The 57,021-nt window shown below is 65.0% G+C and carries 53 protein-coding genes (2 of these 53 only partly in view); 22 read left to right on the top strand and 31 right to left on the bottom strand.

Annotated elements, in window-relative coordinates:
* The 15 genes from alg8 to FXN65_RS05480 form a co-directional block, all read left to right on the top strand.
* On the top strand, positions 1-1,192 hold the 3' portion of the coding sequence (alg8, locus tag FXN65_RS05550; protein WP_151132091.1) for a mannuronan synthase. 290 nt of this gene lie to the left of the window's left edge; 1,192 of the gene's 1,482 nt are visible here — the last part of the coding sequence; the start codon falls outside the window, past its left edge; its stop codon occupies positions 1,190-1,192.
* A 29-nt stretch (positions 1,193-1,221) separates the two neighbouring features.
* Positions 1,222-2,382: an alginate biosynthesis protein Alg44 gene (locus FXN65_RS05545; protein ID WP_151132090.1), complete on the top strand. Its 1,161-nt coding sequence runs from the start codon at positions 1,222-1,224 to the stop codon at positions 2,380-2,382.
* A gap of 13 nt (positions 2,383-2,395) precedes the next feature.
* A complete protein-coding gene (gene algK / locus FXN65_RS05540; protein ID WP_151132089.1) occupies positions 2,396-3,757 on the top strand; it encodes an alginate biosynthesis TPR repeat lipoprotein AlgK in 1,362 nt (453 codons plus the stop codon).
* 62 nt (positions 3,758-3,819) lie between these two features.
* On the top strand, positions 3,820-5,265 hold the full coding sequence (locus FXN65_RS05535) for an alginate export family protein (RefSeq protein WP_151132088.1): 1,446 nt from the start codon (positions 3,820-3,822) through the stop codon (positions 5,263-5,265).
* Positions 5,266-5,306: 41 nt separating this feature from the next.
* Positions 5,307-6,854 carry a mannuronan 5-epimerase AlgG gene (algG, locus tag FXN65_RS05530; protein ID WP_244620712.1) on the top strand — a complete coding sequence of 516 codons (1,548 nt, stop codon included), beginning with the start codon at positions 5,307-5,309 and terminating at the stop codon, positions 6,852-6,854.
* Positions 6,855-6,865: 11 nt separating this feature from the next.
* Positions 6,866-8,287: an alginate O-acetyltransferase gene (locus tag FXN65_RS05525; RefSeq protein ID WP_151132086.1), complete on the top strand. Its 1,422-nt coding sequence runs from the start codon at positions 6,866-6,868 to the stop codon at positions 8,285-8,287.
* A 16-nt stretch (positions 8,288-8,303) separates the two neighbouring features.
* Positions 8,304-9,401: a mannuronate-specific alginate lyase gene (locus FXN65_RS05520; protein WP_151132085.1), complete on the top strand. Its 1,098-nt coding sequence runs from the start codon at positions 8,304-8,306 to the stop codon at positions 9,399-9,401.
* Between the two features lie 189 nt (positions 9,402-9,590).
* Positions 9,591-11,084 carry an MBOAT family O-acyltransferase gene (locus FXN65_RS05515; RefSeq protein WP_151132084.1) on the top strand — a complete coding sequence of 498 codons (1,494 nt, stop codon included), beginning with the start codon at positions 9,591-9,593 and terminating at the stop codon, positions 11,082-11,084.
* A gap of 12 nt (positions 11,085-11,096) precedes the next feature.
* Positions 11,097-12,245, top strand: a complete 1,149-nt coding sequence (locus FXN65_RS05510; RefSeq protein ID WP_151132083.1) for an alginate O-acetyltransferase — start codon at positions 11,097-11,099, stop codon at positions 12,243-12,245.
* Between the two features lie 69 nt (positions 12,246-12,314).
* Positions 12,315-12,959 (top strand): alginate O-acetyltransferase AlgF, encoded by a 645-nt coding sequence (locus tag FXN65_RS05505; protein ID WP_151132082.1) that lies wholly within the window; start codon positions 12,315-12,317, stop codon positions 12,957-12,959.
* A 138-nt stretch (positions 12,960-13,097) separates the two neighbouring features.
* Positions 13,098-14,540 (top strand): mannose-1-phosphate guanylyltransferase/mannose-6-phosphate isomerase, encoded by a 1,443-nt coding sequence (locus tag FXN65_RS05500; RefSeq protein ID WP_151132081.1) that lies wholly within the window; start codon positions 13,098-13,100, stop codon positions 14,538-14,540.
* A gap of 76 nt (positions 14,541-14,616) precedes the next feature.
* Complete coding sequence (locus FXN65_RS05495) at positions 14,617-15,081, top strand: multidrug transporter (protein WP_151132080.1); 465 nt, start codon at positions 14,617-14,619, stop codon at positions 15,079-15,081.
* 85 nt (positions 15,082-15,166) lie between these two features.
* Positions 15,167-15,997 (top strand): SDR family oxidoreductase, encoded by an 831-nt coding sequence (locus tag FXN65_RS05490; RefSeq protein ID WP_151132079.1) that lies wholly within the window; start codon positions 15,167-15,169, stop codon positions 15,995-15,997.
* Positions 15,998-16,147: 150 nt separating this feature from the next.
* On the top strand, positions 16,148-16,516 hold the full coding sequence (locus FXN65_RS05485; RefSeq protein ID WP_151132078.1) for a hypothetical protein: 369 nt from the start codon (positions 16,148-16,150) through the stop codon (positions 16,514-16,516).
* A gap of 21 nt (positions 16,517-16,537) precedes the next feature.
* Complete coding sequence (locus FXN65_RS05480) at positions 16,538-17,074, top strand: GNAT family N-acetyltransferase (protein WP_212632327.1); 537 nt, start codon at positions 16,538-16,540, stop codon at positions 17,072-17,074.
* 7 nt (positions 17,075-17,081) lie between these two features.
* On the opposite strand, the gene FXN65_RS05475 is transcribed toward FXN65_RS05480, so the two are convergent.
* Together FXN65_RS05475 and FXN65_RS05470 are read right to left on the bottom strand one after the other, a co-directional pair.
* Complete coding sequence (locus tag FXN65_RS05475) at positions 17,082-17,402, bottom strand: cupin domain-containing protein (protein WP_151132076.1); 321 nt, start codon at positions 17,400-17,402, stop codon at positions 17,082-17,084.
* Positions 17,399-18,304: a DMT family transporter gene (locus FXN65_RS05470; protein WP_151132075.1), complete on the bottom strand. Its 906-nt coding sequence runs from the start codon at positions 18,302-18,304 to the stop codon at positions 17,399-17,401. Before FXN65_RS05470 ends, FXN65_RS05475 begins: the two co-directional genes overlap by 4 nt.
* Positions 18,305-18,452: 148 nt before the next feature.
* Here FXN65_RS05470 and FXN65_RS05465 point away from each other — a divergent pair, with 148 nt between their 5' ends.
* Entirely contained in the window at positions 18,453-19,325 is an 873-nt protein-coding gene (locus FXN65_RS05465; RefSeq protein ID WP_151132074.1) for a helix-turn-helix domain-containing protein, read from the top strand.
* On the opposite strand, the gene FXN65_RS05460 is transcribed toward FXN65_RS05465, so the two are convergent.
* The 3 genes from FXN65_RS05460 to purL form a co-directional block, all read right to left on the bottom strand.
* A complete protein-coding gene (locus FXN65_RS05460; protein ID WP_151132073.1) occupies positions 19,326-19,643 on the bottom strand; it encodes a Nif3-like dinuclear metal center hexameric protein in 318 nt (105 codons plus the stop codon).
* Between the two features lie 156 nt (positions 19,644-19,799).
* Positions 19,800-20,060, bottom strand: a complete 261-nt coding sequence (locus tag FXN65_RS05455; RefSeq protein WP_151132072.1) for a CDGSH iron-sulfur domain-containing protein — start codon at positions 20,058-20,060, stop codon at positions 19,800-19,802.
* Positions 20,061-20,257: 197 nt separating this feature from the next.
* Positions 20,258-24,154: a phosphoribosylformylglycinamidine synthase gene (purL, locus tag FXN65_RS05450; protein WP_151132071.1), complete on the bottom strand. Its 3,897-nt coding sequence runs from the start codon at positions 24,152-24,154 to the stop codon at positions 20,258-20,260.
* Positions 24,155-24,320: 166 nt separating this feature from the next.
* Between purL and mltF the strand changes: the two genes are divergently transcribed.
* Entirely contained in the window at positions 24,321-25,784 is a 1,464-nt protein-coding gene (gene mltF, locus FXN65_RS05445) for a membrane-bound lytic murein transglycosylase MltF (RefSeq protein ID WP_212632326.1), read from the top strand.
* A gap of 58 nt (positions 25,785-25,842) precedes the next feature.
* On the opposite strand, the gene FXN65_RS05440 is transcribed toward mltF, so the two are convergent.
* From FXN65_RS05440 to FXN65_RS05430, 3 genes are all read right to left on the bottom strand, one after another.
* Entirely contained in the window at positions 25,843-27,099 is a 1,257-nt protein-coding gene (locus FXN65_RS05440; protein WP_151132069.1) for an aromatic amino acid transport family protein, read from the bottom strand.
* A gap of 275 nt (positions 27,100-27,374) precedes the next feature.
* Positions 27,375-27,866: a tRNA adenosine(34) deaminase TadA gene (gene tadA / locus FXN65_RS05435; protein ID WP_151132068.1), complete on the bottom strand. Its 492-nt coding sequence runs from the start codon at positions 27,864-27,866 to the stop codon at positions 27,375-27,377.
* Between the two features lie 8 nt (positions 27,867-27,874).
* Positions 27,875-29,239 carry a multicopper oxidase family protein gene (locus tag FXN65_RS05430; RefSeq protein WP_151132067.1) on the bottom strand — a complete coding sequence of 455 codons (1,365 nt, stop codon included), beginning with the start codon at positions 29,237-29,239 and terminating at the stop codon, positions 27,875-27,877.
* Positions 29,240-29,446: 207 nt separating this feature from the next.
* Between FXN65_RS05430 and FXN65_RS05425 the strand changes: the two genes are divergently transcribed.
* The gene (locus tag FXN65_RS05425) at positions 29,447-30,100 is read left to right on the top strand and encodes an intradiol ring-cleavage dioxygenase (RefSeq protein ID WP_151132066.1); all 654 of its coding nucleotides are present in this window, start codon (positions 29,447-29,449) and stop codon (positions 30,098-30,100) included.
* A gap of 166 nt (positions 30,101-30,266) precedes the next feature.
* Here FXN65_RS05425 and guaA read toward each other — a convergent pair whose 3' ends face one another.
* From guaA to FXN65_RS05410, 3 genes are all read right to left on the bottom strand, one after another.
* Complete coding sequence (guaA, locus tag FXN65_RS05420; RefSeq protein WP_151132065.1) at positions 30,267-31,844, bottom strand: glutamine-hydrolyzing GMP synthase; 1,578 nt, start codon at positions 31,842-31,844, stop codon at positions 30,267-30,269.
* A gap of 80 nt (positions 31,845-31,924) precedes the next feature.
* Complete coding sequence (gene guaB, locus FXN65_RS05415; RefSeq protein ID WP_151132064.1) at positions 31,925-33,394, bottom strand: IMP dehydrogenase; 1,470 nt, start codon at positions 33,392-33,394, stop codon at positions 31,925-31,927.
* A gap of 198 nt (positions 33,395-33,592) precedes the next feature.
* Positions 33,593-34,144 (bottom strand): sugar ABC transporter ATPase, encoded by a 552-nt coding sequence (locus FXN65_RS05410; protein ID WP_151132063.1) that lies wholly within the window; start codon positions 34,142-34,144, stop codon positions 33,593-33,595.
* Between the two features lie 99 nt (positions 34,145-34,243).
* Here FXN65_RS05410 and xseA point away from each other — a divergent pair, with 99 nt between their 5' ends.
* The 4 genes from xseA to leuA all read left to right on the top strand — a co-directional run bounded on the left by xseA (position 34,244) and on the right by leuA (position 39,805).
* Positions 34,244-35,623, top strand: coding sequence for an exodeoxyribonuclease VII large subunit (xseA, locus tag FXN65_RS05405; RefSeq protein ID WP_151132062.1), 1,380 nt, complete (start codon positions 34,244-34,246; stop codon positions 35,621-35,623).
* Between the two features lie 2 nt (positions 35,624-35,625).
* Positions 35,626-36,447 carry a peptidoglycan DD-metalloendopeptidase family protein gene (locus FXN65_RS05400; RefSeq protein ID WP_151132061.1) on the top strand — a complete coding sequence of 274 codons (822 nt, stop codon included), beginning with the start codon at positions 35,626-35,628 and terminating at the stop codon, positions 36,445-36,447.
* A gap of 108 nt (positions 36,448-36,555) precedes the next feature.
* Positions 36,556-37,779: a mechanosensitive ion channel family protein gene (locus FXN65_RS05395; RefSeq protein WP_151132060.1), complete on the top strand. Its 1,224-nt coding sequence runs from the start codon at positions 36,556-36,558 to the stop codon at positions 37,777-37,779.
* Between the two features lie 355 nt (positions 37,780-38,134).
* Entirely contained in the window at positions 38,135-39,805 is a 1,671-nt protein-coding gene (gene leuA, locus FXN65_RS05390) for a 2-isopropylmalate synthase (RefSeq protein WP_151132059.1), read from the top strand.
* A gap of 117 nt (positions 39,806-39,922) precedes the next feature.
* Here leuA and FXN65_RS05385 read toward each other — a convergent pair whose 3' ends face one another.
* The 20 genes from FXN65_RS05385 to iscR all read right to left on the bottom strand — a co-directional run.
* Positions 39,923-40,288: a winged helix-turn-helix transcriptional regulator gene (locus FXN65_RS05385; protein ID WP_151132058.1), complete on the bottom strand. Its 366-nt coding sequence runs from the start codon at positions 40,286-40,288 to the stop codon at positions 39,923-39,925.
* Positions 40,289-40,301: 13 nt separating this feature from the next.
* Positions 40,302-41,096: an amidohydrolase gene (locus FXN65_RS05380; protein WP_151132057.1), complete on the bottom strand. Its 795-nt coding sequence runs from the start codon at positions 41,094-41,096 to the stop codon at positions 40,302-40,304.
* Positions 41,084-42,232, bottom strand: a complete 1,149-nt coding sequence (locus FXN65_RS05375) for a pyridoxal phosphate-dependent aminotransferase (protein ID WP_151132056.1) — start codon at positions 42,230-42,232, stop codon at positions 41,084-41,086. The genes FXN65_RS05380 and FXN65_RS05375 overlap by 13 nt, the downstream gene beginning before the upstream one ends.
* 217 nt (positions 42,233-42,449) lie before the next feature.
* A complete protein-coding gene (der, locus tag FXN65_RS05370) occupies positions 42,450-43,928 on the bottom strand; it encodes a ribosome biogenesis GTPase Der (RefSeq protein ID WP_151132055.1) in 1,479 nt (492 codons plus the stop codon).
* A gap of 78 nt (positions 43,929-44,006) precedes the next feature.
* Positions 44,007-45,146, bottom strand: a complete 1,140-nt coding sequence (gene bamB / locus FXN65_RS05365) for an outer membrane protein assembly factor BamB (RefSeq protein ID WP_151138667.1) — start codon at positions 45,144-45,146, stop codon at positions 44,007-44,009.
* A gap of 4 nt (positions 45,147-45,150) precedes the next feature.
* The gene (locus FXN65_RS05360) at positions 45,151-45,789 is read right to left on the bottom strand and encodes a YfgM family protein (protein WP_151132054.1); all 639 of its coding nucleotides are present in this window, start codon (positions 45,787-45,789) and stop codon (positions 45,151-45,153) included.
* 31 nt (positions 45,790-45,820) lie between these two features.
* On the bottom strand, positions 45,821-47,110 hold the full coding sequence (hisS, locus tag FXN65_RS05355; protein WP_151132053.1) for a histidine--tRNA ligase: 1,290 nt from the start codon (positions 47,108-47,110) through the stop codon (positions 45,821-45,823).
* A 14-nt stretch (positions 47,111-47,124) separates the two neighbouring features.
* Positions 47,125-48,237: a flavodoxin-dependent (E)-4-hydroxy-3-methylbut-2-enyl-diphosphate synthase gene (ispG, locus tag FXN65_RS05350; protein ID WP_120652801.1), complete on the bottom strand. Its 1,113-nt coding sequence runs from the start codon at positions 48,235-48,237 to the stop codon at positions 47,125-47,127.
* Positions 48,238-48,240: 3 nt separating this feature from the next.
* Positions 48,241-49,338, bottom strand: coding sequence for a RodZ domain-containing protein (locus FXN65_RS05345; RefSeq protein ID WP_151132052.1), 1,098 nt, complete (start codon positions 49,336-49,338; stop codon positions 48,241-48,243).
* Positions 49,335-50,093: a type IV pilus biogenesis/stability protein PilW gene (pilW, locus tag FXN65_RS05340; RefSeq protein ID WP_151132051.1), complete on the bottom strand. Its 759-nt coding sequence runs from the start codon at positions 50,091-50,093 to the stop codon at positions 49,335-49,337. Before pilW ends, FXN65_RS05345 begins: the two co-directional genes overlap by 4 nt.
* A gap of 13 nt (positions 50,094-50,106) precedes the next feature.
* Positions 50,107-51,255, bottom strand: coding sequence for a 23S rRNA (adenine(2503)-C(2))-methyltransferase RlmN (gene rlmN, locus FXN65_RS05335; protein WP_151132050.1), 1,149 nt, complete (start codon positions 51,253-51,255; stop codon positions 50,107-50,109).
* A gap of 24 nt (positions 51,256-51,279) precedes the next feature.
* Positions 51,280-51,711 carry a nucleoside-diphosphate kinase gene (gene ndk, locus FXN65_RS05330; protein WP_151132049.1) on the bottom strand — a complete coding sequence of 144 codons (432 nt, stop codon included), beginning with the start codon at positions 51,709-51,711 and terminating at the stop codon, positions 51,280-51,282.
* 103 nt (positions 51,712-51,814) lie between these two features.
* The gene (gene iscX, locus FXN65_RS05325; RefSeq protein ID WP_151132048.1) at positions 51,815-52,015 is read right to left on the bottom strand and encodes a Fe-S cluster assembly protein IscX; all 201 of its coding nucleotides are present in this window, start codon (positions 52,013-52,015) and stop codon (positions 51,815-51,817) included.
* A 157-nt stretch (positions 52,016-52,172) separates the two neighbouring features.
* On the bottom strand, positions 52,173-52,511 hold the full coding sequence (gene fdx / locus FXN65_RS05320; RefSeq protein WP_151132047.1) for an ISC system 2Fe-2S type ferredoxin: 339 nt from the start codon (positions 52,509-52,511) through the stop codon (positions 52,173-52,175).
* A gap of 7 nt (positions 52,512-52,518) precedes the next feature.
* Positions 52,519-54,378: a Fe-S protein assembly chaperone HscA gene (gene hscA, locus FXN65_RS05315; protein WP_151132046.1), complete on the bottom strand. Its 1,860-nt coding sequence runs from the start codon at positions 54,376-54,378 to the stop codon at positions 52,519-52,521.
* A gap of 47 nt (positions 54,379-54,425) precedes the next feature.
* A complete protein-coding gene (gene hscB / locus FXN65_RS05310; RefSeq protein WP_151132045.1) occupies positions 54,426-54,947 on the bottom strand; it encodes a co-chaperone HscB in 522 nt (173 codons plus the stop codon).
* A gap of 7 nt (positions 54,948-54,954) precedes the next feature.
* Positions 54,955-55,278 (bottom strand): iron-sulfur cluster assembly protein IscA, encoded by a 324-nt coding sequence (gene iscA / locus FXN65_RS05305; protein WP_151132044.1) that lies wholly within the window; start codon positions 55,276-55,278, stop codon positions 54,955-54,957.
* Positions 55,279-55,304: 26 nt separating this feature from the next.
* Entirely contained in the window at positions 55,305-55,691 is a 387-nt protein-coding gene (gene iscU, locus FXN65_RS05300) for a Fe-S cluster assembly scaffold IscU (RefSeq protein ID WP_151132043.1), read from the bottom strand.
* 30 nt (positions 55,692-55,721) lie between these two features.
* Positions 55,722-56,936: an IscS subfamily cysteine desulfurase gene (locus FXN65_RS05295; RefSeq protein WP_151132042.1), complete on the bottom strand. Its 1,215-nt coding sequence runs from the start codon at positions 56,934-56,936 to the stop codon at positions 55,722-55,724.
* Between the two features lie 49 nt (positions 56,937-56,985).
* Positions 56,986-57,021, bottom strand: partial view of a Fe-S cluster assembly transcriptional regulator IscR gene (iscR, locus tag FXN65_RS05290; protein WP_016491067.1) — the end only. Its footprint extends 462 nt past the window's final position; only the last 36 of its 498 coding nucleotides appear in the window; its start codon lies off the right edge, out of view — the gene reads right to left on this strand; it ends in the stop codon at positions 56,986-56,988.

The raw sequence follows: 57,021 nt of genomic DNA, 5'->3' as shown, positions 1-57,021 counted from the left end.
CATCGAGGCCCTGACCACCGCCATGGTCTACCGCTCGGTGATCCAGGAAGCCATCGACTGCGGCTACCCGACCACCGTGGTCTGCTCCATCGTCGAGCTGTCCGATGAGCTGCTGGTGAAGAACCTCTGGACCAAGCTGGCACCGCCGCCGCGGGTCAAGCTGGACTTCGTGCGCATTCCCGGAACCGGCAAGCGCGATGGCCTGGCCTATGGCTTCCGCGCCATCTCCCGGCAACTGCCGGACGCCAATGCGGTGGTGGCTGTGATCGACGGCGACACCGTGCTGGCTGAAGGCGTGGTGAGGAAGACCGTGCCCTGGTTCAAGCTCTTCCCGAATGTCGGCGGCCTGACCACCAACGAGTTCTGCGAGGTGCGCGGCAGCTACATCATGAGCGAGTGGCACAAGCTGCGCTTCGCCCAGCGCCACCTCAACATGTGCTCCATGGCGCTGTCCAAGCGCGTGCTGACCATGACCGGGCGGATGTCGGTGTTCCGTGCCAGCGTGGTGACCGATCCGGACTTCATCGCCGACGTGGAAAGCGATCACCTGGACCACTGGCGCCTGGGGCGTTTCCAGTTCCTCACCGGTGACGACAAGTCCAGCTGGTACAGCCTGATGCGCCTGGGTTACGACACCTTCTACGTGCCGGATGCGGCGATCAACACGGTCGAGCACCCGCCGGAGAAGAGCTTCATCAAGGCCAGCCGCAAGCTGATGTTCCGCTGGTACGGCAACAACCTGCGGCAGAACTCCCGTGCCCTGGCACTGGGCCCGCGCCGCCTCGGCTGGTTCACCACCGTGGTGCTCGCCGACCAGCGCGCGTCGATGTGGACCTGCCTGCTGGGCCTGGCCGTGGCCATCATCGCCAGCCTGAAGTACAGCATCGCCTACCTGCTGGTGTACCTGCTGTGGATCGGCCTCACCCGCTTCGTCCTGACCCTGCTGCTCAGCATAACCGGGCACCGGATCGGGCCGGCCTACCCGCTGATCCTCTATTACAACCAGATCGTCGGGGCCCTGGTGAAGATCTACGTCTTCTTCCGCCTCGACCAGCAGTCCTGGACCCGCCAGAACACCAAGCTCAACCGTGACCTCGCCAGCTTCTCGCGCTGGTTCAACACCTGGTCCTCACGCGCCATGACCTTCTCCGCAACAAGCGTATTCATCGCCACGCTGCTGGCGATCGTGTGAGCACAAGGAACCTGACAGGAATCGAAGCCATGAATACAGCCGTCAATCTCAATGTGGTGCATGAATCCGAAGCCCAGCGCCAGCACGCGCGGGTGAAGATCCCCGGCAAAGTCCGCTATATCGCTCGCGGCGAACGCTTCGAAGCGTCGCTGCTGGACGTCTCCGCCGGCGGCTTCGCCTTCACCGGCGGGCGCTCCGGCTCCACCATCGGAGACCACCACAAGGGCCGCCTGATGTTCCAGATCGACGGCCTCAGCCTCGGCCTGGACATCGAGTTCCAGGTGCGTGCCGTGGATGCGCGCAACGAGCGCGTCGGCTGCGTCTTCCACAACCTGCAGCCGCGCGATATCGCCACCCTGCGCTACCTGATCAGTGCCCATCTTTCCGGCGAACTGGTCAGCGCCGGCGACCTGCTCAACACCCTGCAGCGCGAGAACTTCACCAAGCCGCGCAAGGGCGGCGCGGGCGGCGGCATGGGTCCGCTGGCGCGCCTGAAGGCGGTCGGCCTCAGTGCCGGCATCTTCGTCGTCGGGGTCGGTGCCTTCGGCTACATCCTCAATTCGCTGTACGGCCTGTACTTCGTCACCCATGCCGATTCGGCCATGGTGGCGGTGCCGTCCATGCAGGTCACCATGCCCCGTGAAGGCACCGTGCAGAGTCTGGTGAGCGCCGATGCCAGCGTGGAGAAAGGCGCCCCCATCGCTTCCTTCAGCGCCACCATGCTGGAGATGCTCAAGGGCCACCTGACCGACGACCAGCTCACCCCGAAGAACGTCGAAGAACTCTTCGGCAAGCAGATGAAGGGCACCCTCACCAGCCCCTGCAACTGCAAGATCGCCCGCCAGCTCGTGGCCGACGGCCAGTTCGCCAGCAAGGGCGACGTGATCTTCGAACTGGTCCCCCAGGACACCCAGGCCACCGTCCAGGCGCGCTTCCCGTTCCGCAACATCGCCCAGGCCAGGCCCGGCGCCCGCGTCACCTTCCAGGTGGCCGGCGAGGACCAGGTACGCCACGGCAAGATCCTCAGCAGCAACCTGCACGACGGCAGCATGTCCGCTGACATCCGCGCCACCATCCAGCCCGACGAGCCGCTGCCCAGCACCCTCGCCGGCCAGCCGGTGGAAGTCAGCGTCGATCGCGGCCCGTCCCTCGACTGGCTGATCGATCGCGCCCTGGCGACAGGTTTCTGAGGAGGGCACCGCCATGGCCCATCACGCTACTCCCGTTCTGCTGCTGGCCGCCGCCGTCGCCCTGGCCGGCTGCGCCGGCCTGCCCGACGAGCGCCTCGCCCGCGAAGCCCTGAAGAGCGGTGACAACGCCACCGCCGAGCAGAACTTCCGCCAGTTGGCCGATCTCGGCTATGCCGACGCTGCTGTCGGCCTGGCCGACCTGCAGGTGGCCAGCGGCGACCCTGAACAGCTCGCCAAGGCCGAGCAGACCTATCGCCAGGCCATGGACCAGTCGCCCCGCGCCAAGGCGCGCCTGGGCAAGCTGCTGGCACGCAAGGCCGAGCTGAGCCCGGCCGAGCGCCGCGAGACCGCGCAGCTGCTGGAAGAGTCCTTCGCCGCCGGAGAAGAAAGCAGCCTGCTGCCGCTGGTGATGCTCTACCTGCAGTACCCGCAGGACTTCCCCGAGGTGAACGTGCCGGCGCGCATCGCCAAGTGGCGTGCCGAGGGCCACACCCAGGCCGAGCTGGCGCAGATCCTCTTCTATCGCACCCAGGGCACCTACGATCAGCACCTGGGCGAGATCGAACAGATCTGCACCCGCAACCTGGCCCAGGCCGATGTCTGCTACGTCGAACTGGCCACCGTCTACCAGAAGCAGGGCAACGCCGATGCCCAGCAGAAGCTGCTGGAGCAGATGATGGCCGGCTACCGCACCGGGCGCATTCCGGCCCAGCGCGTGGACTCGGTGGCCAACGTGCTGGCCGACGCCGACCTTGGCAAGCCGGACGACGGCAAGGCCAAGGAGCTCCTGGAAGCCGTGGCGCCCACCTACCCCGCCGCCTGGGTCAGCCTGGCCAAGCTGCTCTACGACTACCCGGGCCAGGGCGATACCGAACAGCTGCTGGGTTATCTGGAGAAAGGCCGCGCCGCGTCCCTCCCCCAGGCCGAACTGCTGCTGGGACGCCTCTACTACGAAGGCAAGCTGGTGCCGCTGGACCCGAAGAAGGCCGAGGAGCACCTGCTGAACGCCGCGCCGAGCGAACCCCGCGCCAATTACCTGCTGGGGCAGATCTACCTGCGCGGCTACCTGGGAGAAATCGATCCGCAGAAGGCCCTCGAGCGGCTGCTGAGTGCCGCCCGCAACGGCCAGATCAACGCCGACTTCGCCCTCGGCCAGATGTACGTCCAGGGCAAGGGCGTCCAGCGCAACCTGGTCAATGCCTACGTCTTCAGCCAGCTGGCCCTGCCCAAGAACACGCCGCAGGCCCAGGAACTGGCACAGCAGGTGGCGCAGCAACTGCCACCGGCCGACCGCGCGCGCGCCGAGCAACTGCTGCGTGAAGAACGCGCAGCCCGCGGCGCCGCGGTTCCAGGCACCCAGATGAGCAGCCTTTGAATTCCCATCCGCAGCTCCAGCGCGAAAAGCGGGGCTCGCGGAACGAGAGAGATGAAACGCACATGAACAAGACCCCCTGGATCAAGGCAGGCCTCGGCCTGTCGCTGCTGGCCGCAAGCATCGCCCACGCTGCCGAACCCGACGGCAAGAACTTCGGGCTGGACGTGAAGATCACCGCCCAATCGGAAGACGACCGCGACCTCGGTACCCGCGATGGTGGCGACGTGAACGGTATCGGTCTCGACCTGCGCCCCTGGGTCTACGGCGAGCGCGGGCAGTGGAGCGCCTTCGCCATGGGCCAGGCGGTCACCGCCACCGACATCGTCGAAACCGACACCCTGGAATCCAGCGATATCGAAGCCGACGCCGGCCAGCGCAACAACGGCCGCGAGCCGGACAAGAGCTACCTGGCCATGCGCGAGTTCTGGGTCGACTACGGCGGCCTCACCGCCTACCCCGGCGAGCACCTGCGCTTCGGCCGCCAGCGCGTCCGCAGCGAGGAAGGCACCTGGTGGGACACCAACATCGAAGCCCTGCGCTGGAGCTTCGACACCACCTTGCTGCGCGCCCACGCCGGCGTCGCCGAGCGCTTCAGCGAATACCGCACCGACATTGACGAACTGGCCCCGGAAGACGAGGACCGCCAGCACTTCTTCGGCGACATCTCCACCCAATGGCGCCCGGGCCACTGGGTCGGCGCCAAGCTTCACCACAGCCGCGACGACGGCGACCTGCCCAACGTCGGCGAGGAAGTGGATGAACTGGACAAGCGCACCACCGGCGACCTGACCTGGCTGGGCCTGGAAGCCGATGGCGGCTTCTTCGACCGCCGCTCCACCCTGCCGCTCAACTACTGGGCCCAGGCCACCTGGCTGACCGGCGACGTGGACGAGCTGCAGCAGACGCCCGTGGGCAACCAGAACATCGCCAGCGGCAAGCGCAATGTCGACGTGGACGCCTGGGCGGTGGACCTCGGCCTGCGCTGGAACATCGATGACCAGTGGAAAGTCGGCGGCGCCTACGCCCGCAGCAGCGGCGGTGGCGATAACGACAGCTCCGAGCAGTTCCGCCAGACCGGCCTTGAGAGCAACCGCTCCAACTTCACCGGCACCGAGTCGCGCATGCACCGCTTCGGTGAAGCCTTCCGCGGCGAGCTGAGCAACCTGCAAGTGGCCACCGCCTTCACCTCCTGGCAGATGGGCGAGGACTACGACGCGAGCGTCGTCTACCACCGCTTCTGGCGCGTGGACGACAACCAGGACGTCGGCCAGAGCGGAATCATCGCGCCGCTGGAAGACGGCGAGAAAGACATCGGCCAGGAGATGGACCTGGTAGTCACCCGCTACTTCAAGCAGGGCCTGCTGCCGGCTTCCATGGCCGAACACCTGGACGAACGCTCGGCCCTGGTGCGCTTCCGTGGCGGCGTGTTCAAGCCCGGCGATGCCTATGCCAGCGGCACCGATTCGGTAATGCACCGCGCCTTCGTCGACTTCATCTGGCGCTTCTGATGGGCATTGGGCGCAAGGGAGGAACAGCCATGAAACGTGGCATGGGAACCACACTGCTGGCGGGAGGCGTCATTCTCGGCGCCCTGCAGTTCGCCTCGCCCTGGGTCCAGGGCGAGGAACTGACCCAGCAACTCAAGCCGATCAAGAACTACAAGGTGCTCACCGCGCCCGTCGAGCAGTTGCACCTGGACACGCCCAAGCTGCCGGACATGACCGGCTACACCGCCGAGGCCGTGGAAGCGAAGATCGATCGCAGCACCCGTGGCCACGTGGTGGTCCGGCGGATGCTCCAGCAGGATGCGCTGAAGGACTTCATCGGCGGTAACGAGCGTCTGCGCGAATGGGTCCGGCGCCAGCAGGGCATGCCCCAGGCGATCTTCGTCGAGGGCGGCTACGTGACGCCGGAAGACCTGGCCAAGGCCCTGCCCGACAGCCAGTTCAGCGAGACCGAGCCGGGCGTGTACCTCGCCCGCCTGCCGCTGGTGGTGGCCCAGGGCGCGAGCCTGCAGATCGGCAAGGAGACCAGGGACTTCCGCCTCTCCCAGGAGCGCGGCGCCTTCCTGGTCAACGACGGCAAGCTGTTCGTCACCGGTACCCAGCTCACCGCCTGGAACGAAAAGAACAAGTCACCGGCCTGGTTCCAGAAGCCCGAGGAATTCCGTCCGTTCCTGGTGTCCTGGGGCGGCAGCGAGCTGTATATCGTCGGCAGCAAGGTCACCAGCCTCGGCTACGACAACTCCAAGTCCTACGGCGTCTCCATCACCCAGTACACGCCCGGCCAGGCCAAGCGCCTGAAGCGCGCCGCCCCCACCGGCTGGCTGCTGGATTCCGAGTTCATCGACCACTGGTACGGCTTCTACTGCTTCGAAGCCGAAAACGTGGTCATCAAGGGCAACACCTACCGCGACAACATCGTCTACGGCATCGACCCCCACGACCGCTCGAAGCGGCTGCTCATCGCCCACAACACCGTCTTCGGGACCAAGAAGAAGCACGGGATCATCATCTCCCGCGAGGTGGACGACAGCTGGATCGTTCACAACAAGACCTACGACAACAAGCTCTCGGGCATCGTCATCGACCGTAACTCGGTGAACAATCTCGTGGCCTGGAACGAGGTCTACCAGAACCATTCCGACGGCATCACCCTCTACGAGAGCTCGAACAACCTGCTGTGGGGCAACAAGATCCTCAGCAACCAGCGCCACGGCATCCGCGTGCGCAACAGCGTGAACATCCGCCTGTACGAGAACCTCTCGGCGGCCAACGGCCTGACCGGCGTGTACGGCCACATCAAGGACCTCTCCAACACCGACCGGAACGTCAAGCTCGACCCCTTCGACACCAAGGTCTCGCTGATCGTGGTGGGCGGCAAGCTCGCCGGGAACGGTTCCAGCCCCCTTTCCATCGACTCGCCGCTGTCGGTCGAGCTTTACCGCGTCGAGTTGCTCGCCCCGAGCAAATCCACCGGCATCAGCTTCGCCGGTGTACTCGGCGAAAAACAGGACGAAATCCTCGACCTGATGGTGCGCCGCAAGAAGGCGGTGCTGATCGACCCCGTCGAAAGCCAGGCCGAGCTCCAGGACTGAGGTATCCGCCCATGACCAGACTATCCCGCAAGTGGTTCACCCCCTCCGCCCTGGCTGCCGCCCTGCTGGCCGCCGCCCAGGGCGCGCAAGCGGCGCCCGAGTACAGCGTGCAGGCAACCGGCCCGCTCTGTGCCGCGGCGCAGAATCCGGCCAACTACAACACCAAGTACCTGAGTTTCTTCACCACCCTGGTGCAGGGACAGGGCGACTGGCTGTTCCGTACCCAGTACGACCTGCGTACCGACTTCGGTACCTCGCAGTTCGGCTGGAGCCAGTTGAAGCGCCTGCGCGATGCGCTCAAGGCCAAGGGCGTCGAGCTGATGGTGGTCTACCAGCCCACCCGTGGCCTGATCGACCGCGAGAAGCTGACCCCGGAAGAGAAGGCTCACTTCAACTACGAACTGGCGAAGAAGAACTACCTCGCCGCCGTGGACCAATTCCGCAAGGCCGGTATCTGGGTAACCGACCTCTCGCCGCTGTTCGACGAGAAGGGCGTGGACACCGACTACTACTTCAAGGCCGACCACCACTGGACGCCGGCCGGTGCCGACCGCACCGCCAAGCTGGTGGCCGAGACCCTGAAGCAGATCCCCGCCTTCGGCGACATCCCGAAGAAGGAATACGAGAGCAAGGTGGTGGGCCTGCTGCCCAAGGCCGGCACCTTGCACAAGACCGCGGCGCAGTTCTGCGGCAATGGCTACGCGACCCAGTATGTCGACCGCTACGAGACCGAAGCCGCGGGCGACGGCGGCAGCGGCGACAGCCTGTTCGGCGACGAGTCCAACCCGCAGGTGGTCCTGGTTGGCACCAGTAACAGCGGCCCGGCCTACAACTTCGCCGGCTTCCTGCAACAGCACAGCGGCGCCGAGGTGCTCAACATGGCGGTCAGCGGCGGCGGCTTCGAAAGCGCGCTGATGCAGTACATGAGCAGCAAGGAATTCCACGAGAACACGCCGAAGGTGCTGATCTGGGAATTCGCCACCCACTACGACATGGCCCAGGCGAGCTTCTACCGCCAGGCGGTGCCGATGGTGAACAACGGCTGCGAAGGCCGGACCAAGGTGCTGAAGAACAAGATCAAGCTCAAGCCCGGCGCCAACGAGGTGCTGGTCAACAGCAACGGCCTGCCCCTGCGCGGCCGCGACTACCAGGTGGACCTGCGCCTCAGCGATCCGTCCATCCACGAGTTGAAGACCACGGTCTGGTACCTCAACGGCCGTCGCGAAAACTTCAAGCTGGAACAGAGCGACCGCATCGATACCGGCGGGCGCTACGCCTTCGAGCTGCGCAATGAAGCGGACTGGGCCGACCTGAACATGCTCGCCCTGGAAGTCCACAGCCCCGAACCCATGCCCCAGGAACTCAGCGTCGACGTCAGCGTCTGCGCGCGTCCCGGCAAGGGCGGCGGCAACCTCACGGCCAACGCCGAGTGAGGAAGAGGAGGTTCCCATGAACACCAGACACTGGCTGATCGCTCCCCTGCTCGCGGGCATGCTGCTCGCAGGGCAGGCCCATGCCGCCGACCTGGTGCCGCCCAAAGGCTATTTCGCACCGGTCGCGGGCGATGCCAAATCCGGCGGCACCTGCAAGGCGCCGCCGGCGCCCTATACCGCCAAACTGGAGTTCCGCAGCAAGTACGAAGGCTCCGACAAGGCCCGCTCCACGCTCAACCCGGCAGCGGAGAAGGCCTTCCGCGAGAAGACCGCCGCCATCACCGAGATGGAGCGCGGCGTCAGCAAGATGGTCACGGACTACATGCGCAAGGGCCAGCGCACCCAGCTCGAATGCACCCTGCAATGGCTGGATAGCTGGGCCCGGGCCAACGCCCTGCTGAGCAGCGAGTACAACCACACCGGCAAGTCGATGCGCAAGTGGGCGCTGGGCAGCATGGCTTCGGCCTACCTGCGCCTGAAGTTCTCCGAGTCGCAGCCGCTGGCGCCCTACGCCGCGCAGACCCGGGTGATCGAATCCTGGTTCTCGCACCTGGCCGACCAGGTGGTGCACGACTGGAGCGACCTGCCGCTGAAGCGGATCAACAACCACTCCTACTGGGCCGCCTGGTCGGTGATGGCCACCGCGGTTGCGACCAACCGCCAGGACCTCTTCGACTGGTCGGTAGCGCAGTTCCGCGTGGCCGCCGGCCAGGTGGACGAGGACGGTTTCCTGCCCAACGAACTCAAGCGCCGCCAGCGCGCCCTGGCCTACCACAACTACAGCCTGCCGCCGCTGGCGATGATCGCCAGCTTCGCCCAGGCCAACGGCGTGGACCTGCGCGAGGAGAACGACGGCGCACTGCGCCGCCTCGGCGAGAAGGTGCTGGCCGGCGTGGATGACCAGGACGACTTCAGCGACAAGACCGGCAAGGACCAGGACATGAGCGAGCTGAAGAAACACAGCAAGTTCTCCTGGCTGGAGCCCTGGTGCTCGCTCTACCAGTGCTCGTCGGAAACCCTCGAACGCAAGGACGAGATGGGCCCCTACAAGACCTTCCGCCTCGGCGGGGACGTGACCCAGGTCTTTCACCCGAAGAAGGAGGGGGGAAGTTGACCCGCACCCGGACAGCCCCCTCTCCCTGAGGGAGAGGGTTGGGGTGAGGGGAATTGGCCTCGGCACGGAGTTCAGCCCCCTCATCCGAACGCGGCCCGCCCCGGCCCCTCTCCCAGGGGGAGAGGGGAGAAATACGCCCCCGCCCCAACATGGCGGGACTGAAATCAAACGTTAACCGGAGAGACTCGGATGGTCTTTTCTTCAAACGTGTTCCTGTTCCTGTTCCTGCCGACTTTCCTCGGCTTGTACTACCTGGTCGGGACACGCTACAGAAACCTGCTGTTGCTGGTCGCCAGCTACATCTTCTACGCCTGGTGGCGCATCGACTTCCTCGCGCTGTTCGCCGCCGTCACGGTGTTCAACTACTGGATCGGCCTGCGCATAGGCGCGGCCGGCGTGCGCACCAGGACGGCACAGAAATGGCTGATCCTAGGCGTGGTGGTGGACCTCTGCGTCCTCGGCTACTTCAAGTACGCCAACTTCGGCGTCGACAGCCTCAACGCCATCATCACCTCGTTCGGCATGGAGCCCTTCGTGCTCACGCACATCCTGCTGCCGATCGGGATCTCCTTCTACGTCTTCGAGTCCATCAGCTACATCATCGACGTCTATCGCGGTGACACCCCGGCGACGCACAACCTGATCGACTTCGCGGCCTTCGTGGCGATCTTCCCGCACCTGATCGCCGGCCCGGTTCTGCGCTTCCGCGACCTGGTGGACCAGTTCAATCACCGCACCCACACGGTGGACAAGTTCGCCGAGGGCTGCACGCGCTTCATGCAGGGCTTCATCAAGAAGGTTTTCATCGCCGACAGCATCGCGCCGATCGCCGACCACTGCTTCGCCCTCTCCGACCCGACCACGGGGGATGCCTGGCTCGGCGCGCTGGCCTACACCGCGCAGCTGTACTTCGACTTCTCCGGCTACAGCGACATGGCCATCGGCCTCGGCCTGATGATGGGCTTCCGCTTCATGGAGAACTTCAACCAGCCGTACATCAGCCAGTCCATCACCGAGTTCTGGCGGCGCTGGCACATCAGCCTGTCCACCTGGCTGCGGGACTACCTGTACATCAGCCTGGGCGGCAACCGTGGCGGCACCTTCCAGACCTACCGCAACCTGTTCCTCACCATGCTGCTGGGCGGTCTGTGGCACGGCGCCAACTTCACCTACATCATCTGGGGCGCCTGGCACGGTGCCTGGCTGGCCATCGAGCGCGCCCTGGGTGTGAACGCCGCGCCGCGTGCACTCAACCCGCTGAAGTGGGCCCTCACCTTCCTGCTGGTGGTGATCGGCTGGGTGATCTTCCGCGCCGAGAACCTGGACGTGGCCTGGCGCATGTACGCGGCCATGTTCAGCTTCGGTGACTGGAGCCTTTCCGAGCTCAACCGCGCCCAGCTCACCAGCCTGCAGATCGCCACCCTGGTGCTGGCCTACGTGGTGCTGGCCATCTTCGGCATCCGCCAGTTCTACGCCCAGCCGCTGGCCGGCGCGCCCAAGGCGAAGGCCCGCGATGAGGACGACGGCATCGCCATCCATGCAGACGGCAGCGCCACCCTCGCCGCCAGCCGCGTGAAGCTCGGCGCCCTCGCCTTCCACGCTGCCGTGCTGCTGCTGTTCACCGCCTCGGTGCTGAAGCTCTCGGCGCAGAGCTTCTCGCCCTTCCTGTACTTCCAGTTCTGAGTGGAGCCGACCATGAACAGAACCCTGAACCTGCTCTACATCCTGCTCTTCTCCGGCCTGTTGCTGGCCCTCAGCCTGTGGTCCCTGCGCGGGGTGCTGGGCTTCTCGGTGTCCAGCGAAACCAGCGTGCTGGACGGCAAGCTGGCCCAGGCCTTCGAGAAGCGCTACGACGACCAGTTCCCGATCAAGCAACTGGGCACCAACCTCTGGGCACTGCTGGACTACAAGCTGTTCGGCGAAGGCCGCCAGGGCGTGGTCATCGGCCAGAACGGCTGGCTCTTCTCGGACGAAGAGTTCGACCCGGTGGCCGACGGCGCGCGCCACATGCGCGACAACCTGGCGCTGATCCAGGGGGTACGCGACGAGCTGGAACGGCACGACGTGAAACTGCTGCTGGCCATCGTTCCGGCCAAGTCGCGCCTCTATCCCGAGTACCTCGGCGAGGCCACCCCGACCGCCCTGCGCCAGGACCTCTACGAGCGTTTCCGGGGTGCCGCGCGCAAGGCCGGGATCATCGCGCCCGACCTGCTCGCCACCCTGGAACAGGCCAAGAATCAGGGCCAGGTGTTCCTGCGCACCGACACCCACTGGACGCCCCAGGGCGCCGAAGTGGTGGCCGGCAGCCTGGGCAAGGCCGTGGGCGAGGCCATGAGCCTGCGTGGCAACCCGCAGCTCTACGTGACCGATATCCAGGGCGTGGATACCTACAAGGGCGACCTGACCCGCTTCCTGCCCCTGGACCCGCTGTTCGAGAACCTGATGCCGGCTCCGGACCAGCTGCAGAAGCGCTCCACCCGCAGCGAGAGCGAAGGGACCGCCGGTGAGGACGCCCTGTTCGCCGAAAGCGAAGTGCCGGTGGTGCTGGTGGGCACCAGCTACAGCGCCAACGACAAGTGGAACTTCGCCGGAGCCCTGCGCCAGGCCCTGCAGCGCGACCTGGTCAACCACGCCGAGGACGGCCACGGGCCGATCCTGCCGATGCTCAAGTACCTCAAGAGCGACGAACTGAAGGACGCCCCGCCGCAGCTGGTGATCTGGGAGTTCCCGGAACGCTACCTGCCGATGCTGAGCGACCTGTCCGAATTCGACCCTGAATGGATCGCCAGCCTGCGCAAGGGCGCCGGCAGCGATGAACGCCTGGCTTCGCGCTCGGGTAACTGAATCGCCCCTCGCGAGGGGCAAACAGGGCCGAAACCGGCCCGATCAAGAGAGAAGATGGAGGTACACCTCATGAACCGACAGAACAACCGCAGCTGGACGTCTTATGCCTGCGCCCTCGTGCTCGGCCTCGGTGCCCTGCAGGCCCAGGCCGATGAAGGTGGCCTGTACGGCCCGCAGGCACCCAAGGGGTCCGCGTTCGTCCGCGCCTACAACGCCGGCAGCAGCGAGCTCAGCATCAACGTCGGCAACACCGCGCTGAACGACGTGCCGCCGCTCGGCTCCAGCGACTTCAAGTTCCTCCCGGCGGGCAACTACAGCGCCCAGGTCGGCAGCAGCAACCTCCCGGTGAAGCTGGAAGCCGACCGCTACTACACCCTGGTCAACCAGACCGGCAAGAACCCTCAACTGGTGGAAGAACCGCCTTACACGAACAAGCAGAAGGCCCTGCTGCGGGTGCAGAACCTGTCCGACGCAAAACTCACCCTGAAGACCGCCGACGGCAAGACCCCGGTCGTCGAGGACGTGGCACCGCAAGGCCGCGGCGAACGCGAGATCAACCCGGTGAAAGTCGGCCTCGCCCTGTTCGACGGTACCCGCAAGGTCAGCGACCTCAAGCCCGTCTCCCTGCAGCGCGGTGAAGTGGTCTGCCTCTACATCACCGGCAGCGGCGGCAAGCTCTCCCCGGTCTGGGTCAAGCGCCCGGCCGAATCCTGAGGCCAGTCCTCAACGGAGCGAGAACCGGTGCGGGATGAACCGCGCCGGTCATTACCCGCCACGCAGAGGGCGGGAAAGAAAGAAATGTGATCGATGGAAGCAGTGCCCTCAAACCATGACAGTTCTAGGAGAAACACCATGATTCCCGTGATCCTTTCTGGCGGTAGCGGCTCTCGCCTCTGGCCTCTTTCGCGCAAGCAGTATCCCAAGCAGTTCCTCGCCCTCACCGGCGAACAGACCCTGTTCCAGCAGACCCTGCTGCGCCTGAACTTCGACGGCATGCAACAGGCCGTCCTGGTGGCCAACCAGGATCACCGCTTCATCGTGCAGGAGCAGCTCGACGCCGTCGGCATCCAGGCCCAGGCCATGCTGCTCGAGCCCTTCGGCCGCAACACCGCGCCGGCCGTGGCGATCGCCGCCATGCAGCTGTTGGCCGAAGGCCGTGACGAGCTGATGCTGGTGCTCCCGGCCGACCACGTGCTGCGCGACCAGCGCGCCTTCCAGCAGGCCCTGGCACTGGCCACCATCGCCGCCGAAAAGGGCGAGATGGTGCTCTTCGGCGTACCCGCCGAGCGCCCGGAAACCGGTTATGGGTATATCCGCAGCAAGGCCGACGTCCGCCTGCCGGATGGCATCAGCCGCGTTGCCGAGTTCGTCGAGAAGCCGAACGAGGACCTGGCCCGCCAGTACGTGGAGTCCGGCGACTACTTCTGGAACAGCGGCATGTTCCTGTTCCGCGCCAGCCGCTTCCTGGAAGAGCTGAAGCACCACGACGTGGACATCTACGACACCTGCCTGCTGGCCGTGGAGCGCAGCAAGCGTGACGGCATCGCGGTGAGCATCGACTCGGCCACCTTCGCCTGCTGCCCGGACAACTCCATCGACTACGCGGTAATGGAGAAGACCGAGCGTGCCTGCGTGGTGCCGCTCTCGGCCGGCTGGAACGATGTGGGCAGCTGGAGCTCCATCTGGGAAGTGCACGACAAGGACCAGGACGGCAACGTCACCAAGGGCGACGTGGTGGTGCAGGACAGCCACAACTGCCTGGTGCACGGCAACGGCAAGCTGGTGTCGGTGATCGGCCTGGACGACGTGGTGGTGGTCGAAACCAAGGACGCCATGATGATCGCCCACAAGGACCGCGTTCAGGACGTGAAGAAACTGGTCAACAGGCTGGACGCCGATGGCCGCAGCGAAACCCAGAACCACTGCGCCGTGTACCGCCCCTGGGGTTCCTACGACTCGGTGGACATGGGTGGCCGCTTCCAGGTCAAGCACATCACCGTGAAGCCGGGCGCGCAGCTTTCGCTGCAGATGCACCACCACCGCGCCGAACACTGGATCGTGGTCTCCGGCACCGCCCAGGTGACCTGTGACGACAAGGTGTTCCTGCTCACCGAGAACCAGTCGACCTACATTCCGATCGCCTCCGTGCACCGTCTGGCCAACCCCGGCAAGATCCCGCTGGAGATCATCGAGGTGCAGTCCGGCAGCTACCTGGGTGAGGACGACATCGAGCGTCTGGATGACGTATACGGCCGTGCGCCGCAAAGCGCGACGGTGCACAGCATCGCCCGCTGAGCCCGCATCGAGCGGCCCGGTGCAATACCGGGTCGCACGCTTGCGCTAGCATGGAAGGCCTCAAGGAGGTCTTTCCATGCTGATTGGCGCTGTTCTCTTCCTGACCTGGCTGATCCTGCTGCTGCGCTATCCGGCCAAGGCCCTGCCGCTGTCCCTGGCGGCCGTCCTCGGCGTGGCCCTGATCGCCCTCTGGGTGCTCTGGGAAGAACGCGGCACGGAACGCCGTTTCTCCCGCCTCGATATCCAGCTCTCCTACGCCCCGCAAAGCTGCCCTGCCGACCGTCCGCTGTCGATCCGGGTACGCAATGGCGGCGACGCGGTCCTGCGTGATTTCGCCTGGCAGGTAGAGGCATTCCGCCCCGGCGACACCATCAACCTGGCACAGCCCAGCTACGAACGTCCGCGCTACCTCGGCCCCTCCGAACTGCAGCCGGGCGCCCAGTGGCAGGACTGCCTCGCACTCCCGCCCATTCGCCAGGGTTATCGCGCACAATCCCTGGAGTTTCGCGCCGCCAATCTGCGTGGCACATTCGTCGACTGATCGCCCGCCCAGCGACCGCAGGTTGCTGCGGGCCGCACAGGTCGGCGCGAAGCGAAACCCGACATTCCGCGTACAAGGACACGCCATGCCCACTCCCACCGCCCTGATCACCGGTTGCTCCAGCGGCATCGGCCGCGCCCTGGCCGACGCCTTCAAGGCCGCCGGCTACAGCGTCTGGGCCACGGCCCGCAAGCCGCAGGACCTGGCCGCTCTGGAAGCCGCCGGCTTCATCGCCGTCGAGCTGGACGTGAATGACCAGGCCGGCGTAGCGGCCCTCGCCGCGCGCCTGGAGCAGGAGGGAGGCGGCCTCGACGTGCTGGTGAACAACGCAGGTTTCGGCGCCATGGGGCCACTGCTGGACGGCGGCGTCGAAGCCCTGCGAAAGCAGTTCGACACCAACGTCTTCGCCCTGGTGGATGTGACCCGCACCTGTTTCCCGCTGCTGCGCACGCGCCGTGGCCTGGTGGTGAACATCGGCAGCGTCTCCGGCGTGCTGGTCACTCCCTTCGCCGGCGCCTACTGCGCCTCCAAGGCGGCGGTGCATGCCCTTTCCGATGCCCTGCGCCTGGAACTGGCGCCCTTCGGCATCGACCTGATGGAAGTGCAGCCCGGCGCCATCGCCTCCAGCTTCGGCGCCAGCGCCACTCGCGAGGCGGAAAACCTGATCGCCGAAGATTCGCCCTGGTGGCCGGTGCGCGAAGGCATCCGCGCCCGTGCCCGCGCCTCCCAGGACAATCCCACCCCGGCCGCGGACTTCGCCCGCAGCCTGCTCGCTGCAGTGCAACGCAAACCGCGTCCGGCGCTGGTACGCATCGGCAACGGCAGCCGCGCCCTGCCCCTGCTGGCGCGCTGGGTGCCGCGATCGTTGCTGGAGCGGGTGCTGAAGAAGCGCTTCGGACTCGGAGTCGAGTTATAGGATGGGTGGAGCACAGCGATTCCCATCAGCGGCTGCTCAGTGTCACGGGCGGTACTTCGGCGATGCGTTGGGCCTCGCTTCGCTCGGCACCAACCCACGTTCAATGCCAAGCAGCTAGAGTTATCCCCGTCCCGGTCCCGAGGAACCACCATGTCGCTCCCCATGCGCTACGCCGTCGGCGGCGTGGCCCTGGCCATCGTCCTGAACCTGCTCTTGCGCAGCTTCGCCAAAGTTGGCGGCATTTTCGCCACCCTGCTGATCGCCGCCGCCACGGCCGCCCTGCTGGCCCTGGCCTTCCGCTTCCTCCAGCGCCGCGCACCGGAACCGGGCGAGCGCTGGCGCATCGTCCTCGGCTACGGTGGCCTGCTCGGGCTGCTATACCTAGGACTGCTGACGATGATGACCTTGCAGGACACCCCCAGCCCCATGGGCGTCCTGCTGCTCCTGGTGCATTACCTCTGCTATCCGGTAATGGCCGCATTGCTTCTGTCGGAACGGGTGTTCGCGAGATTCCGCTGACGCCGCACAAGGATGTCCACCATGAACTACCGCCCCCTTCGCGTACCGGCCGACAGCGAGCGGCTCACCGCATTCGATGCTTCCTATTGCACGTCCCATATCTGGCGGGTCGAGGCCGATGGCCTGGCCCTGCGGCTGGTGGAGGAAGCGCTGCCCGAGCCGTTCCACAAGGCCTACGACGCCAACGCCTTCCCCGATGATGTGGCGGATGCCGATTTCGCCCTGGCCGCCGAAGCCCGCGATGGCAGCCTGGCCGGTTTCGCCTGCGTGCGGCTGGTGCCCTGGAACCGCAGCGCCGAGTTGAGTGCGCTGTTCGTGGCACCAAAGCACCAGGGCCAGGGAATCGGCCGGACGCTCCTGGGCGGCGCCATGACCTATGCGCGCAGCCAGGCGATGCGCTGCCTCTGGCTGGAAACCCAGACCAGCAACCACCCGGCCATCGGCTTCTACCAGCGCGCCGGCTTCACCTTCTGCGGCCTCAACACCATGCTCTACGACCCGACCGAGGTGGCGCCCGAAGAAGTCGCGCTCTACCTGAGCCATCCTCTCAACGGTTGAAGACGGACTAGACACTGCCCTCCTTCTCGATCACGAGGATGCGTGCCGCCCCCTTGGGATGGGCGACATGTTCGCAGCCGATCCCGGCGTAGAAGATGTCCCCCACGCCCAGCCGGACGCGGCATTCCTCTCCCGCGTCCCGGTAGCGCATTTCCACCTCGCCATCCAGCACCACGAAGACCTCCTGGCCGTCGTTGACGTGCCAGATGTAGGGCTGGTCGGTCCAGTGCAGGCGCACCGTGGTGCCGTCGAGGTTGGCGATGTCCAGCGCGCCCCAGGCCCTCTGCGCAGTGAAGTCGCGGCCGCGTACCACCTGCCCGGCGCTCATGCGCGGCCCGCCGTGGTGGCGACCGGCATGGCCGGCTTGGGCTTGCGGAACACCAGTACGTTGCCGGCCATCACCAGGGCCAGGCCGAACAGTGCCGGCAGCGTCCACTGGTAACCCTCGACGAAGGCCGAGATGTTCAGCGCCACCACGGGGAACAGCACCGTGCAGTAGGCGGCGCGTTCCGGCCCCATGCGGCCCACCAGGGTCAGGTAGGCGGTGAAGCCGATGACCGAGCCGGGAATGGCCAGGTAGAGCAGAGAACCGATGTAGCGGGCGTTCCATTCGACGTCGAACGGCGTACCGCTGACCAGGCACCAGGCGCTGAGCATCAGGGCGCCGTAGAACATGCCCCAGGCATTGGTGGTCAGCGGCTTGAGGCCGGCCTTCTGTTGCAGGCTGGAGAGCATGTTGCCGGCGGAGAAGCACAGGGTGCCGAGCAGGGCCAGTCCCAGGCCGATGAAGGTTTCACGGCTGGCGCTGTGGTGCGAGAGTTCCGGCCAGAACAGCAACCCCAGGCCGAGAAGGCCGAGGCCGCCACCGGCAAGCACGTTCGGCGCGATGCGCTGGCCGAAGAAGATGCGTGCATTGAGGGCATTCCACAGGGTGGCGGTGGAGAACACCACGGCGATCAGGCCGCTGGGGATCCACTGGCTGGCGGTGTAGAAGCACATGAAGTTGACACAGAACAGGCACAGCCCCTGGGCCAGGCAGATCATCTGGGCGCGACTGTCGACCTTCTGCAGGCGGCGGCTGAGCAGCAGGATGGCGAAAAGCACGGCGGCGGCCAGGGCAAAGCGGTAGGCGATGGAGGCGGGAATGGCGACGCTGCCCATCTGCAGCTTGATGGCGATCCAGGTGGTGCCCCAGATCAGGACAGTGAGCAAGTAGAGGGACAGGTTCATCACGGTGACTCCGGTTTCGATGGAGCCAGTCTCCGCCCGCCCCCACTGCCCCGCTTGCACAAACTTGCGCTTATCTTGTCGGAAGACTGCCCGCGTCCATCCACGCGCGTTAGCATGGACTTCATTCGCCAACCGGCCGGCCCAGCCCATGTCGCTACTCGAACAGAACCAGGTATTCCAGTCCCTCAGCAGTTCGCCCAACGCTCGCCTGGAGCATTGCGCGGAGCTTGGCGACGGCCTGGGCGCGGCCCTCTGGAGCAATCACCACGACGCCCGGGACTACCAGGGACCGAAGGTGCACACGCTGTCCTGCTACCTGGCGGGCGGCACCGGCACCTTCCGCCGCGAGCGGCCGGATACCAAGGGCGCACCGGACAAGCTGTGCATCCTTCCCGCCGGGCATGAATCCTCATGGGTGATCAACGGCGAAATCCGCCTGGCGCACCTCTACTTCAGTGCCGAGCACTTCGCCCAGGCCGCGGTCACCCTGCTGGATCGAGAACCCCGTGAGTTGCAGCTGCGCGAGCGCACCTTCCTCGACGATCCACAGCAGGCGCGGAATTTCCGCCAGCTGATCGCCCTGGACTGGGACGAGCCCGCCGAGCGCCTGCGGGCGACCAGCCTGGCCCACGACATGATCCACCACAGCCTGCTGACCCAGGCCGGGATGCGTGATGGCCTGCGCCTGAAAGGGGGACTGGCGCCGGTGCTGCGCCGGCGTCTCATGGAGTACATCGAGAATCGCCTGGCCGAGCCCATCAGCCTGGGCGAACTGGCGACCTTTGCGGCGCTGTCGGAATATCACTTCGCGCGGATGTTCCGCGAAAGCTTCGGCATGCCGCCGCACCAGTACGTACTGGCGCGCCGCCTGGTGCGGGCGCGCAAGTTGCTGCGGGATGGCGAATTGCCCCTTGGGGAGATCGCCCTGGCGTGCGGCTTCGCCAGTGCCAGTCACTTCAGCAATCGCTTCCGCACGGCGGTTGGCGCTACGCCAGGGGCCTACCGCGCGGCGTTTCGCTGATCAGAACACCAGGTCGGAGAGGCGCCAGACTTCGAAGGCCGGAGTCTCGTAAGGGTGGGCCTTCTTCAGGGCCTTGACCGCCTCGTGGATCACTTCGTCGGCGACGACCATTTCCACTTTCCATTCGGCTACATGCTCGACGGTGCCGGTCTGGCCCAGGTAGGGACTGCTGCCCTCGAGCGGACGGAACTGACCCTGGCCGAGCGCCTGCCAGCAGCAGCTGTCATAGGCGCCGATGCGCCCCCCGCCTGCGGCGAAAATGGCCTTTTTCACAGGTTCGAGATGGCTCTCCGGGACATAGAAACACAGCTTGTACATCGGGTTCTCCGCGTGGATCCAACGACGGGTTCATACTCGGCCATGATGGCATTTTGACTTCATTTTACCGAGGCCCTGTTCACATACGCGAGTTGGACCCATGGTGCGCAAAAGCGTTCTCCACGGGAAAGTGCATCTGGCGATAAAGGGGAAGCCCTACTCACCTTTCCAGAAGCGCCGCCAACGCTGGCCAAGCCTCGGGGTGGGCGGGCTGTGGCTGCCATCGCACCAGGGCAGCCGTTTGGACTGGCCGCAGCGACAGAGCAGCAGGCGTTGCTCGCGGCGGGCGGTCAGGCTGAGGCCATCGGGGCAGTCGGACGGGCAATCGGGCAATCGTTCCGAACGGCCGCAGCGGCAAAGGCGGCATCGGTCGCCGGGTTGCAGCAGGCGGACTTCAGGCAGGATCGGGTCCGGCATGGGCGCGGCTCGGAAACGAAAAAGGCGGGAGAAGAGTGCCTTCTCCCGCCTTTTCCTGTCGATGTCCGAGCAGGCCAATCTGAGGCCTCTCGTGCCCTGGAACAGAAGCCTGAACCGACTGGAACAGCCCTCTCCCGCCCTTCGGGCACCCTCTCCCGCAGGCGGGAGAAGGGCATCAGATGGCCTTCGGCCGGCTATTAATCCACCCAGACGCGGGCGTTGCGGAACATGCGCATCCAGCCGCCGTCTTCCTGCCACTCGTCCGGGCGCCAGGAGTTCTGCACGGCACGGAACACGCGCTCCGGGTGCGGCATCATGATGGTCACGCGGCCGTCGCGGCTGGTGAGGCCGGTGATGCCACGGGGCGAGCCGTTGGGGTTCGCCGGATAGGTCTCGGTGACCTTGCCGTGGGTATCGACGAAGCGCATGGACACGCAGCCGGACAGATCGGCTTCCAGCAACGCCTCTTCGCTCTCGAATTCGGCATGGCCTTCGCCGTGGGCGATGGCGATCGGCATGCGCGAACCGGCCATGCCACGCAGGAAGATCGAGGACGACTCCTGCACCTGGACCATGGCCACACGGGCTTCGAACTGCTCCGAGCGGTTACGCACGAAGTGCGGCCAGAACTCGGTGCCGGGAATCAGTTCGTGCAGGTTGGACATCATCTGGCAGCCGTTGCACACGCCCAGGGCGAAGCTGTCCTTGCGCTCGAAGAAGGCCTGGAAGCCTTCACGGGCACGGGTGTTGAACAGGATCGACTTGGCCCAGCCTTCACCGGCGCCGAGCACGTCGCCGTAGGAGAAACCACCGCAGGCCACCAGGCCCTTGAAGTCTTCCAGGCTGACGCGGCCGGCGAGGATGTCGCTCATGTGCACGTCGATGGCGGAGAAGCCGGCGCGGTCGAAGGCGGCAGCCATTTCCACCTGGCCGTTCACGCCCTGCTCGCGGAGGATCGCCACCTGCGGACGCACGCCCTTCTTGATGTAGGGCGCGGCGATATCCTGGTTGACGTCGAAGCTGAGTTTGACGGACAGGCCGGGGTTGTCTTCTTCCAGCAGTGCATCGAATTCCTGGTCAGCGCAGTCGGCGTTGTCACGCAGGCGCTGGACACGATAGCTGGTCTCGGACCACTGGCGCTGCAGCATGCGGCGCTCGCCGCCGAACACGGCTTCGCCATTGAAGCTGATGGCGACGTTGGCGCCATTGAACGGCTGGCCGATGACGGCAACGCAATCACCGAGACCGGCGGCGCTGAACTGGGCCAGCACTTCCGGCGTGGCGTCCTGGCGAACCTGGATGACCGCACCCAGTTCTTCGTTGAACAGGACGGAGGTCAGGCCTTCACGGTTGTCGGCCAGGGCGTCGAGGTAGAGGTCCAGGCCGCAGTGGCCGGCAAAGGCCATCTCCAGCACGGTGGCCAGCAGGCCGCCGTCGGAACGGTCGTGATAGGCCAGCAGGTGGCCATCGGCGTTCAGGCCCTGGATCACGGCGAAGAAGGCTTTCAGGTCCTCGGCGTCATCAACGTCCGGTACCTGCTGGCCGATCTTGCTGTAGACCTGCGCGAGGATGGAGCCACCCATGCGGTTCTGGCCACGGCCGAGGTCGACCAGGATCAGGTCGGTTTCGCCCTTGTCCAGGCGCAGCTGCGGAGTCAGGGTCTTGCGCACATCGGTGACCGGCGCGAAACCGGTGACGATCAGCGACAGCGGCGAGGTGACGGACTTGTCCGCGCCTTCATCCTGCCAGCGGGTCTTCATGGACATGGAGTCCTTGCCCACCGGGATGGTGATGCCCAGCGCCGGGCACAGTTCCATGCCCACGGCCTTGACGGTGTCGTACAGGCGAGCGTCTTCGCCCGGGTGACCGGCTGCGGCCATCCAGTTGGCGGAGAGCTTGATATCGCCCAGCTTCTCGATCTTCGAGGCAGCCAGGTTGGTGATGGTTTCACCCACGGCCATGCGGCCGGATGCCGGCGCATTCAACAGGGCCAGCGGAGTGCGCTCGCCCATGGCCATGGCTTCGCCGGTGTAGACGTCGAAGCTGGTGGCGGTGACGGCGCAATCGGCTACCGGGACCTGCCAGGGGCCGACCATCTGGTCGCGGGCCACCAGGCCGGTGATGGTGCGGTCACCGATGGTGATCAGGAAGTTCTTGCTGGCAACGGCCGGGTGGTGCAGCACACGGCTGACGGCTTCTTCGATGTCCAGTTCGGCGGCGGCGAAGTCATCGCCCAGCTCGGCCTCGCGGCTGACGGAGCGGTGCATGCGCGGCGGCTTGCCGAGCAGGACTTCCAGCGGCATGTCCACCGGCTTGTTGCCGAAGTGGCTGTCGGCCACGGTCAGGTGGCGCTCCAGGGTGGCTTCGCCGACCACGGCGAAGGGGCAGCGCTCGCGTTCGCAGATGGCCTTGAAACGCTCGAAGTCAGCGGCGTCCACGGAGAGCACGTAACGCTCCTGGGACTCGTTGCACCAGATTTCCAGCGGGCTCATGCCCGGCTCGTCGTTGGGCACGGCGCGCAGTTCGAAGCGACCGCCGCGGCCACCGTCGTTGATCAGTTCCGGCAGGGCGTTGGAGATGCCGCCGGCACCCACGTCGTGAATGAACTTGATGGGGTTTTCCGAACCCATCTGCCAGCAGCGGTCGATCACTTCCTGGCAGCGACGTTCCATTTCCGGGTTGTCGCGCTGTACCGAGGCGAAATCCAGGTCGGCGGAGCTGGCGCCGGTGGCCATGGAGGAAGCCGCGCCACCGCCGAGGCCGATGAGCATGGCCGGGCCGCCGAGGACGATCAGCTTGGCGCCAACGGAAATCTCACCCTTCTGCACGTGCTCGGCGCGGATGTTGCCCATGCCGCCGGCGAGCATGATCGGCTTGTGATAGCCGCGCACCTCTTCACCGTGGGGGGTGTCGATGGCCTGTTCGAAGGTACGGAAGTAGCCGGTCAGGGCCGGACGGCCGAACTCGTTGTTGAACGCGGCGCCGCCCAGCGGGCCCTCGATCATGATGTCCAGCGGGGTGACGATGCGCTCGGGCTTGCCGTAGGGCTTTTCCCAGGGCTGCTCGAAACCGGGGATCTGCAGGTTGGAAACGGTGAAACCGGTCAGGCCGGCCTTGGGCTTGGCACCGCGGCCGGTAGCGCCTTCGTCGCGGATCTCGCCGCCGGAGCCGGTGGAGGCGCCGGGGAACGGTGCGATGGCGGTCGGGTGGTTGTGGGTTTCCACCTTCATCAGGATGTGCACGGGCTCCTGGGTGGCGCCGTACTGACGGGTCACCGGGTCCGGGAAGAAGCGGCCAGCGGTGAAGCCCTCGATCACCGAAGCGTTGTCCTTGTATGCCGACAGGACGCCTTCGCGGTGCATCTCGTAGGTGTTCTTGATCATGCCGAACAGGCTCTTCTCCTGCGCCTGGCCGTCGATATCCCAGCTGGCGTTGAAGATCTTGTGGCGGCAGTGCTCGGAGTTCGCCTGGGCGAACATCATCAGCTCGACGTCGTGGGGGTTGCGGCCCAGTTCGTTGAAGCTCTTCACCAGGTAGTCGATTTCGTCTTCGGCAAGGGCCAGGCCCAGTTCGACGTTGGCCTTCTCCAGGGCGGCGCGGCCGCCACCGAGGATGTCCACGGCAGTCAGCGGCTTGGGCTGGGCGTGGCTGAACAGGCCGGCGGCCTCTTCCTGGCCGGCCAGCACCAGTTGGGTCATGCGATCATGCAGGGTGCTGGAGACGAGTTGCGCCTCGGCGTCACTGATCTCACCGGCCACGTAGTAGGCGATGCCGCGCTCCAGGCGCTCGATCTTGGCCAGGCCGCAATTGCGGGCGATATCGGTGGCCTTGCTCGACCAGGGCGAGATGGTGCCGAAACGCGGCACCACCAGGAACAGGCGGCCGCTGGGCTCCTGAACCGGGACGCTGGGGCCGTACTTGAGCAGGCGGGCCAGTACTTGCTCTTCCTCCCCGCTGAGTACGCCAGTCACTTCGGCGAAGTGGGTGAACTCGGCGTAGAGTCCGCTGACGGCGGGGACCTTTTGGGTCAATTGCTCGAGCAGTTTGCCGTGGCGAAAAGCGGAAAGGGCGGGAGCACCGCGCAGGATCAACATCTTCGGGACAGCCTCTGGGGAAGGGGTGTGCTTGGAGGCCGTGCATTCTAGCGCAAAGCACCGCATTCCGGCACCTCTGAAGGTGCCTCGTGTCGCCTGACGGCTAGCAGAGAAGATGCCCCCTGTCGAGATATGGCGCCCGCCAGGCTTTGCGTATACTCCGTGGATGCTAAATCGACACGTGTTCGGCACACGTCGGGCTTTCTGGGCCCTGGCTACCGGATTCTTCCTGATGCTCGTCGGCTGCAAACAGCCCACCACCCTCGAGCGCGTGCAGGAGGAGGGTGTGCTACGCGTGATCACCCGCAACAGCCCGGCCACCTACTTCGAAGACCGCAACGGCGAAACCGGCTTCGAATACGAGCTGGTCAAGCGCTTTGCCGATGATCTGGGCGTCGAACTCAAGATCGAGACCGCCGACAAGCTGGACGACCTCTACTCCCGCCTGGGCCAGGCCAATGGCCCGGTGCTGGCGACCGCAGGATTGGTAGCCAGCGATGCGCGCAAGCAAGATGTGCGCTTTTCCCATTCCTATCTGGACGTCACCCCCCAGGTCATCTACCGCAACGGTGAACGCCGCCCTACCCGCCCCGAGGACCTGGTCGGCCGCCGCATCCTGGTGCTCAAGGGCAGCAGCCACGCCGAACAGCTGGCGGCGCTGAAGGCCACCCTGCCCGGGCTGAAGTACGAGGAATCCGACGAGGTGGAAGTGGTCGACCTGCTGCGCATGGTCGACGAAGGCCAGATCGACCTGACCCTGGTGGATTCCAACGAACTGGCGATGAACCAGGTCTACTTCCCCAACGTGCGCGTGGCCTTCGACCTGGGCGACGCCACCAGCCTGGCCTGGGCCATGGCGCCGGGCGAGGACGACAGCCTCTACAACGAGGTCAATGCCTTCCTCGACAAAGCCCGCAAGGATGGCACCCTGCAGCGCCTGAAAGACCGCTATTACGGCCACGTCGACGTACTCGGCTACGTCGGCGCCTACACCTTCGCCAAGCACCTGCAGCAGCGCCTGCCCAAGTACGAGCAGCATTTCCGCCAGGCTTCGCAGAAGAACGAGGTGGACTGGCGCCTGCTGGCGGCCATCGGCTACCAGGAGTCCCTCTGGCAGCCCACCGCCACCTCGAAGACCGGCGTGCGCGGCCTGATGATGCTGACCGAGGGCACCGCCAAGGCCATGGGCGTATCCAACCGCCTGAACGCCAAGCAGAGCATCCACGGTGGCGGCAAGTACTTCACCATGATCAAGGACGGTCTCTCCGATGACCTCAAGGAACCGGACCGCACCTGGTTCGCCCTGGCCGCCTACAACATCGGCATCGCCCACCTGGGCGACGCACGCAAGCTGGCCGAGGCCGAGGGCCTGAACCCGAACAAGTGGCTGGACGTGAAGAAGATGCTGCCACGCCTGTCGCAGAAGCAGTGGTACCGCAAGACCCGCTACGGCTACGCCCGAGGCGGCGAGACAGTGCACTTCGTGCAGAACATCCGCCGTTACTACGACATCCTCACCTGGGTGACCCAGCCGCAGATGGAAGGTAGCCAACTGGCCGAGAACGCCACCCACCTGCCTGGCATCAACAAGACTCGCCCACCGGAAAACCGGCAGGACGAAAAGCTCTGAGCCGTCATTCCGGCCACAAAAAAGCCCGCATCGAAGCGGGCTTTTTCATTTCAGGCGATCACCAGCCGGACGGCAGCAGGTTCAGCGCGCTGCAGAGGGCATAAGCGGCGCTGGCCAGGTAGATCATCACGATGAACACCTGGATCAGCGGATGAGCGATCCAGCCACATTGCCACGCCGGTTGCAGGTCACCGCGGCGACGGGCGGAGCGCAGCATGAGGATCGGCATGATGGACAGGATCACGCCACTGAAGGCACCGGCGAAGTACAGCGCGTTAACGAACCCGACCATGCCGCTGTAGGCCAGCAGGAAGGGTGGTACGCACACGATTCCGAGTACCAGAAGGCGGGTCTTCGGCTGGTTTTCCGGACCGAGCTTGTGGAATTTGTCGAAGATGTTGGTCAGGAAGCTGCCACCCAGGCCCCAATAGGACGTCAGCATGGCGCAGAGGGCGAACGTGTTGGCGGTGTAGAACGCCCATTGCCCCAGTGCCTGGCCCCACGCCAGCGTGGCGACCTCGGTCTGGTTCTCCAGCCCGGTCAGGGAGATCACTGACATGGGCACGATCGCCAGCAGGCAGAAGGTCACCAGCATGCCGGTGATCACCGCCTTGGGCAGTTGCGACGGTGCATGGCTGAAGCCACGGGCCATCTCCGGGACTATGTACTGTGCGGAGAAGCAGAACACCGCGATGTTGAATACCGGCACCATGTAGATCCAGTCGCCCTCCAGCAGACGGGCAACGTCGGTGTTCTCATTGACCAGGGTGGCGACCACCAGCAGGACGATCATGCTGACCATGCCGATGCTGATGAACTTTTCGCCCTTGCCGATCGCTCCCAGGCCGAGGTAGAGCACCAGCGCCGCGGGCAGGAAGAACAGCAGGCTGCCCAGCGCCGGGCTGATGCCGAGGAAGGCACTGAGGATCTTGCCACTGCCGCTCATATAGGCGATCAGTGCACCGATGCTGTTGACCGCGACGGAAAGGAAGATTGCCCAGGCACCGAACGAACCCACGTAGCGCTGTGCGAGGCCGCTCAGCTGGTTGTGGGTACGGGTCCGCAACGCGGTCTCCGACACGTAAAGCATGGAAATGGTGGTGAACACACCCGCCACCGCAAGCCACAGCAGCAGGGGCATGAAACCGGCCTTGCGGCTGGCATAGGCCATGGAGAGCACGCCTGCCCCAATGTTGGTGCCTACGATCATGGCGACCGCTTCAAGGAAGCTCAGCCTATGGACCGCCAGCCCCGACGAATCGACTGGCTCCGCCCAAACCTGATCCTGACAAGACTGGACCCTGGTTTCACTCATAACAGCACCCTCAACAACACATTCTCGTTTTCAGGAGGCCCCTGACCTGAAGCTGCCATGGCCTTTCCGTCAGACGGTGAATCGGGCACTGCGGGACAACGGGATTACGGATGCCTCCTGGCGGTGGCCCCATGCAGGGACCCTCCCCAGCGACTCGCACTCGAGTCGCTCTGGGCCGCCCTTTTCGGGCGGCCGCGCACCTTAGCACAGGAGGTTTCTGGGTCTAGTGAGAAGGGTCCCGACCTTGGTCGAATAGCCTGTCGGAAGTGTCCGAGTCAGACGTCCTTGCGCGCGGCTCGACGGGCCTGGAAGAAGCTGGAAAGCATCTCGCTGCATTCCTGCGCCAGCACCCCGCCCTCCACCAGCACCCGGTGATTGAGGAACTCCTGGTCGAAGAACTGGCCACGGCTGACCGCCACGCCCGCCTTGGGTTCGGTGGCGCCGTAGACCACGCGGGTGATCCGTGAGTGGACGATGAGCCCGGCGCACATGCTGCAGGGCTCCAGGGTGACGTAGAGAGTGCTACCCACCAGCCGGTAGTTCTCCAGGCGGCTGGCGGCATCGCGCACCGCCACCATCTCGGCATGAGCACTGGGGTCGTGACCGGAGATGGGGCAGTTGAAGCCGCGTCCGACTATCTCGCCCTCCTTGACCAGCACCGCGCCCACCGGCACCTCGCCCAGCGCCGCACCCTGCAGGGCCAGGGCGAGGGCCTCACGCATGAAGTATTCGTCACGGCTGCGATCGATGATCTGGGGTTGGCGCATGGTTCGGCTCAGGCTACTTCGATGGCGGCCATCAGGCCGGTTTCCATATGGTCGATGACGTGGCAGTGGAACATCCATATCCCCGGGTTATCCGCTACCAGTGCTATGCGCGCGGTCTCGTTCTTGCCCAGCAGGTAGGTGTCGGTGAAATAGGGAATGATGGACTTGCGGTCCGAGTCCAGCACCTTGAACGCCATACCGTGGAGATGGATGGGGTGCAGGTACTGTGCCATGTTGCGCAGTTCGAAGATGTAGTGGCCGTCCTTCTTCAACTTGGCGATGGGGCGATCCGCGCAGGTCTTGTCGTTGATGTCCCAGGCCTTGCCGTTGATCTGCCAGTAGTTGTTCGGCTGCCCGGTGGCGCTGGCCAGGGTTGCGGCCCATTCGAAGTTGAAGCGCAACACCTCGGCCTTCTCCAGGTCGGGCTCCGGCACCGGGTTGGCCGGCAGCGCCGCCGGCCAGTCACCGGGGGCCTCGCTGCTGGCTACGCTCTTCAGGGTCGCAAGGCGCAGCGGACCGTTTCGCAGCGGCAACTCGGTGCCTTCGGCCGGCACCTTGATGGCCAGCTCGATGCGCATGCCCGGCCCCAGCCAGTACTCCTTGCCCAGGTTGCGGGGCTCCACGGGGTGGCCATCCAGGGAATAGATGCGCGCCTCGGCACCCGGCAGGTTGAGCCGGTAGGTGACGGTGTTGTCCAGGTTCAGGATACGCAGGCGCACCACCTGGCCCGCCGGCAGTTCCACGGTAGGCAGCGGCTTGCCGTTGATGGTGGTCAGGCGGCCACGGGTACCTTCGCGGGCGGCTTCGCGCGGTACGCTGAAGGCGGTGAACGCACCTTCCTGGTCCACATGCCAGGTCTTCAGGCTGAGCACTTTCTCGTGCCTGAAGCCGGTAGGCTCGCGTTCCTCGACGATCAGCGGGCCGACCAGGCCGCGCCCCAGCTGATGGGCACTGGACAGGTGCGGGTGGTACCAGAAGCTGCCGGCGTCGTCGGTCTTGAAGCGGTAGTCGAAATATTCGCCGGGCAGCACCGGCAGCTGCGACACGTAGGGCACGCCATCCATCTCCAGCGGCACGCGGATGCCATGCCAGTGGATGGTGGTGGGTTCGTCGAGCTTGTTGATGAAGCGCACCCGCAGCCAGTCGCCCTGGCGGGAACGGAGTTCGACGCCCGGCGCCTGGCCGCCATAGGCCCAGGCAGGCGTCGTGTGGCCGGCGACCAGTTCGAGGTCCAGCGGTGCGGCGATCAGTTCGTAGTCGTGGGTCTTGGCATCCAGGCTGCGGCCCAGCCAGTAACGGGCGCCGCCGGCACCCAGGCCGACCACGCCGAGGCCGACCAGGCCACCGAGAATCTGTCTGCGAGTGAAGGACATGGGGGTCAGGCTCCTCTGGGGAAGAACGGGGCTGTCCCATCGGCTAATCGAACCAGCCTCTGCCGGGCCGGCTTTCGGGGCGCACAAGATACACCCCGGGACTGTGAAAGATAAGTGAAAGCATCTGCATTAGCCGCGACCGATGGGCGCAGCCGCCCTTCCCTGCCGGGCGTAGGATGGACGAATCGGCCAGAGAGGAGCTTGCCCATGCATCCCACCCGCCGCGAAATGGTGCAGTTCTGCATTGGAGGCTTCGTGCTGCTGAACTGGCCTCGCCTGGGCCAGGCCGACAATATCGGAGTCTGCCGACTCAGCCCGGAACAGACTGCCGGGCCCTTCTACCTGGAAGATGCGCTGCTGCGCCAGGACATCACCGATGGCAGGCCGGGCACGCCACTGAAACTGCAATTCGAAGTGCTGCAGGCGGACGCTTGCCACCCACTGGGAGATGCCGCCCTGGAGATCTGGCACTGCGACGCCCAGGGCGCCTATTCCGGCGTCGGCGCCGAATCCGCGAGCCGCTTCCTGCGCGGCGTACAGATCACCGACGACGATGGCCGCGCGGAATTCCGCAGCATCCTTCCCGGCTACTACCCGGGACGCACCAACCACGTCCATCTCAAGGTCCATCTGGGCGAGCAGGATATCCACACCGGCCAGTTGTACTTCCCGGAAGCGGTGATCCGCCCGGCCATGACCCGGCCACCATACGCACATCCCGGCCAGGTCTGGACGCCCCGGGAGCAGGATTACATCTACCGCCGGCAGGGCGGGGAGCAGTCGGTGGCTGAGCTGGAGGAGGACGGCGACGGATTCATTGCGCGCCTGACGCTGGTGGTCGATACCCGCGCCAATGCCTGACAACTGAATCCGACCTGCAGGGTGCGCCATGCGCACCCTGCAGGAAAGGCGGTGCGCGCGGCGCACCCTACAATCTACAAGGAGCCGGCCCCGCAAGCCCCAAAACAAAACCGGCCGGGCTTTGAGGCCTGGCCGGTTCCGTTTCGCTAGCGCTTGCGCACTCGCATCACTCCCACTCGATGGTCGCCGGCGGTTTGCTCGACACGTCGTAGGTGACGCGAGAAATGCCTTCGATCTCGTTGATGATGCGGTTGGAGACGGTCTCCAGCAGCTCGTAGGGCAGGTGCGCCCAGCGGGCGGTCATGAAGTCGATGGTTTCCACTGCACGCAGGGCGACGACCCAGGCGTAGCGACGGCCGTCACCGACCACGCCGACGGACTTCACCGGCTGGAACACCACGAACGCCTGGCTGGTCTTGTGGTACCAGTCAGCCTTGTGCAGCTCTTCGATGAAGATGTGGTCGGCACGACGCAGCAGGTCGGCGTATTCCTTCTTCACTTCGCCGAGGATACGCACGCCCAGGCCCGGGCCCGGGAACGGATGGCGGTAGACCATGCTGTAGGGCAGGCCCAGTTCCAGGCCGATCTTGCGCACTTCGTCCTTGAACAGCTCGCGCAGCGGCTCGACCAGTTCGAACTGCATGTCTTCCGGCAGGCCGCCGACGTTGTGGTGCGACTTGATCACGTGGGCCTTGCCGGTCTTGGCGCCGGCCGACTCGATCACGTCGGGGTAGATGGTGCCCTGGGCGAGGAACTTGATGCCCTGCAGCTTGGTGGCTTCCTCGTCGAACACTTCGATGAAGGTGCGACCGATGATCTTGCGCTTCTCTTCCGGGTCGGCGACGCCGGCCAGGCGGGAGAGGAACTTGTCTTCGGCGTTGGCGCGGATCACGCGTACGCCCATGTTCTCGGCGAACATGGCCATCACGTGGTCGCCCTCGTGCAGGCGCAGCAGGCCGTTGTCGACGAAAACGCAGGTCAGCTGGTCGCCGATGGCCTTGTGCAGCAGGGCCGCGACCACCGAGGAATCAACGCCGCCGGAAAGCCCCAGCAGCACCTTGGACGAACCGACCTGGGCACGTACCGTGGCGATGGCGTCTTCGACAATGTTCGACGGGGTCCAGAGGGCGGCGCAGCCACAGATATCCAGCACGAAGCGGGAAAGGATGCGGCCGCCCTGCTTGGTGTGGGTCACTTCCGGGTGGAACTGCACGCCGTAGTAGGCGCGGTGATCGTCAGCCATGGCGGCGATCGGGCAGCTCGGGGTGCTGGCCAGGATGTGGAAGCCGGCGGGCATGTCGGTGACCTTGTCGCCGTGGCTCATCCACACGTCGAGACCGAGGACTCCGTCGTCGTCCACGTGGTCTTCGATGCCGTCCAGCAGGCGGGCCTTGCCCACCACGTCGACACGGGCGTAGCCGAATTCGCGCAGGTCGGAACCCTGCACTTTGCCACCCAGTTGCTCGGCCATGGTCTGCATGCCGTAGCAGATGCCGAACAGCGGCACATTGAGGTCGAACACGGCCTGCGGAGCGCGCGGGCTGTTGGCTTCGTGAACCGACTCCGGGCCACCGGCGAGGATGATGCCGCGCGGGGCGAAGGCACGGATCGCCTCATTGCTCATGTCGAAGGGGTGGATTTCGCAATACACGCCGATCTCGCGCACGCGGCGGGCGATCAGTTGGGTGTACTGGGAGCCGAAGTCGAGGATCAGGATCCGGTGGGCGTGAATGTCTTGGGACATGGCCATCTCTCGTTACGGAATTCAAAAACGACACGGGGCTGAATCAGACAGCCCCGTGACGCACTAGCTTTCAATCAGCCTCAACCAACGCGGTAGTTCGGGGCTTCCTTGGTGATCTGCACGTCGTGGACGTGGGACTCGGCCATGCCGGCGCCGGTGATGCGCACGAACTGCGGCTTGGTGCGCATTTCCTCGACGGTGGAGCAGCCGGTGTAGCCCATGGAGGCACGCAGGCCGCCCATCAGCTGGTGAACGATGGCGGTCAGGGTGCCCTTGTAGGGAACACGGCCTTCGATGCCTTCGGGAACCAGCTTCTCGGCACCGGCCGAGGAGTCCTGGAAGTAACGGTCGGACGAGCCCTGGGACTGCGCCATCGCACCCAGCGAGCCCATGCCGCGGTAGGCCTTGTAGGAACGGCCCTGGAACAGTTCGACTTCGCCCGGTGCCTCTTCGGTACCGGCGAACATGGAGCCCATCATCACGCAGGAAGCGCCAGCCACGATGGCCTTGGACAGGTCACCGGAGAAGCGGATGCCGCCGTCGGCGATCAGCGGGATCCCGGAGCCGGCCAGGGCGGCGGCAACATTGGCGATGGCGGAAATCTGCGGTACGCCGACGCCGGCAACGATGCGGGTGGTGCAGATGGAGCCCGGGCCGATACCGACCTTGACCGCGTCAGCGCCAGCCTCGGCCAGGGCCTTGGCGGCTTCGCCGGTAGCGATGTTGCCACCGATCACCTGCACATGCGGGTAGGTGTCCTTGACCCAGCGAACGCGCTCGATCACGCCCCTGGAGTGGCCGTGGGCGGTGTCCACCACCACCACGTCGACACCAGCGGCAACCAGCGCGGATACGCGCTCGCCGGTGTCGGCGCCGGTGCCCACCGCCGCGCCAACGCGCAGACGGCCCTGGTCGTCCTTGGACGCCAGCGGGTAAGTCTTGGCCTTCTCGATATCACGGAAGGTCACCAGGCCGCGCAGGTAGAAGTTCTCGTCGACCACCAGCATCTTCTCGATGCGGTTTTCGTAGAGCTTGGCCTTCATTTCTTCCAGCGGGGTGCCTTCACGGGCGGTGACCAGTTTTTCCTTGGGAGTCATGATCGCGGCAACGGTGTCACCGACGTTCGGACGGAAGCGCAGGTCGCGGCCGGTCACGATGCCCACCAGCTCGCCCTCTTCCACCACCGGGAAGCCGGAGAAGCCGTATTCACGGGCGATCTGCAGCAGCTCGATGATCTTGGTGGAGGGGGTGACGGTCACCGGGTCACGGACGATGGCGGTCTCGTGACGCTTGACCTTGCGCACCTCGGCAGCCTGCTGCTCGATGGTCATGTTCTTGTGGATGATGCCGATGCCGCCTTCCTGGGCCATGGCGATGGCCAGGCGGGCTTCGGTCACGGTGTCCATCGCCGCGGATACCAGCGGGATGTTCAGTTCGATGCCGCGGGTCAGGCGGGTCTTGAGGCTGACATCCTTGGGCAGAATCTCGGAATATCCCGGAATCAGGAGAACGTCGTCGAAGGTCAGGGCTTCTTGGCTGATGCGCAGCATGGCGGGGGCTCCCAGGCGGGAAAATTGGAAGCGCGCCATTATAACGAGGCCACGGCCGCTGCTCAACGCAGCCGACGGGCTACAGATCGGGTTTCTGGTCGTGGGAGCGAATTTATTCGCGAAATGGCGGCACTACAGTCCGAAAACAGCCGAAATACAGGCTTCCTGCCCGTTTTGCGATTGAAATCGCTCCCACAGTCACCCATCGGTCCGCACCTGGCGCACCGAGAATCCGAGCCGTTCGCCGAACGCGTCGAGGAAAGCCTGGGTGAAACGGGTTTCACCCCAGCCGTTGAAGATGAAACCGAGATTGGAAAAGCCGCAGGGCTGCAGGAAGAGGAAGCCGTTGATGTCATCCTCGAAGCCGCATTCCGGGCAGCTGAAGTTGTCGGTATGCCCCGGCCACCATTCTTCCAGGCTCTCGAACAGCGGTTCGCCGACTTCCTGACGGCACTCGGGGCAGCCCGCTTCATTGAGGAAGTCGCGCGTAGGTGTATAGATGCAGCGCTTGTCCACCAGCTCCAGGCCGTTCACCGGCTGGCCGAATGGCAGGCGTTCCGGGTGCTCGACCACACTCCGCGCGCCGCGGGCGATGGCGTAGGCCATGCGGTTGCCGCGCAGCCCGCAAGTGCTCGGCAGCGCTTCGACCACCTCGCGCTGGGCCAGCCAGCGCAGCATGCGCCCGACCAGGGCCTGATGCCCGGGAACGGTGGAAATCTGCGGCACGATGATCAACTGGCTCGATTCCATTTCTGGCTCCTGCTGCATCGAAAAGGGCGCGCAGCTTAACCCTCGCCCTTTACCCGTCAACTATGGCGCATGGCGGCAAAGCCATTATCATTTCCACCCATGCTCAAAGACCCCTTCCAACGGCTCGGCCTCGACCGCGAGGTGCTGACCGTCAGCCAGCTCAACCAGCGCGCCCGCCATCTACTGGAGGACGTGTTCCCGCAGGTCTGGGTGGAAGGCGAGATATCCAACCTCGCCCGCCCCGCTTCCGGCCATCTCTATTTCACCCTCAAGGATGCCCAGGCCCAGGTCCGCTGCGCGCTGTTCCGACAGAATGCCCAGCGCGTGCGCCAGGCCCTGCGCGACGGCCTCGCCGTGCGGGTGCGCGGCAAGGTCTCGTTGTTCGAAGGCCGTGGCGACTACCAGCTGATCGCCGACGCCGTCGAACCGGCCGGCGACGGCGCCCTGCGCCTGGCCTTCGAAGCACTGAAGGAAAAGCTGGCCGCCGAGGGGCTGTTCGCCACCGAGCGCAAGCAACCCCTGCCCGCCCACCCGCAGCGCATTGGCATTGTCAGTTCGCCCACCGGCGCGGTGATCCGCGACATCATCAGCGTATTCCGCCGCCGTGCCCCCCAGGTGCAGCTGACCCTGATCCCCACCGCGGTGCAGGGCCGCGAGGCCACCGCCCAGATCGTCCGCGCCCTGGCGCTGGCCGATGCCCAGGGCTTCGATGCGTTGATCCTGGCCCGGGGTGGCGGCTCGCTGGAGGACCTCTGGTGCTTCAACGAGGAGGCCGTGGCCCGCGCGGTGGCCGCCTGCAAGACGCCCATCGTCAGCGCCGTCGGCCACGAGACGGACGTATCCATCAGCGATTTCGTCGCTGACGTGCGCGCCCCGACCCCCTCCGCCGCCGCCGAACTGCTGGCCCCGGATGCCAGTGAACTGCAGCAGCGCCTGGACAGCCTGCATCGGCGCCTGGTCCTGCGCATGCGCGAACACCTGACCCGAGAGCGCCTGCGCCTGGACGGACTGTTCCGGCGCCTGCGCCACCCCGGCGAGCGACTGCGCCAGCAGGCGCAGCGCCTGGACGACCTGGACATGCGCCTGCGCCGCGCTTTCGAGCGCCAGCTGCAAGTTCGCCACGAACGCCTGGCGCGCCTCGATACGCGCCTCGCCGCACAACATCCGGGACGCAGCCTGGCGCTGTTGCGACAGCGGCTGGACAGCCTGGCCGAGCGCCTGCCCCGCGCCGCTCGTGAAGCCATCAAGGACCGTCGGCAGAAGCTCGACGCCCTGGCCCAGACCCTGCACGTGGTCAGTCCGCTGGCTACGCTCGGCCGCGGCTACAGCATCCTGCTGGACGAACGCGGCCAGGCCATCCGCGCCGCCAGCCAGACGCGCCCCGGCCAGCGTCTGAAGGCCCGCCTCGCCGAGGGGGAGCTGGACGTACGTGTCGAAGACAACCACCTCACCCCCGTGAACCTCTCCCTGCTGGACTGACCATGCGCCTGCTCGCCGCCCTGCTCCTCTGCCTCGCCCTACCCGTCCACGCCGAAGGCTTCATCACCCGCCTGCTGAACAAGCCGGTACCGGGGGGCGTGGCGGTGATCCAACTCGGCAGCGCCGCCCAGGCGCCCACCGCGCGCTACCAGGGCAAGCCTGTGCTGGTGGTCAAGGAAGACGGCCGCGACTGGATCGCCATCGTCGGCATTCCGCTGGGCACCCAGTTGGGCCAGCAACGGATCGAAGTGAGCGATGGGCGCAAGCTGGCCTTCAGCGTCGGCCCGCGCACCTATCGCGAGCAGCACATCAAGCTGGCCAACCAGCGCCAGGTAAATCCGCTGCCGGAAGACCTCAAGCGCATCGACCGCGAACTGGCCGAGCAGACCACCGCCTACCGCCGCTTCAGCCCCGGAACGCCGAGCAACCTGCTGTTCGACAAGCCGGTGAACGGCCCGCTTTCCAGCCCCTTCGGCCTGCGTCGCTTCTTCAATGGCGAGGAGCGCAACCCGCATTCCGGCCTGGACTTCGCCGTGGGCGCCGGCACGCCGATCAAGGCCCCGGCGGCAGGCACGGTGATCCTCATCGGCGACTACTTCTTCAACGGCAGGACAGTGTTCGTGGACCACGGCCAGGGCCTGATCAGCATGTTCTGTCACATGTCGAAGGTAGAGGTGAAGCTCGGCCAGCAAGTGCCGCGCGGTGGCGTGGTGGGCCGCGTCGGAGCCACCGGACGCGCCACCGGCCCGCACATGCACTGGAACGTCAGCCTCAACGATGTGCGCGTGGACCCGGCCATCTTCATCGGCGCCTACAAACCCTGATCGACATCTACGCTTACACCCCAGGCCTGGGGCGGGCCTGGTGGATTTGCTAAGGTCCGGCGCTTTCCGGGGCCCGCCCCGCTCACCAGACTCTCCAAGGGAACGCCCATGCAGAACGATGTCACCCCCTGGCTCGCCTGGCTGCGGCAGCATCAAGAGCTGCACACCATCGTCACCACCGCGGTCCTCATCCTCCTCGCGTGGATTTCCAACTGGGTCGTCCAGCGCATCCTCATCCGCGGCCTGTTCCGCCTCACCGGCGTACACGTCCAGGACCACGGACTGATCAAGCGCCTGGCCAACGTGGTACCCGCCCTGGTGCTGACCGGCGGGGTGCGGGTGGTGCCGAACCTGCCGAATGCGCTGGTGGAGATCATCACCAACGTCTGCGCCGCCTTCATCATCCTCACCATCGCCCTGGCCCTGAGCGCCGCACTGAACATCGTCAACAGCCTGTACCTGCGGCGCAAGGACGCCCACCTGCGGCCCATCAAGGGCTATATCCAGGTGCTGAAGATCGCCATCTTCGCCATCGCCACCGTCCTCATCATCGCCAGCCTGATCGACCGCTCGCCGCTGATCCTGCTCTCCGGCCTGGGCGCCATGGCCGCCGTGCTGCTGTTGATTTTCCAGGACACCCTGCTGTCCCTGGTGGCCAGCGTGCAGATCACCTCCAGCGACATCATCCGCGTCGGCGACTGGGTGGAAATGCCGCAACTCAACGCCGATGGCGACGTCATCGATATCGCCCTGCACACGGTGAAAGTGCAGAACTGGGACAAGACCATCACCACCATTCCCACCAAGCGCTTCATCACCGACTCGTTCAAGAACTGGCGCGGCATGCAGGAATCCGGGGGCCGGCGGATCAAGCGCTGCCTGTACCTGGACCAGAACAGCGTGCGCTTCCTCAACCAGGACGACATCGAGCGACTGCACGATTTCCGCCTGCTGGACAGCTACCTCACCGTCAAGCAGAGCGAGCTGCTGTCCTGGAACAGCCAGCTGGACGAACAGGAGCGCCTGCCGGTCAACCGTCGCCAGCTGACCAACCTCGGCACCTTCCGCGCCTACGTGGAGAACTACCTGCGGGAGAGCCAGGACATCCGCAAGGACATGACCCTGCTCGTGCGGCAGATGGCCCCCACCGCCAACGGCCTGCCCATGGAGCTGTATTGCTTCACCAACACCACTGCCTGGGCCCGCTACGAGGCCATCCAGTCCGACATCTTCGACCACTTGCTGGCGATACTTCCGGAGTTCGGCCTGCGGGTCTTCCAGCACCCCAGCGGAGCGGACATGCGCGCACTGCGCCTGCCTCCAGCACAATGACCCGGGCACTGCCCGCGGATTGCCCGGCAATGGGCCTTTCGCCGGCTGGCTGCCTCGCGCCAAAGAAGCCGCGCAATCATTCCCAGAAACCCGCCCCTTTCACGCAATAAATTCCCTCCTTGCAGATTCTTGCGCTCTTTTTCACCATTTTTTCCGCGATGCTTGCCATATTCACTCACGATGAATAGGGTTAGCCCCTATGAAAACCGCACACACTCTCATCCTTCTGCGTCAACACGCCTGCCTGCGACTGGTCAGCCCCCGACTGCGTGGCTGAATCCCACCTCCGCCGCACCCGCCGATTTCCAATGCCTGGCCGACCATCACACGGCCCGCAGTAAAAAGGATTTGCCCCATGAGCATGCTGAAAGACCCGTCCAACAAGTACCGTCCGTTCCCGGCCATCAACCTGCCGGACCGTACCTGGCCGTCGAAGACCATCACCGAAGTACCGATCTGGTGCAGCTCCGACCTGCGCGACGGCAACCAGTCACTGATCGAGCCGATGGATGCGCAGAAGAAGATGCGTTTCTTCAAGACCCTGGTGCAGGTGGGCCTGAAGGAAATCGAGGTGGCCTTCCCGTCCGCTTCGGACACCGATTTCAACTTCGTCCGCGAGCTGATCGAAGGCGGCCACATTCCGGATGACGTGACCATCCAGGTGCTGACCCAGGCCCGCGAAGACCTGATCACCCGTACCTTCGAGTCGCTGAAGGGCGCGAAGAAGGCCATCGTCCACGTCTACAACGCCACCGCGCCGTCCTTCCGCCGTATCGTCTTCAACCAGGACAAGGCCGGTGTGATCGAGATCGCCACCAACGCCGCCAAACTGATCAGGAAGCTGGCCGCCGAGCAGCCGGGTACTGACTGGACATTCCAGTACTCGCCGGAAATCTTCAGCTCTACCGAGCTGGAGTTCGCAGTAGAAGTCTGCGATGCGGTGATCGACGTCTGGCAGCCGACGCCCGAGAAGAAAGTCATCCTCAACCTGCCGGCCACCGTGGAATGCGCCACGCCGAACGTGTACGCCGACCAGATCGAATGGTTCGGCCGTCACGTCAGCCGCCGTGACTCGGTGATCATCAGCCTGCACACCCACAACGACCGTGGCACCGGTGTGGCCGCCACCGAACTGGGCCTGATGGCCGGCGCCGACCGTGTGGAAGGCTGCCTGTTCGGCAACGGTGAGCGTACCGGCAACGTCGACCTGGTGACCCTCGCGCTGAACATGTACACCCAGGGCCTGCACCCGCAGCTGGACTTCTCCGACATCGATGCCGTGCGCAAGGTAGTCGAGGAATGCAACCAGCTGCCGGTCCACCCGCGTCACCCCTACGTGGGCGACCTGGTGCACACCGCCTTCTCCGGCTCCCACCAGGACGCCATCCGCAAGGGCTTCGCCCAGCAGAAGGACGACGCCGTCTGGGAAGTGCCCTACCTGCCGATCGACCCGGCTGACATCGGCCGCAGCTACGAAGCGGTGATCCGTGTGAACAGCCAGTCCGGCAAGGGTGGCATCACCTTCCTGCTGGAACAGGAATACGGCATCAGCCTGCCGCGCCGCATGCAGATCGAATTCAGCCAGGTGGTGCAGAAGGAAACCGATCGCCTGGGCCTGGAAATGACTGCCGAGCAGATCTACAAGCTGCTGGACGCCGAGTACCTGCAGGCCAGCACTCCGTTCACCCTGAAGGGCCATCGCCTGCAGGAAGAGAACGGCACCAGCGCCGTGGATATCGAAGTCCAGGTCAAGGGCGAGAACCAGCACCTGCGCGGCATGGGCAAGGGCCCGCTGGAAGCCCTGGTGGCCAGCCTGCCGGTGAAGGTGGAGATCATGGACTACTCCGAGCACGCTATCGGCGCCGGCACCAACGCCAAGGCCGCGGCCTACATCGAACTGCGCGTCAACGGCGGCCGTGCCCTGCACGGTATCGGCATCGACGAGAACATCACCACCGCCAGCTTCCGTGCCCTGTTCAGCGCCCTCAACCGTGCCCTGAGCCAGGCCGAGGCCGAAGCGGCCTGAGGCTGATGCTGCAATGAAAAACCCCGCCATCCGGCGGGGTTTTCTTTTGTGGAAAGATTGTGGGAGCGAACTCATTCGCGAATGAATTCGCTCCCACAGTGGCCAGAATGGAAGCGGCTAGCCCTGCTGCTGCCAATGGCACTTGCCCCAGGCACACATGGAATCCAGCACCGGCTTCAGGCTCAAGCCATGTTCGGTCAGACGGTATTCGACCCGCGGCGGCACCTCGGCGTATACGGTGCGCGAAACGATGCCGTCGCGCTCCAGCTCGCGCAGCTGCTGGGTCAGCATCTTCTCGGTGATGCCCGGCACCAGCCGCTTGAGCTCGGAGAAGCGCCGCGACTCGGGTATCAGGTGGTAGACCAGCAGCGACTTCCACTTGCCACCAATCACCGCCAGGGTGACTTCCACCGGCGTGTTGTAGACTTTTTCCCCCGCCACCAGCAGGTTGCCCCCAGCAGGTATCGGCTTGTGCTCGCTCATGGCGCCCCCGAACTCAAAGGTGCAGGTCGAAGGCGTCCGCGTCGCGCATCGCCGGGAAGCGCTCGCGGTAGGCCGCCAGTTGCGAAGCGGACAGGCTGGCGAAGAACACCCCGTCGCCATCGCCGGCATCCAGCAGGTGTTCGCCCTGGAAATCCAGCACTTGGCTATCGCCGCTGTAACCATGGCCCTTGCCATCGGTACCGACGCGGTTCACCGCCGCCACATAACAGAGGTTCTCGATGGCGCGCGCCGGCAAGAGGCGGTTCCAGTGATGACGGCGGGCCGCTGGCCAGTTGGCCGTGTAGAGGAGCAGGTCGGTGTCGTGCGGATCGCGGCTCCACACCGGGAAGCGCAGGTCGTAGCAGATCAGCGGACGCACCCGCCAGCCCTTGAGTTCGAACAGCGCCTGGGTCTCGCCCGGCGTGTAGTGCTTGTGCTCGCCGGCCATGCGGAACAGGTGGCGCTTGTCGTAATGCAGGACTTCACCGTCCGGACGCGCCCAGAGAAGGCGGTTGCGATGACTGCCATCGGCGGCCTGAATGATGACGCTGCCGGTGATCACGGCATCGAGGCGACTGGCTTGCTCGCGCAGCCAGGCATGGGTCGGGCCTTGCTCCGGTTCGGCGAGCTCCGACGAATCCATGGAGAAGCCGGTGGTGAACATCTCCGGCAGGACGACCAGGTCCGCCCCCCTCGCCTGCTCCAGCAGCGCTTCGAAGTGCGCGTGGTTGGCGGCGCAGTCATGCCAGGCCAGGGTGGTCTGCACCAGGGCCAGCTTGAGGTCGGGCAAGGTGGTCAGATCGCGCATAGCTTTTCCGCCGCCTCACGCAGCGTCTCCTCACGTTTGGCGAAGCAGAAGCGCACCAGGCGCAGGTCCTTGGGTGCCTGCTGGTAGAACACCGAGACCGGGATCGCGGCGACGCCATGCTCGCGGGTCAGCCACTCGGACATGGCCACGTCGTCCAGGTCGTCGCGGATGGCGCTGTAGTCCACCAGCTGGAAGTAAGTGCCGGCGGCACGGGTGAAGCCGAAGCGCGAGCCGGCCAGCAGGTCGCAGAACAGGTCGCGCTTGGCCTGGTAGAAGGCGGGCAGCTCGGCCAGGTGCTCCGGATGCGCCGCCATGAAGTCGGCCAGCGCCCACTGCAGGGGAGTGACGCCGCAGAAGTTCACGTACTGGTGGACCTTGCGCAGCTCGGCAGAAAGCGCCGGCGGGGCGACTACGTAGCCGGTTTTCCAACCAGTGACGTGATAGGTCTTGCCGAAGGAACTGACCACGAAGGCGCGGGCGTAGAGCTCGTCATGGGCGAGCACGCTGACGTGGCTGACACCGTCGAACACCAGGTGCTCGTATACCTCGTCCGAGACCAGGTAGATATCGCGGCCACGGATCAGCTCGGCCAGCTGGTCCAGCTCAGCGCGGGAAATCAGCGCGCCGCTGGGGTTGTGCGGGCTGTTGAGGATGATCATGCGGGTGCGCGGGCTGAGGGCATCCGTCATGCGTTGCCAGTCGATGGAGAAGCCGGGCAGTGCCAGCGGCACATGCACGCAGCGGCCGCCGGCCAGCTCCACGGATGGCTCATAGCTGTCGTAGCAGGGATCGAGGACGATCACCTCGTCGCCGGCGCGGACCACGGCCTGGATGGCGCAGAAAATGGCTTCGGTAGCACCGGGAGTGATGGTCACTTCGGCATCGGCGCTGACCGCTCGACCGTAGAAAGTGGCCACCTTGGCCGCCACCTGTTCGCGCAGCGCGGGCAGGCCGGTCATAGGGGCGTATTGGTTATGTCCGGCGGCAATGTGCTGGCCGACCGCGTCGCACAGGGCAGCAGGCGCGGAGAAATCCGGGAAGCCCTGGGACAGGTTGATGGCGCCGGCTTCAGCGGCGAGCTGGGACATGCGGGTGAAGATGGTGGTGCCGACGTTCGGCAACTTGCTGGCGATCATTTCTTCAGGCTGCTGGCGACTGGGAAGTGGCTCATAGCTTAAGGCCTGAGTGGTTTCGCGACTACCGGAATGCCGGCAAGAGCGAGCTCTGCTCGCGAAACATTGTGCCTGCCCGATTCGCGGGCAGAGCTCGCTCCTACGAAAGACGCACTCCCCCGAAAGTGAGGCTCTGGAAATGAAAAAGGCGCCCATGGGCGCCCTCTTCTTCCAGCCGGTATCAGCGCTTCTTGTCGCGGCGCTTCTTCTCGGCCTTCTTGTGGTGCGACATGAGGCGGCGCTTCTTGTTCACCTGACGCTCGGTCAGGGTGTTCTTCTTGCCCTCGTAAGGGTTCTCGCCCCCCTTGTACTCGATGCGGATCGGCGTACCGACCAGCTTGAGCACGCGCCTGTAGGTGTTCTCCAGGTAGCGCGAGTAGGACTTGGGCACCGATTCCACCTGGTTGCCGTGGATTACGATCAGCGGCGGGTTGGCCCCCCCCAGGTGGGCGTAGCGCAGCTTGATGCGGCGACCGTTGACCAGCGGCGGTTGGTGCTCCTGGACCGCGTCCTCGAGGATCTGCGTCAGGCGGCTGGTGGGCCAGCGGGTGATGGCGGAGCGGAACGACTCCTGCACCGACTTGTACAGGTGGCCGACGCCGGTGCCGTGCAGCGCGGAGATGAAGTGGATATCGGCGAAATCGACGAAGAACAGCCGGCGCTCCAGCTCGGTCTTCACGTAGTCGCGCTCACTCGGCTCCATGCCGTCCCATTTGTTCAGGGCAATGACCAGCGCGCGGCCGGTTTCCAGCACGAAGCCCAGCAGGTTGAGGTCGTGCTCGACCACGCCCTCGCGGGCGTCCATCACGAAGATCACCACGTTGGCGTCCTGGATGGCCTGCAGGGTCTTTACCACCGAGAACTTTTCCACAGCCTCGAAGATCTTGCCGCGGCGGCGCACGCCCGCGGTGTCGATCAGGGTGTACTTCTCTTCGTTGCGCTCGAAGGGGATGTAGATGCTGTCGCGCGTGGTGCCGGCCTGGTCGTACACGATCACCCGCTCTTCACCGAGCATGCGGTTGACCAGGGTGGACTTGCCGACGTTGGGGCGGCCGATGATGGCGATCTTGATACCGTCCTTCTCGCTCGGGCCGGGAATGCGCTTGGCTTCTTCGCCTTCAGCGACTTCCTCGGCGCTGGCCGCTTCCTCTTCGTCGGCACCATCGTCGCGCGGGAACTCGCCCAGCGCGACCTGCAGCATCTGGCTGATGCCACGGCCGTGAGCGGCGGCGATCGGCAAGGCATCGCCCAGTCCCAGGGGGCTGAACTCGGCGCGGGCGAGGTCCGGGTCAACGGTGTCGACCTTGTTGGCCACCAGGAAGCTGCGCTTGTTCCGCTTGCGCAGGTGCTCGGCGATCATCTGGTCGGACGCGGTCATGCCGGCGCGGGAGTCGACCATGAAGAGCACTGCATCTGCCTCTTCAATGGCCTGCAGCGACTGCTCGGCCATCTTTGCGTCGATGCCTTCCTCATCGCCGGAAATACCCCCGGTGTCGATGACGATATAGGTGCGACCCTGCCACTTCGCCTCGCCGTACTGGCGGTCACGGGTCAGACCTGCGTACTCCGCGACAATCGCGTTGCGGGTCTTGGTCAGGCGGTTGAACAGGGTGGACTTGCCGACGTTGGGCCGACCCACCAGGGCAATTACGGGAACCATGAGGCTCTCCACTCGTTATTTCAGAAAACACAAAGGCCGCTGCCGTTTGACGGCAGCGGCCCGACATCAGGCTTCAGCTTAGCGGATGGTCAGGCCAACCAGCTTGCCGCCGTTGCCATAGGCATACATCCACTCACCGACCACCAGCGGACGGGCACGCAGGCCGTCGCCATCGATCTTCACGCGACCGACGAAGTGACCGTCCACCTGGCTCAGCAGGTGCAGGTAACCTTCGAAGTCACCCACAGCCACGTAGCTGGAGAAGACTTCCGGAGCGGACAGCTGGCGGCGGGCCAGCGCGTCGTTGCTCCACAGGGCGGAGGCGGAACGCTCATCCACGCCTTCCACGGTGCCATTGGCCAGGCTCACGTACACGTTGCCGAAGCCCTGGGCGACGCCAGCGTAGCTGGAGGCTTCGCGCTGCCAGAGCACACGGCCGCTTTCCAGATCCAGGGCAGCAACGCGGCCCTGGTAGGTGGCCACGTATAGGGTACCGCCGGACAGCAGCAGGCCGCCGTCGATGTCTACAACGCGATCCAGCTCGGAGCGGCCCTGGGGCACGGCCACGCGTTGTTCCCAGACCGGAATGCCGCGTTTGATATCCAGCGCGAGCACCTTGCCGGTGGACAGGCCGGCCACGGCCAGGTTGTTGGTCACGATGGGCGCGCCGGTACCGCGCAGGGTCAGCACGGCCGGGGTGTTCTCGTAGATCCAGAGCTGGTTGCCGGTAACGGCATCGAAACCGAACAGGGTGTCGTTCTGGGTCTGCACGACCACCACGTCACCGTTGTTGGCCGCCGGGGCCAGCACTTCGCCGTTGACGCGGGCACGCCACTTCTCTTCGCCGTTGGTGGCGTCCAGCGCGACGATCTCGCCCTTCAGGGTGCCGACCATCACCAGGCCGTAGCCAACGCCCACGGCGCCGGATACCGGGAGTTCCAGGTCCTGCTTCCAGATCACGTCGCCATTGAAGCGGTTGAGCGCCATGACCTCGCCGTTGACGTCCGAGGCGTAGATGGTGTCGCCGTCGACGGCGGGCACCAGCAGGTTGTAGGTCTCGCCCTGGCCATCGCCAATGGAGCGGCTCCAGCCCTTGTCCAGACTCACCTCTTCGGTGATATCGGGCAGTTCGGCCGGCGGCAGTTCCTTCTTGCTGTTGCTGCTGCAGCCCACGGCCAGAACGGCCAGGGCCAGCACTGCGGCATTCTTCCAACGCATCACGTCACGCGTCCCCTTTTGCCAGGTCGTCGAGCTTCATCTGCAGGCCACCCACGGCGGCGTCTTCGGGCAGTGCGGCCTTGGCTTTCAGGTAGGCGGCATGCGCGTCATCGGCACGACCCAGCTGCACCAGCAGGTCGCCCTTGAGTTCTTCGCGGCTGGCGGCGAAGGCCTTGTCGGCGTCGCCTTCCAGCAGCTTGAGAGCATCTTCGGCCTTGCCCTGGGCGGCCAGGACACGGGCCAGGCGCTGGCGGGCAAGTTCGCCGAGGGTCGCGTCGGCCGGCTTGTCGAGCACGGCCTTGAGTTCGGCAGCGGCGTCGTCCAGCTTGCCCGCCTCGACCGCGACCTTGGCCACGAACAGGCTGCCGTACTGGGCGTAGTGGGTGCCGCCGAAGTCACTCTTCAGCTTGCCGGCCAGTTCGGCGACCTTGGCCGAATCCGGAGTGCCGCTGGGGTTCAGCGCGGTTTCCAGCAGTTGCTGGTAAACGGCCGAGGCGCCCTGGGCCTGATTGGTTTCGTACTTCTGCCAGGCCTGCCAACCGAAGACCACCGCCAGCGCCAGTGCGCCGCCAGTGAGCATGGGTTTGCCGTTGCGCTGCCACCAGTCCCTGAACTGCGCAATCTGTTCTTCTTCAGTCTGCATGCTTAACCCCGTACTCCTGATCTTTGGATGCTCAAGCCCGCTTCAGGCAGGCTGCGAGATGCTCGGCCAGAGCATCCCAGGCAATGTCTTGTTGTTCGCTGTCGTCGCGAAGCGGCTTGCAACCTACCACGCGCTTGGCCAGTTCGTCGTCCCCCAGGATCAACGCATACTGGGCACCGCTCTTGTCGGCCTTCTTGAACTGGCTCTTGAAGCTGCCAGCGCCGGCATTGACCAGCAGGCGCAGGCCGGGAACCGCATCGCGCAGCTGCTCGGAAAGGCCTAGGGCAGCCAGTTCTGCGGCTTCGCCGAAGGCGCAGATATAGACGTCGGCCGGGCTGTTCAGCTCATCCGGCACCAGGCCGAGGGTTTCCAGCAGCAGCACCAGACGCTCGACACCCATGGCGTAGCCCACGCCCGGAGTCGGCTTGCCGCCGAACTGGGTGACCAGGCCATCGTAGCGGCCACCGGCACAGACGGTGCCCTGGGAGCCGAGCTTGTCGGTCACCCACTCGAAGACGGTGCGGCTGTAGTAGTCCAGGCCGCGCACCAGCTTCTGGTTGATTTCGTAGCGGATACCCACAGCATCCAGACGCGCCTTGAGGCCTTCGAAGTGAGCCAGGGACTCTTCGTCCAGGTAGTCGTGGAGGGTCGGCGCATCTACCAGCACGGCCTGGGTGCCACCATCCTTGCTGTCGAGAATGCGCAGCGGATTGGTGGTCAGGCGACGCTGGCTGTCTTCGTCCAGCAGGTCGTAGCGATCCTTCAGGTAAGCCACCAGTGCATCGCGATAGCGAGCGCGAGCCTCGCTGGAACCCAGGCTGTTCAGCTGCAGGGTCACGGCGTCGGCCAGGCCTAGCTTCTTCCACAGGCGCCAGGTGAGCACGATCAGCTCAGCGTCGATGTCCGGGCCGGGCAGGTTGAAAACTTCCACGCCCATCTGGTGGAACTGGCGGTAGCGACCCTTCTGCGGCTTCTCGTAGCGGAACATGGGGCCGGCATACCACAGTTTCTGCACCTGGCCGCCGCCAGTGAGACCATGCTCGAGCACAGCGCGCACGCAGCCCGCAGTGCCTTCCGGGCGCATGGTCAGCGACTCTTCGTTGCGATCGAGGAAGGTGTACATCTCCTTGTCGACCACGTCGGTGCCTTCGCCGATACCACGGGCGAACAGCTCGGTGAACTCGAGGATCGGCAGGCGGATTTCCTTGTAACCGTAACTATCCAGCAGGTCAGCGACGGTATTTTCCAGGTAACGCCAGGCGGGCGTCTGCTCCGGCAGGATGTCGTTCATGCCACGAATGGCTTGCAAGGTCTTGCTCACGTGGGTTCCTTGTTTCAGCTACGGGCGATCAGTGCCGCGTCAGCTTCGGCCTTTGCAGCCGCCTTTTCGCGGATGAGCCGTTCCAGCTCGTCCACCAGGTTGTCGTTGTTCAGCTTCTGCGCCGGCTTGCCGTCGATGTAGACCAGGTTGTTCGGCGTGCCGCCGGTCAGGCCGATATGGGCCTCCTTGGCTTCGCCCGGACCGTTGACCACGCAGCCGATCACGGCCACGTCCATCGGTACCAGCAGGTCTTCGAGGCGCCCTTCCAGCTCGTTCATGGTCTTGACCACATCGAAGTTCTGCCGCGAGCAGCTCGGGCAGGCGATGAAGTTGATGCCACGGGAGCGCAGGTGCAGGGACTTGAGGATGTCGAAGCCGACCTTGACCTCTTCCACCGGGTCCGCCGCCAGCGAGATGCGGATGGTGTCGCCGATGCCCTCGGCCAGCAGCATGCCCAGCCCCACCGCGGACTTCACGGTGCCGGAGCGCAGGCCGCCCGCTTCGGTGATGCCCAGGTGCAGCGGCTGCACGATCTGCTTGGCCAGCAGGCGATAGGCTTCGACGGCCATGAACACGTCAGAGGCCTTGACACTGACCTTGAAGTCCTGGAAATCCAGCTTGTCGAGGTGCTCGACATGGCGCAGGGCGGATTCCACCAGGGCCTGCGGTGTCGGCTCGCCGTACTTCTTCTGCAGGTCCTTTTCCAGGGAACCGGCGTTGACGCCGATGCGGATCGGGATGCCCTTGTCGCGGGCGGCATCGACCACGGCCCTGACGCGGTCTTCGCGGCCAATGTTGCCCGGGTTGATGCGCAGGCAGTCGACGCCCAGTTCGGCGACGCGCAGGGCGATCTTGTAGTCGAAGTGGATGTCCGCCACCAGCGGTACCTGGACCTGCTGCTTGATGCGGCCGAAGGCCTCGGCAGCGTCCATGTCCGGCACGGAGATGCGAACGATATCGACGCCGGCATCCACCAGGCGCTGGATCTGGCCCACGGTGGCGGCGACGTCGCAGGTGTCGGTGTTGGTCATGCTCTGTACGGCGATGGGCGCATCACCGCCCACCGGTACGGAGCCGACCCAGATTTTCCGCGAAACGCGGCGTTTGATCGGGGATTCGCAATGCATGGCTTATTGCCCCAACTTCAGGCGAGCGGTCTCGCCGCGGACAAAAGGCGATACGTCGACCGACTGGCCGTTGTAGCTGACTTGCGCGCCGCGGGCGAAGCCCAGGCGAACTTCCAGCGGCGCCTTGCCGGCCAGCTCGACGCTGTCGCCGGTGCGCTTGAGGGCGCTGACCAGTACCTTGCCGTCGGCATCGGTGACCTGGGTCCAGCAATTGGCGGTGAACTGGATACGCACCACGCCATGGCCCTGCTGGGCAACCACGGGGGCCGGTGCTTCGGTGGCGGGCGCCGGGGCGGCAGCGGGCGCGGCCGGAGCTATCGGAGCTACCGGCTGGGCGGTCGCGGGAGCTGCAGGTGCAGTAGCGACCGGCGCAATCGGAGCGGCCGGTTGTGCAGCCGGCGCGGTGGGAGCGGCGATTGCCGGTGCCGGGTTCGGCGCGGCCGGGGCTGCAGCGGCAGGCGCGGTTTCGCCAGCCGGCGCGACAGGGGTATCGCTGGCGGCGGCCTGCTGTTCGGGTTGGGCAGCCGTTTCCGGGGAAACTTCGGCCGGGGACGGCACTTCGCTTTCCTGAGCCTCGGCCACGGCCTGGTCTTCCGGCTCGTCGAGCGGGTGGATCTGGGTGGTGCCGTCGGCACTTTCCACTTCCACATGTTCCATGTTCACGCTGGCCGATTCTTCGTTGTTGCGGCTGGAATGCTCCTGCCACCAGAAGAAGCCGACGGCGCCAAGTGCCACCAGGATGATGAAGCTGACGATACGCAACACGCTCTGGGACAGGCGCACCGGCTCTTCGATGCGACCCAGGCTGTGCACGTTGCTGCCCTTGGCATCGGTGCCGGTGTAATGGTCGAACTCGGCGACCAGGACAGCCTGGTCCATGCCCAGCAGCTTGGCATAGGCGCGCACGTAGCCGCGAGCGAAGGTGTGCCCGGGCAACTGCTCGAAATCACCCGCCTCGAGCTGGCGCAGTGCCTGCTCGGTCAGGTTCAGGTGGCGAGCGACCTCGCCCAGGGACCAATCCTTGCTCTCACGGGCCTGACGCAGGGTTTCGCCCGGGTTGGCACGGGTCGCCGCTACAGCTTCGGGATGCGACGCTTTCATCTTTGCTCCGACAGGTATTGCTGATATTCCGGCGTGCCGGGATAGAGTCGCTTGAGTTGCAGACCGAGGCTGGCGGCCTGGTCGCGGTCTTCGAATATGGTTGCCAGACGCGACCCGAGCAACAGGCTTTGGGCGGTCTGATCGGCAATCCGGGAATAGCGCTGGTAGTAGTCGCGAGCAGGCACGTACTGCTTCTCGTCGAAGGACAGCTGGGCCATCTCCAGCAGCGCCTTGGGCTGTTGGCGATTCAGGCGCAGGGATTTTTCGAAGTGCTGCTTGGCCAGCGCCGGATTGTTCATCTTCAGCGCGGTCAGGCCGAGGTTCTCGAACACGCGCGAGCGCTCGGGATAGAGGTTGTCGTCCGCGGCTTGCTGGAAGCGGTCGTAGGCATCCTTGTAACGGCCTTGCTCGTAGAGGAAGCTGCCGTAGTTGTTGAGGATGCGCGCATCGTTACGGGAGGACAGGGCCTTGCGATAGTGCTGGTCGGCTAGCTCCGGCTCCATCTCGGTCTGGAACACCAGGGCGAGGGCCGCATTGGCGTCGGCGTTGGAAGAGTCCAGCTCAAGGGCCTTCTTCAGTGGAACCTTGGCTCGCTCGGTGGCCCCTTGCTTCAGATAGCCGATACCCAGTTCGATGTAGGCATCACGCGCTGCATCACGGCCCTTGTCGGTCTTCATCGGATCGACCTGACCGGTCGACACGCAGGCCGCGAGCAATGCGGTGGAAACGAGGAGCAGCGCAGCGCGCAGGGTCATGGGGTGTCCTTCTCTAGTTCCGGTTCGCGGCGTTGCTGGACGCCTCCGCTTCGGCATTCAGCTGGCGCACGGCGATGTAGCGCTCGCTGCGGCGGGTACGGTCCATGACCTGGCCGACCAGCTGGCCACAGGCTGCATCGATGTCGTCGCCGCGGGTGGTGCGGACGGTGACATTGTGCCCGGCCTTGTGCAACAGGTCCTGGAAGCGGCGGATCGCATTATTGCTCGGCCGCTCGTAACCCGAGTGCGGGAAGGGATTGAACGGAATCAGGTTGATCTTGCAGGGGAAGTCCTTGAGCAGCTCGATCATCTGGGTAGCGTGTTCGGGCTGGTCGTTGACGTCCTTGAGCAGGGTATACTCGACGGTCAGCACGCGCTTCTCACCGAGACGGGAGATATAGCGGCGGCAGGCATCGAGCACCACTTCGAGGGGGTACTTCTTGTTGATCGGCACCAGCTGGTTGCGCAGCGGGTCGTTCGGCGCGTGCAGCGACAGCGCGAGGGAAACGTCGATCACCTCGCCCAGCTTGTCGATCATCGGCGCCACGCCAGAGGTGGACAGGGTCACCTTGCGCTTGGAAATGCCGTAACCGAGGTCGTCCATCATGATGTTCATGGCGGCGACGACGTTGTCGAAATTCAGCAGCGGCTCGCCCATGCCCATCATCACCACGTTGGTGATGGCACGGTCGATCTTCGCGGGGATGGTCCCGAAGGACTTGTTGGCGATCCACACCTGGCCGATCACTTCGGCGGCGGTGAGGTCGCTGTTGAAACCTTGCTTGCCCGTGGAGCAGAAGCTGCAATCCAGGGCGCAACCGGCCTGGGACGAGACACACAAGGTGCCACGGCCGCCTTGCGGGATGTACACGGTTTCGACGCAGCTGCCGGAGGCCACGCGGACCACCCATTTGCGGGTGCCATCGCTGGAGATGTCCTGGCTGACCACTTCCGGGCCGCGAATCTCGGCAGAGGCCTTGAGCTTGTCGCGCAAGGCCTTGCCGATATTGCTCATGGCGTCGAAATCATCGACGCCGAAGTGGTGAATCCACTTCATCACCTGGCCGGCGCGGAAGCGTTTCTCCCCGATGGACTCGAAGAAGCTTTCCAGTTGCGGCTGGGTCAGGCCCAGCAGGTTCACTTTACCGGTCGATTCAGTCATGGCTTCACCCTCTCCCATTCGCGATTAGCGGATGCGAGCGCACACCTCGGTGGCGGCGAAGAAGTAGGAGATTTCGCGAGCAGCGGAAGCCTCGGAATCCGAACCGTGTACGGCGTTTTCGTCGATCGAAACGGCGTAGTCGGCGCGGATGGTGCCGGCGTCGGCTTTCTTCGGATCGGTAGCGCCCATCAGCTCACGGTTCTTGGCGATGGCGTTCTCGCCTTCCAGTACCTGAACAACAACCGGGCCGGAGGTCATGAAAGCAACCAGGTCCTTGAAGAAGCCGCGCTCTTTGTGCTCGGCGTAGAAACCGCCGGCTTCACGCTCGGACAGCTGGACCATCTTGGCGGCAACGACGCGCAGACCGGCCTTTTCGAAGCGGGTGATGATCTCGCCCACAACGTTCTTGGCAACGGCGTCCGGCTTGATGATGGAGAGAGTACGTTCGACAGCCATGGAAAAACTCCAGAAACAAGGATTAAAGCGAAAAATTAAACCCGCGAATTATACGCGGGTTAGGGGGAAATGCGTAGGGCCGCAGCCCAGGGGCAGAAGCCGATCAGTCGGCTTCTTCGATCCAGGCAGCCTGGACGGCTTCCAGAACCTTCTCGCCACCGCGCTTGGGATCGTCGGAGAACTCCGGCAGGGCCACGATCCAGTTGTGCAGATCGACGAAGTTCACGTAGCGCGGGTCGACATCCGGCTTGGCTTCAGCGAGCTGGATGGCAATTTCCAGTACGTCGGTCCATTTAAGGCTCATATGGCGCTCCAAAGGCGGTTTCGAGACTCGCGAGCCAGACAGGGCAAGCAGGCGAGGACGCGCAGTTTACAGATTCCAGCGAGCGGCGTTCAGCAGAGTTCGCACTTGCGGGCGAGCCTCTGACGCGACCGACATGCGGCCGGCTTCGAACCGCGCTTCAGTGGCCTTCCGACACCTGATTGATAGTGTATTTCGGAATTTCCACCACCAGATCCTCATCCGCCACCAAGGCCTGGCAGGACAGACGGGAAGTAGGCTCCAGACCCCAGGCCTTGTCGAGCATGTCGTCCTCCAGCTCGTCGGAGGCCTCCAGGGAATTGAAGCCCTCGCGCACCACCACGTGGCAGGTGGTGCAGGCGCAGGACTTCTCGCAGGCGTGCTCGATGTCGATGCCGCTGCGCAGGGCGGCATCCAGGATGCTTTCGCCCGGCTTCGCTTCGATCACAGCACCCTCGGGGCAATGCTCGGCGTGGGGCAGGATGATGATCTGCGGCATTTCTGGGTCAATCCTCGATTTCGTTGAGTCGGCGGCCGGACAGGGCGGCCTTGACGGCGGCATCCATACGACGCGCGGCAAAGGCATCGGTCACCTGGGACAGGCGCTTGATCTGGGCTTCGATGGCGACGACATCACTGCCGATCGCCAACTCGCGAAGGGTTTGCATGCTATCCAGGATCGCCCCGCGCTCGGTTTCATCCAGCAGACGCTCGCCATCGGCTTCCAGAGCGGCCTGGACCGCCTCGAGCAAGCGTTCGGCCTCGACCTGCTGCTCGCGCAAGGCACGAGCGTTCTTGTCTTCGCCGGCGTACTGGAAGGAATCCTGCAGCATGCGCGAGATTTCGCCATCGGTCAGGCCATAGGACGGCTTGACCTGGATGCTAGCCTCGACGCCGCAGGCAAGCTCGCGGGCGGTTACGCCCAGCAGGCCGTCCGCGTCCACCTGGAAGGTCACGCGAATCTTCGCCGCCCCTGCCACCATGGGCGGGATACCGCGCAGTTCGAAGCGTGCCAGGGAGCGGCAATCCTTGATCAGCTCGCGCTCACCCTGGAGCACATGAATCATCATGGCCGTCTGGCCATCTTTGTAGGTGGTGAAGTCCTGGGCGCGCGCCACGGGAATCGTGGTGTTGCGCGGGATCACCTTCTCCATCAGCCCGCCCATGGTTTCCAGGCCGAGCGACAGAGGAATCACATCCAGAAGCAGCAGCTCTTCGCCACGCTTGTTGCCGGCGAGGATATCGGCCTGTACGGCAGCACCGATGGCCACCACCTGATCGGGATCGATATCGGTGAGAGGCTGACGACCGAACATTTCCGCGACTGCTTCACGCACGCGCGGCACACGAGTGGAACCACCTACCATGACCACGGCTTCGACTTCTTCCAGCTCGATGCCGGAGTCACGCACAGCGCGGCGGCAGGCCTTGAGGCTACGCGCCACCATAGGCTCGATCAGCGCATCGAATTGTTCACGGGTCAGCACGCCGCGCCAGTCGCCATAGACCAGTTCGACGCTATCGGTATCGGTCAGGGCCTCCTTGGCATCGCAGGCAACGCGCAGCAGGCTGCGCTGAGCCCCCGGATCCAGATCGGCGGACAGGCCGGCCTGCTGCACCATCCAGCCAGCGATGGCGTGGTCGAAATCATCACCACCCAGGGCACTGTCGCCACCGGTGGCCATGACCTCGAAGACACCGCGGGTCAATCGCAGGATGGAAATATCGAAGGTGCCGCCACCCAGGTCGTAGATCGCGACCACGCCTTCGGCCTGCTTGTCCAGGCCGTATGCCACTGCGGCGGCGGTCGGTTCGTTGAGCAGGCGCAGCACGTTAAGGCCGGCAAGGCGGGCTGCGTCCTTGGTGGCCTGACGCTGGGCTTCATCGAAGTACGCCGGCACAGTGATCACCGCGCCGACCAGTTCGCCACCCAGGGTGTTTTCGGCGCGCTGGCGCAGGGTCTTGAGAATGTCAGCCGAGACTTCCACCGGGCTCTTGGCACCCTGGACAGTCTCGATGAAGGGCATGTGCGATTCGCCACCGACGAAACGGTAAGGCAGTTGCTCGCCCAGTTGCTTGACGTCTTCCAGGCCACGCCCCATGAAGCGCTTGACCGAGATGATGGTGTTCAGCGGATCGCTGGAAGCGGCCTGCTTGGCAGTGCGGCCGACTTCAATGCGATCGGAATGATAGCGGACCGCGGACGGCAGGATGACCTGGCCATCGGCATCCGGCAGGGGCTCGGCGACACCGCTGCGCACAGCGGCGACCAGCGAATTGGTGGTACCCAGGTCGATACCCACCGCCAGACGGCGCTGGTGCGGTTGAGGGCTCATCCCGGGTTCGGCGATCTGCAGTAGGGCCATGCTTGTCTATTTATCAGGCGTACCGGCAACCATGACGGCATCGCGGGTTAATCGTCGAGGCGCTCTTCCAGTTGGCGCACTTCTTGGGTCAGCTTGTCGAGGAACTGCATGCGGCGCACCAGACGCTCGGCATCTTCGCGGCGCTCGACGTCATCCCAGCACTCGCCGAACTCGACGTCGAGCTCGGCCTGCGCAGCCTTGAGCCGGCGCTTGAAGACAGCGACACCATCCAGGTCGGCGCTGTCGTGCAGTTCTTCCAGCTCTTCACGCCACTGCATCTGCTGCAGGAGGAACTTCGGGTCCTGCACCGTGACTTCGAGCGGCAACTCGCGCCCCTTCAGTGCCAGCAGGTACAAGGCTCGCCGTGGTGCGCTCTTCAGCGTCTGGTAGGCGTCGTTGAGCTGCGCCGCACGCTCCAGCGCCAGGCGCTGCTCGCGCTCGGAAGCATCAGCGAATCGGTCGGGATGGACGGTACGCGCCAGCTCGCGATAACGCGTCGCAAGCTGGTCGAGATCCAGTCGATAACCCGGCTTCAGGTCAAACAGCGCAAAATGACAGGGAGTTCCCACACACGCCTCAGACGTTGAAGCTCTCGCCGCAGCCGCATTCGCCGCGCACGTTCGGGTTATTGAACTTGAAACCTTCGTTGAGCCCTTCGCGAACGAAGTCCAGCTCGGTGCCATCGAGGTAGGTCAGGCTCTTGGGATCGATGATCACCTTGACGCCGTGACTCTCGAAGACCAGGTCTTCCCCGGTCACCTCATCGACGAACTCCAGCACGTAGGCGAGACCGGAGCAGCCAGTCGTACGCACCCCCAGACGGATACCTTCACCCTTGCCACGCCCCTCGATGGAACGCTGCACGTGACGGGCGGCGGATTCAGTCATGCTGATGGCCATTGCAACTCCTTACTCGTTTCGAGCGCTTAGAGCAGACCCTTCTTCTGCTTGTAGTCGTGGACGGCCGCCTTGATGGCGTCCTCGGCCAGCACCGAGCAGTGGATCTTCACCGGCGGCAGGGCCAGTTCTTCGGCGATGGTGGTGTTCTTGATGGCAGCCGCCTCATCCAGGGTCTTGCCCTTCATCCACTCGGTGGCAAGGGAGCTGGAGGCGATGGCGGAGCCGCAGCCGTAGGTCTTGAACTTGGCGTCTTCGATAACGCCCTGCTCGTTGACCTTGATCTGCAGGCGCATCACGTCGCCGCAGGCCGGGGCGCCGACCATGCCAGTACCCACATTCGGGTCCTGGGCGTCGAGCTTGCCCACGTTACGCGGGTTTTCGTAGTGGTCGATGACCTTGTCGCTGTATGCCATGGTAACTATTCCTCACTCATCAGGGTGGCGTCAGTGCGCCTGCCATTCGACCTGGGAAAGGTCGACGCCCTCTTTATACATATCCCACAGCGGGGACAGTTCACGTAGTTTGACTACCGCTTCGCGCACCTTGGCAGCGGCGTAATCCACTTCTTCCTCGGTGGAGAAACGGCCGAAGGTGAAGCGGATGGAGCTGTGCGCCAGCTCGTCGTTGCGACCCAGGGCACGCAGCACGTAGGACGGCTCAAGGGAAGCCGAGGTGCAGGCGGAACCGGAGGAGACCGCGAGGTCCTTGAGCGCCATGATCAGCGACTCACCTTCGACATAGTTGAAGCTGACGTTCAGGTTGTGCGGTACGCGGGAAGTAGCGCTGCCGTTCAGGTAGAGCTCTTCCATGTCTTCGATCTGGGCCCAGAAGCGATCGGCCAGAGCCTTGATGCGCTTGTTCTCGCTGGCCATTTCCTGCTTGGCGATGTGGAAGGCTTCGCCCATGCCGACAATCTGGTGGGTCGCCAGGGTACCGGAACGCATGCCACGCTCGTGGCCGCCACCGTGCGTCTGGGCTTCCAGACGTACGCGGGGCTTGCGGCGAACGTACAGGGCGCCGATGCCTTTCGGACCATAGGTCTTGTGGGCGGAGAAGGACATCAGGTCGACCTTCAGTTTCTCCAGGTCGATTTCCACCTTGCCGGTGGACTGGGCTGCGTCGACGTGGAACAGGATGCCGCGGGCACGGGTCAGCTCGCCGATGGCGGCGATATCGTTGATGGTGCCGATCTCGTTGTTCACGTGCATGACCGACACCAGGATGGTGTCGTCACGCAGGGCCGCTTCAACCATTGCCGGAGTGATCAGGCCATCTTCGCCCGGCTCCAGGTAGGTCACTTCGAAGCCTTCGCGCTCAAGCTGGCGGGTGGTGTCCAGCACCGCCTTGTGCTCGATCTTCGAGGTGATGATGTGCTTGCCCTTGCCACTGTAGAAATGCGCGACGCCCTTGATGGCCAGGTTGTCGGATTCAGTCGCACCGGAGGTCCAGACGATTTCGCGCGGGTCGGCATTGACCAGCTCTGCCACCTGACGACGGGCATTCTCCACTGCCTCTTCAGCTTTCCAGCCGAACACGTGGGAACGCGAGGCCGGGTTGCCGAAGTTGCCGTCCACCAGCAGGCACTCGCTCATCTTCTGAGCGACGCGCGGGTCCACCGGCGTAGTGGCGGAGTAGTCGAGGTAGATCGGCAATTTCATCGGGGCTCTCCTATCAGGTATCGAGGCCAATCACGGGCCGGCGCCCTGCTCAATCGATGGCAGACGCTTCAATCTTATCGAGGTG

Source organism: Pseudomonas lalkuanensis, assembly GCF_008807375.1.
In the GTDB taxonomy this organism is placed as follows: Bacteria; Pseudomonadota; Gammaproteobacteria; order Pseudomonadales; family Pseudomonadaceae; genus Metapseudomonas; species Metapseudomonas lalkuanensis.
This window is presented reverse-complemented; position numbering and strand designations above follow the sequence as displayed.

Coding starts and splice junctions, on each gene's coding strand:
- FXN65_RS05505 (WP_151132082.1), top strand. CDS start 12,315: ATGAACCGACAGAACAACCGCAGCTGGACGTCTTATGCCTGCGCCCTC.
- der (WP_151132055.1), bottom strand. CDS start 43,928: ATGGTTCCCGTAATTGCCCTGGTGGGTCGGCCCAACGTCGGCAAGTCC.
- fdx (WP_151132047.1), bottom strand. CDS start 52,511: ATGCCGCAGATCATCATCCTGCCCCACGCCGAGCATTGCCCCGAGGGT.
- FXN65_RS05385 (WP_151132058.1), bottom strand. CDS start 40,288: ATGAGCGAGCACAAGCCGATACCTGCTGGGGGCAACCTGCTGGTGGCG.
- algG (WP_244620712.1), top strand. CDS start 5,307: ATGGGAACCACACTGCTGGCGGGAGGCGTCATTCTCGGCGCCCTGCAG.
- FXN65_RS05495 (WP_151132080.1), top strand. CDS start 14,617: ATGCTGATTGGCGCTGTTCTCTTCCTGACCTGGCTGATCCTGCTGCTG.
- FXN65_RS05520 (WP_151132085.1), top strand. CDS start 8,304: ATGAACACCAGACACTGGCTGATCGCTCCCCTGCTCGCGGGCATGCTG.
- FXN65_RS05490 (WP_151132079.1), top strand. CDS start 15,167: ATGCCCACTCCCACCGCCCTGATCACCGGTTGCTCCAGCGGCATCGGC.
- FXN65_RS05475 (WP_151132076.1), bottom strand. CDS start 17,402: ATGAGCGCCGGGCAGGTGGTACGCGGCCGCGACTTCACTGCGCAGAGG.
- iscU (WP_151132043.1), bottom strand. CDS start 55,691: ATGGCATACAGCGACAAGGTCATCGACCACTACGAAAACCCGCGTAAC.
- FXN65_RS05485 (WP_151132078.1), top strand. CDS start 16,148: ATGTCGCTCCCCATGCGCTACGCCGTCGGCGGCGTGGCCCTGGCCATC.
- FXN65_RS05425 (WP_151132066.1), top strand. CDS start 29,447: ATGCATCCCACCCGCCGCGAAATGGTGCAGTTCTGCATTGGAGGCTTC.
- purL (WP_151132071.1), bottom strand. CDS start 24,154: ATGTTGATCCTGCGCGGTGCTCCCGCCCTTTCCGCTTTTCGCCACGGC.
- iscA (WP_151132044.1), bottom strand. CDS start 55,278: ATGGCCATCAGCATGACTGAATCCGCCGCCCGTCACGTGCAGCGTTCC.
- iscX (WP_151132048.1), bottom strand. CDS start 52,015: ATGAGCCTTAAATGGACCGACGTACTGGAAATTGCCATCCAGCTCGCT.
- guaB (WP_151132064.1), bottom strand. CDS start 33,394: ATGCTGCGCATCAGCCAAGAAGCCCTGACCTTCGACGACGTTCTCCTG.
- FXN65_RS05525 (WP_151132086.1), top strand. CDS start 6,866: ATGACCAGACTATCCCGCAAGTGGTTCACCCCCTCCGCCCTGGCTGCC.
- rlmN (WP_151132050.1), bottom strand. CDS start 51,255: ATGACTGAATCGACCGGTAAAGTGAACCTGCTGGGCCTGACCCAGCCG.
- FXN65_RS05440 (WP_151132069.1), bottom strand. CDS start 27,099: ATGAGTGAAACCAGGGTCCAGTCTTGTCAGGATCAGGTTTGGGCGGAG.
- FXN65_RS05480 (WP_212632327.1), top strand. CDS start 16,538: ATGAACTACCGCCCCCTTCGCGTACCGGCCGACAGCGAGCGGCTCACC.
- ndk (WP_151132049.1), bottom strand. CDS start 51,711: ATGGCTGTCGAACGTACTCTCTCCATCATCAAGCCGGACGCCGTTGCC.
- FXN65_RS05515 (WP_151132084.1), top strand. CDS start 9,591: ATGGTCTTTTCTTCAAACGTGTTCCTGTTCCTGTTCCTGCCGACTTTC.
- ispG (WP_120652801.1), bottom strand. CDS start 48,237: ATGCATTGCGAATCCCCGATCAAACGCCGCGTTTCGCGGAAAATCTGG.
- FXN65_RS05460 (WP_151132073.1), bottom strand. CDS start 19,643: ATGTACAAGCTGTGTTTCTATGTCCCGGAGAGCCATCTCGAACCTGTG.
- FXN65_RS05470 (WP_151132075.1), bottom strand. CDS start 18,304: ATGAACCTGTCCCTCTACTTGCTCACTGTCCTGATCTGGGGCACCACC.
- FXN65_RS05380 (WP_151132057.1), bottom strand. CDS start 41,096: ATGCGCGATCTGACCACCTTGCCCGACCTCAAGCTGGCCCTGGTGCAG.
- FXN65_RS05510 (WP_151132083.1), top strand. CDS start 11,097: ATGAACAGAACCCTGAACCTGCTCTACATCCTGCTCTTCTCCGGCCTG.
- FXN65_RS05295 (WP_151132042.1), bottom strand. CDS start 56,936: ATGAAATTGCCGATCTACCTCGACTACTCCGCCACTACGCCGGTGGAC.
- pilW (WP_151132051.1), bottom strand. CDS start 50,093: ATGACCCTGCGCGCTGCGCTGCTCCTCGTTTCCACCGCATTGCTCGCG.
- FXN65_RS05455 (WP_151132072.1), bottom strand. CDS start 20,060: ATGCCGGACCCGATCCTGCCTGAAGTCCGCCTGCTGCAACCCGGCGAC.
- FXN65_RS05400 (WP_151132061.1), top strand. CDS start 35,626: ATGCGCCTGCTCGCCGCCCTGCTCCTCTGCCTCGCCCTACCCGTCCAC.
- bamB (WP_151138667.1), bottom strand. CDS start 45,146: ATGCGTTGGAAGAATGCCGCAGTGCTGGCCCTGGCCGTTCTGGCCGTG.
- FXN65_RS05430 (WP_151132067.1), bottom strand. CDS start 29,239: ATGTCCTTCACTCGCAGACAGATTCTCGGTGGCCTGGTCGGCCTCGGC.
- FXN65_RS05345 (WP_151132052.1), bottom strand. CDS start 49,338: ATGAAAGCGTCGCATCCCGAAGCTGTAGCGGCGACCCGTGCCAACCCG.
- FXN65_RS05395 (WP_151132060.1), top strand. CDS start 36,556: ATGCAGAACGATGTCACCCCCTGGCTCGCCTGGCTGCGGCAGCATCAA.
- FXN65_RS05545 (WP_151132090.1), top strand. CDS start 1,222: ATGAATACAGCCGTCAATCTCAATGTGGTGCATGAATCCGAAGCCCAG.
- FXN65_RS05410 (WP_151132063.1), bottom strand. CDS start 34,144: ATGGAATCGAGCCAGTTGATCATCGTGCCGCAGATTTCCACCGTTCCC.
- FXN65_RS05500 (WP_151132081.1), top strand. CDS start 13,098: ATGATTCCCGTGATCCTTTCTGGCGGTAGCGGCTCTCGCCTCTGGCCT.
- algK (WP_151132089.1), top strand. CDS start 2,396: ATGGCCCATCACGCTACTCCCGTTCTGCTGCTGGCCGCCGCCGTCGCC.
- tadA (WP_151132068.1), bottom strand. CDS start 27,866: ATGCGCCAACCCCAGATCATCGATCGCAGCCGTGACGAATACTTCATG.
- FXN65_RS05375 (WP_151132056.1), bottom strand. CDS start 42,232: ATGATCGCCAGCAAGTTGCCGAACGTCGGCACCACCATCTTCACCCGC.
- mltF (WP_212632326.1), top strand. CDS start 24,321: ATGCTAAATCGACACGTGTTCGGCACACGTCGGGCTTTCTGGGCCCTG.
- guaA (WP_151132065.1), bottom strand. CDS start 31,844: ATGTCCCAAGACATTCACGCCCACCGGATCCTGATCCTCGACTTCGGC.
- hscA (WP_151132046.1), bottom strand. CDS start 54,378: ATGGCCCTACTGCAGATCGCCGAACCCGGGATGAGCCCTCAACCGCAC.
- FXN65_RS05465 (WP_151132074.1), top strand. CDS start 18,453: ATGTCGCTACTCGAACAGAACCAGGTATTCCAGTCCCTCAGCAGTTCG.
- FXN65_RS05535 (WP_151132088.1), top strand. CDS start 3,820: ATGAACAAGACCCCCTGGATCAAGGCAGGCCTCGGCCTGTCGCTGCTG.
- FXN65_RS05360 (WP_151132054.1), bottom strand. CDS start 45,789: ATGCAGACTGAAGAAGAACAGATTGCGCAGTTCAGGGACTGGTGGCAG.
- leuA (WP_151132059.1), top strand. CDS start 38,135: ATGAGCATGCTGAAAGACCCGTCCAACAAGTACCGTCCGTTCCCGGCC.
- xseA (WP_151132062.1), top strand. CDS start 34,244: ATGCTCAAAGACCCCTTCCAACGGCTCGGCCTCGACCGCGAGGTGCTG.